Source organism: Streptomyces sp. NPDC056296 (genome assembly GCF_042268605.1).
Taxonomy (GTDB): domain Bacteria; phylum Actinomycetota; class Actinomycetes; order Streptomycetales; family Streptomycetaceae; genus Streptomyces.
On sequence record NZ_JBHJRX010000016.1, the window covers coordinates 94,630 to 152,233 of the forward strand.

The 57,604-nt window shown below is 69.6% G+C and carries 46 protein-coding genes, 1 pseudogene and 1 riboswitch; of the genes and pseudogenes, 18 read left to right on the forward strand and 29 right to left on the reverse strand.

From position 1 onward, the window contains the following. Positions 1-127: 127 nt before the first annotated feature. The gene (locus ACFCZF_RS14520; RefSeq protein WP_376671933.1) at positions 128-907 is read right to left on the reverse strand and encodes a class I SAM-dependent methyltransferase; all 780 of its coding nucleotides are present in this window, start codon (positions 905-907) and stop codon (positions 128-130) included. 99 nt (positions 908-1,006) lie between these two features. On the opposite strand from ACFCZF_RS14520, the gene ACFCZF_RS14525 reads away from it, so the two are divergent. Then, on the forward strand, positions 1,007-1,636 hold the full coding sequence (locus ACFCZF_RS14525; protein ID WP_376671934.1) for a CGNR zinc finger domain-containing protein: 630 nt from the start codon (positions 1,007-1,009) through the stop codon (positions 1,634-1,636). On the opposite strand, the gene sodX is transcribed toward ACFCZF_RS14525, so the two are convergent. Further along, positions 1,540-1,977: a nickel-type superoxide dismutase maturation protease gene (gene sodX, locus ACFCZF_RS14530; RefSeq protein ID WP_376671935.1), complete on the reverse strand. Its 438-nt coding sequence runs from the start codon at positions 1,975-1,977 to the stop codon at positions 1,540-1,542. The genes ACFCZF_RS14525 and sodX overlap by 97 nt on opposite strands. Before the next feature lie 145 nt (positions 1,978-2,122). Here sodX and sodN point away from each other — a divergent pair, with 145 nt between their 5' ends. Continuing rightward, positions 2,123-2,518 (forward strand): superoxide dismutase, Ni, encoded by a 396-nt coding sequence (gene sodN / locus ACFCZF_RS14535; RefSeq protein ID WP_055417908.1) that lies wholly within the window; start codon positions 2,123-2,125, stop codon positions 2,516-2,518. Between the two features lie 127 nt (positions 2,519-2,645). Here sodN and ACFCZF_RS14540 read toward each other — a convergent pair whose 3' ends face one another. The 4 genes from ACFCZF_RS14540 to ACFCZF_RS14555 form a co-directional block, all read right to left on the reverse strand. Next, positions 2,646-3,233 (reverse strand): dihydrofolate reductase family protein, encoded by a 588-nt coding sequence (locus ACFCZF_RS14540; protein WP_376671936.1) that lies wholly within the window; start codon positions 3,231-3,233, stop codon positions 2,646-2,648. A 138-nt stretch (positions 3,234-3,371) separates the two neighbouring features. Further along, on the reverse strand, positions 3,372-4,007 hold the full coding sequence (locus ACFCZF_RS14545) for a GNAT family N-acetyltransferase (protein WP_376671937.1): 636 nt from the start codon (positions 4,005-4,007) through the stop codon (positions 3,372-3,374). A gap of 268 nt (positions 4,008-4,275) precedes the next feature. Next, complete coding sequence (locus ACFCZF_RS14550) at positions 4,276-5,436, reverse strand: family 2 encapsulin nanocompartment cargo protein polyprenyl transferase (protein WP_376671938.1); 1,161 nt, start codon at positions 5,434-5,436, stop codon at positions 4,276-4,278. 87 nt (positions 5,437-5,523) lie between these two features. Continuing rightward, positions 5,524-6,930: a family 2B encapsulin nanocompartment shell protein gene (locus tag ACFCZF_RS14555; protein ID WP_375921663.1), complete on the reverse strand. Its 1,407-nt coding sequence runs from the start codon at positions 6,928-6,930 to the stop codon at positions 5,524-5,526. Between the two features lie 328 nt (positions 6,931-7,258). On the opposite strand from ACFCZF_RS14555, the gene ACFCZF_RS14560 reads away from it, so the two are divergent. Next, positions 7,259-7,837 carry an N-acetylmuramoyl-L-alanine amidase gene (locus ACFCZF_RS14560; RefSeq protein ID WP_376671964.1) on the forward strand — a complete coding sequence of 193 codons (579 nt, stop codon included), beginning with the start codon at positions 7,259-7,261 and terminating at the stop codon, positions 7,835-7,837. A gap of 36 nt (positions 7,838-7,873) precedes the next feature. Continuing rightward, complete coding sequence (locus ACFCZF_RS14565; RefSeq protein WP_376671939.1) at positions 7,874-8,782, forward strand: 1-aminocyclopropane-1-carboxylate deaminase/D-cysteine desulfhydrase; 909 nt, start codon at positions 7,874-7,876, stop codon at positions 8,780-8,782. A gap of 337 nt (positions 8,783-9,119) precedes the next feature. Here the strand turns inward: ACFCZF_RS14565 and ACFCZF_RS14570 are convergent. After that, positions 9,120-10,711: pseudogene (locus ACFCZF_RS14570) on the reverse strand (Na+/H+ antiporter). A gap of 61 nt (positions 10,712-10,772) precedes the next feature. Here ACFCZF_RS14570 and ACFCZF_RS14575 point away from each other — a divergent pair. From ACFCZF_RS14575 to ACFCZF_RS14585, 3 genes are all read left to right on the forward strand, one after another. Further along, positions 10,773-11,033: a UBP-type zinc finger domain-containing protein gene (locus ACFCZF_RS14575; protein ID WP_376671940.1), complete on the forward strand. Its 261-nt coding sequence runs from the start codon at positions 10,773-10,775 to the stop codon at positions 11,031-11,033. A gap of 250 nt (positions 11,034-11,283) precedes the next feature. Continuing rightward, positions 11,284-11,697, forward strand: a complete 414-nt coding sequence (locus ACFCZF_RS14580; RefSeq protein WP_004925829.1) for an anti-sigma regulatory factor — start codon at positions 11,284-11,286, stop codon at positions 11,695-11,697. A gap of 17 nt (positions 11,698-11,714) precedes the next feature. After that, the gene (locus ACFCZF_RS14585) at positions 11,715-12,770 is read left to right on the forward strand and encodes an RNA polymerase sigma factor SigF (RefSeq protein ID WP_376671941.1); all 1,056 of its coding nucleotides are present in this window, start codon (positions 11,715-11,717) and stop codon (positions 12,768-12,770) included. 98 nt (positions 12,771-12,868) lie between these two features. Here ACFCZF_RS14585 and ACFCZF_RS14590 read toward each other — a convergent pair whose 3' ends face one another. Next, complete coding sequence (locus ACFCZF_RS14590; protein ID WP_375921677.1) at positions 12,869-13,315, reverse strand: hypothetical protein; 447 nt, start codon at positions 13,313-13,315, stop codon at positions 12,869-12,871. 127 nt (positions 13,316-13,442) lie between these two features. Here ACFCZF_RS14590 and ACFCZF_RS14595 point away from each other — a divergent pair, with 127 nt between their 5' ends. Both ACFCZF_RS14595 and ACFCZF_RS14600 read left to right on the forward strand, forming a co-directional pair. Further along, complete coding sequence (locus ACFCZF_RS14595) at positions 13,443-14,411, forward strand: diacylglycerol/lipid kinase family protein (protein ID WP_376671942.1); 969 nt, start codon at positions 13,443-13,445, stop codon at positions 14,409-14,411. Between the two features lie 321 nt (positions 14,412-14,732). Further along, positions 14,733-14,990: a WhiB family transcriptional regulator gene (locus ACFCZF_RS14600; RefSeq protein WP_003973730.1), complete on the forward strand. Its 258-nt coding sequence runs from the start codon at positions 14,733-14,735 to the stop codon at positions 14,988-14,990. A 182-nt stretch (positions 14,991-15,172) separates the two neighbouring features. On the opposite strand, the gene ACFCZF_RS14605 is transcribed toward ACFCZF_RS14600, so the two are convergent. Continuing rightward, positions 15,173-16,648 (reverse strand): sensor histidine kinase, encoded by a 1,476-nt coding sequence (locus tag ACFCZF_RS14605; RefSeq protein WP_376671943.1) that lies wholly within the window; start codon positions 16,646-16,648, stop codon positions 15,173-15,175. A 429-nt stretch (positions 16,649-17,077) separates the two neighbouring features. After that, complete coding sequence (locus ACFCZF_RS14610) at positions 17,078-17,722, reverse strand: TetR/AcrR family transcriptional regulator (RefSeq protein ID WP_376671944.1); 645 nt, start codon at positions 17,720-17,722, stop codon at positions 17,078-17,080. A 97-nt stretch (positions 17,723-17,819) separates the two neighbouring features. Between ACFCZF_RS14610 and ACFCZF_RS14615 the strand changes: the two genes are divergently transcribed. Continuing rightward, positions 17,820-18,581: an SDR family oxidoreductase gene (locus ACFCZF_RS14615; protein ID WP_375921689.1), complete on the forward strand. Its 762-nt coding sequence runs from the start codon at positions 17,820-17,822 to the stop codon at positions 18,579-18,581. Between the two features lie 132 nt (positions 18,582-18,713). After that, entirely contained in the window at positions 18,714-19,499 is a 786-nt protein-coding gene (gene nagB, locus ACFCZF_RS14620; protein ID WP_376671945.1) for a glucosamine-6-phosphate deaminase, read from the forward strand. A gap of 303 nt (positions 19,500-19,802) precedes the next feature. Here the strand turns inward: nagB and ACFCZF_RS14625 are convergent, their stop codons facing one another. The 4 genes from ACFCZF_RS14625 to ACFCZF_RS14640 all read right to left on the reverse strand — a co-directional run bounded on the left by ACFCZF_RS14625 (position 19,803) and on the right by ACFCZF_RS14640 (position 24,502). Then, positions 19,803-21,293, reverse strand: a complete 1,491-nt coding sequence (locus tag ACFCZF_RS14625; protein ID WP_376671946.1) for a glycoside hydrolase family 3 protein — start codon at positions 21,291-21,293, stop codon at positions 19,803-19,805. Between the two features lie 8 nt (positions 21,294-21,301). After that, positions 21,302-22,132, reverse strand: a complete 831-nt coding sequence (locus tag ACFCZF_RS14630; protein ID WP_375921698.1) for a carbohydrate ABC transporter permease — start codon at positions 22,130-22,132, stop codon at positions 21,302-21,304. Then, positions 22,129-23,115 carry a carbohydrate ABC transporter permease gene (locus ACFCZF_RS14635; RefSeq protein ID WP_375921701.1) on the reverse strand — a complete coding sequence of 329 codons (987 nt, stop codon included), beginning with the start codon at positions 23,113-23,115 and terminating at the stop codon, positions 22,129-22,131. The genes ACFCZF_RS14630 and ACFCZF_RS14635 overlap by 4 nt, the downstream gene beginning before the upstream one ends. Before the next feature lie 109 nt (positions 23,116-23,224). Beyond that, positions 23,225-24,502, reverse strand: coding sequence for an extracellular solute-binding protein (locus tag ACFCZF_RS14640; protein ID WP_376671947.1), 1,278 nt, complete (start codon positions 24,500-24,502; stop codon positions 23,225-23,227). A gap of 458 nt (positions 24,503-24,960) precedes the next feature. Here ACFCZF_RS14640 and ACFCZF_RS14645 point away from each other — a divergent pair, with 458 nt between their 5' ends. The 7 genes from ACFCZF_RS14645 to ACFCZF_RS14675 all read left to right on the forward strand — a co-directional run bounded on the left by ACFCZF_RS14645 (position 24,961) and on the right by ACFCZF_RS14675 (position 33,329). Further along, positions 24,961-25,725 (forward strand): GntR family transcriptional regulator, encoded by a 765-nt coding sequence (locus ACFCZF_RS14645; RefSeq protein WP_053136900.1) that lies wholly within the window; start codon positions 24,961-24,963, stop codon positions 25,723-25,725. A gap of 158 nt (positions 25,726-25,883) precedes the next feature. Beyond that, positions 25,884-26,141, forward strand: coding sequence for a DUF3311 domain-containing protein (locus ACFCZF_RS14650; protein WP_310871293.1), 258 nt, complete (start codon positions 25,884-25,886; stop codon positions 26,139-26,141). Further along, positions 26,138-27,748 (forward strand): monocarboxylate uptake permease MctP, encoded by a 1,611-nt coding sequence (gene mctP / locus ACFCZF_RS14655; protein ID WP_376671948.1) that lies wholly within the window; start codon positions 26,138-26,140, stop codon positions 27,746-27,748. Before ACFCZF_RS14650 ends, mctP begins: the two co-directional genes overlap by 4 nt. Before the next feature lie 78 nt (positions 27,749-27,826). Further along, positions 27,827-28,333, forward strand: a complete 507-nt coding sequence (locus tag ACFCZF_RS14660) for a GNAT family N-acetyltransferase (protein ID WP_376671949.1) — start codon at positions 27,827-27,829, stop codon at positions 28,331-28,333. Between the two features lie 57 nt (positions 28,334-28,390). Then, positions 28,391-28,552: riboswitch (cobalamin riboswitch) on the forward strand. A gap of 123 nt (positions 28,553-28,675) precedes the next feature. Further along, positions 28,676-31,066, forward strand: coding sequence for a ribonucleoside-diphosphate reductase subunit alpha (locus ACFCZF_RS14665; RefSeq protein ID WP_376671950.1), 2,391 nt, complete (start codon positions 28,676-28,678; stop codon positions 31,064-31,066). Further along, a complete protein-coding gene (locus ACFCZF_RS14670) occupies positions 31,066-32,085 on the forward strand; it encodes a ribonucleotide-diphosphate reductase subunit beta (protein WP_376671951.1) in 1,020 nt (339 codons plus the stop codon). The genes ACFCZF_RS14665 and ACFCZF_RS14670 overlap by 1 nt, the downstream gene beginning before the upstream one ends. 269 nt (positions 32,086-32,354) lie before the next feature. Further along, positions 32,355-33,329, forward strand: a complete 975-nt coding sequence (locus ACFCZF_RS14675; protein ID WP_376671952.1) for a GlxA family transcriptional regulator — start codon at positions 32,355-32,357, stop codon at positions 33,327-33,329. A gap of 3 nt (positions 33,330-33,332) precedes the next feature. On the opposite strand, the gene ACFCZF_RS14680 is transcribed toward ACFCZF_RS14675, so the two are convergent. The 15 genes from ACFCZF_RS14680 to ACFCZF_RS14750 form a co-directional block, all read right to left on the reverse strand. Then, the gene (locus ACFCZF_RS14680) at positions 33,333-34,709 is read right to left on the reverse strand and encodes a cytochrome P450 (RefSeq protein WP_376671953.1); all 1,377 of its coding nucleotides are present in this window, start codon (positions 34,707-34,709) and stop codon (positions 33,333-33,335) included. Continuing rightward, positions 34,706-35,797, reverse strand: coding sequence for an epi-isozizaene synthase (cyc1, locus tag ACFCZF_RS14685; protein WP_376671954.1), 1,092 nt, complete (start codon positions 35,795-35,797; stop codon positions 34,706-34,708). The genes ACFCZF_RS14680 and cyc1 overlap by 4 nt, the downstream gene beginning before the upstream one ends. Positions 35,798-36,047: 250 nt before the next feature. Next, positions 36,048-36,698: a peptide deformylase gene (gene def / locus ACFCZF_RS14690; RefSeq protein WP_375922310.1), complete on the reverse strand. Its 651-nt coding sequence runs from the start codon at positions 36,696-36,698 to the stop codon at positions 36,048-36,050. Between the two features lie 87 nt (positions 36,699-36,785). Further along, entirely contained in the window at positions 36,786-37,766 is a 981-nt protein-coding gene (locus ACFCZF_RS14695; RefSeq protein WP_376671955.1) for a tetratricopeptide repeat protein, read from the reverse strand. A gap of 114 nt (positions 37,767-37,880) precedes the next feature. Then, positions 37,881-39,380 carry an HD-GYP domain-containing protein gene (locus ACFCZF_RS14700; protein ID WP_376671956.1) on the reverse strand — a complete coding sequence of 500 codons (1,500 nt, stop codon included), beginning with the start codon at positions 39,378-39,380 and terminating at the stop codon, positions 37,881-37,883. Beyond that, positions 39,377-39,565, reverse strand: coding sequence for a hypothetical protein (locus ACFCZF_RS14705; protein ID WP_376671957.1), 189 nt, complete (start codon positions 39,563-39,565; stop codon positions 39,377-39,379). Before ACFCZF_RS14705 ends, ACFCZF_RS14700 begins: the two co-directional genes overlap by 4 nt. 118 nt (positions 39,566-39,683) lie before the next feature. Further along, complete coding sequence (locus tag ACFCZF_RS14710; protein ID WP_376671958.1) at positions 39,684-41,012, reverse strand: HD-GYP domain-containing protein; 1,329 nt, start codon at positions 41,010-41,012, stop codon at positions 39,684-39,686. A gap of 152 nt (positions 41,013-41,164) precedes the next feature. Beyond that, a complete protein-coding gene (gene rsrA / locus ACFCZF_RS14715; protein WP_375922323.1) occupies positions 41,165-41,476 on the reverse strand; it encodes a mycothiol system anti-sigma-R factor in 312 nt (103 codons plus the stop codon). Next, a complete protein-coding gene (gene sigR, locus ACFCZF_RS14720) occupies positions 41,473-42,156 on the reverse strand; it encodes an RNA polymerase sigma factor SigR (protein WP_003973756.1) in 684 nt (227 codons plus the stop codon). The genes rsrA and sigR overlap by 4 nt, the downstream gene beginning before the upstream one ends. A 278-nt stretch (positions 42,157-42,434) precedes the next feature. Beyond that, positions 42,435-43,073 carry an alpha/beta family hydrolase gene (locus ACFCZF_RS14725; protein WP_376671959.1) on the reverse strand — a complete coding sequence of 213 codons (639 nt, stop codon included), beginning with the start codon at positions 43,071-43,073 and terminating at the stop codon, positions 42,435-42,437. Position 43,074: 1 nt separating this feature from the next. After that, positions 43,075-43,890 carry an SOS response-associated peptidase gene (locus ACFCZF_RS14730; RefSeq protein WP_376671960.1) on the reverse strand — a complete coding sequence of 272 codons (816 nt, stop codon included), beginning with the start codon at positions 43,888-43,890 and terminating at the stop codon, positions 43,075-43,077. A 410-nt stretch (positions 43,891-44,300) separates the two neighbouring features. Next, positions 44,301-44,678, reverse strand: coding sequence for a hypothetical protein (locus ACFCZF_RS14735; RefSeq protein WP_376671961.1), 378 nt, complete (start codon positions 44,676-44,678; stop codon positions 44,301-44,303). A gap of 8 nt (positions 44,679-44,686) precedes the next feature. Next, positions 44,687-51,577, reverse strand: coding sequence for a polymorphic toxin-type HINT domain-containing protein (locus ACFCZF_RS14740; RefSeq protein ID WP_376671962.1), 6,891 nt, complete (start codon positions 51,575-51,577; stop codon positions 44,687-44,689). Between the two features lie 97 nt (positions 51,578-51,674). Next, positions 51,675-55,328, reverse strand: coding sequence for a LamG-like jellyroll fold domain-containing protein (locus tag ACFCZF_RS14745; RefSeq protein WP_376671963.1), 3,654 nt, complete (start codon positions 55,326-55,328; stop codon positions 51,675-51,677). Between the two features lie 8 nt (positions 55,329-55,336). Beyond that, complete coding sequence (locus tag ACFCZF_RS14750) at positions 55,337-56,929, reverse strand: VCBS repeat-containing protein (protein WP_376671965.1); 1,593 nt, start codon at positions 56,927-56,929, stop codon at positions 55,337-55,339. Positions 56,930-57,604 lie beyond the last annotated feature (675 nt).

Genomic DNA, 57,604 nt, shown 5'->3' on the forward strand with positions numbered 1-57,604 from the left:
GGGGGGGGGGGTGGCTTCGGGTCGGGTGTTGCGGGACGAGGTCTTATAGAAAAGGGCCCCTGGGTGTGGTGGGGATGGGGGGGGAGTTTGTTTTTCCCCCCCCCCCCCCCCCTCCCCGCGTTCGCCGCTACTTCAGCGCCAGCAGCAAGGTGTCCGACGGCGAGCACCACACCGGCCGCACCTCGCCGAAGCCCTTCTCGCGCAGCACGCGCGCGTGCCACGCCGCCGAGGGCATGTCGCCGTCGGCGTGCTCGCCGTAGATCTCGAAGCGACGGGCCGTGGGCCCGGCGAGGACCGGGTCCTTGGCGGCGAGCTGCCACCATTCGGCCCAGTCGAGCGCACCGTCGCGCTTGGCCCCCTCCATCTGCGCGTGCCGCTGGGCGCGCTCGGCCGCGTTGATCCGGGGCGTCGTCTCGTCGATCATGTGGTCCGCGTTCAGGAAGACACCACCGTCGCGGACCAGCTCCGCGACCCGACCGTAGAGGGCCGCGAGGGGTTCGGCGTGGAACCAGTGCAGGGCCGTGGCGGTCAGGACGGCGTCGTAGGAGTCGTACGGCAGCTTCGCCGTCCAGTCGGGGTCCTTGAGGTTTGCGGTGACCAGGGAGACCCGTTCGTCGCCCGCGAAGGTGCCCTCGGCGATGGCGAGGAGCGCCGGGTCGAGGTCCACGCCGGTGCTGGTGGCCTCCGGGAACCGGGCCAGCAGCCGGGCCGTGATGGTCCCGGTGCCGCAGGCGAGGTCGAGCACCCGCGGTGCGGGGCCGACCAGGGCCTCGACCATGTCCAGCATGGTCCGGAAACGTTCCTCGCGGTCCGGCATGTACCACTCCTGCTGCCGGTCCCAGCTGGCCTGCCAGGCGTGCCAGTCGGCGGCGGGCGTGGTGGTAGTGGTGGTCTCCGCGTCCGTCATCGAGCCCCTCCGTCGCATGCGTACGTAATACCCTGGAACCACGATCAGCTGTTACCTGATCGCAGGCACGACCTTAGAGCCCCTTCGTAAGGACTACAAGTGGAACTGGCCTATTACTCGGATTACGCCGTACGTCTCGTCAACACCGAGGAACCGGTCCGGGGGCAGGACTCACTGACCTCGGTCGAGGCCGTTCGCGAGCTCTTCGGCGCCAACCAGTCGGCGGCCCGGCGCGCCACGGACTCGGACGTGACCCGGTTCCGCTCGGTCCGGGGGCGGCTGCGCGCGGTCTTCGAGGCGGCCGACGGCGGCGACGAGACCCTTGCCGTGGACCTCCTGAACTCGCTCCTGCTGGAGTTCCCGGTGAGCCCGCAGATCTCGGGTCACGACCACCGCGACGACGACGGCAGCCCGCTGTGGCACATGCACCTGGCGGACCACCCGTCCAACGCGACCGCCGGTTTCGCCGCCATCGCGGCGATGGGTCTGGCCTTCCACCTCACCGAGTACGGCGTGGACCGCCTGGGGCTGTGCGAGGCCGCCCCCTGCCGCAACGCCTACCTGGACACCTCCACCAACCGCTCCCGGCGCTACTGCTCGGACCGCTGCGCCACCCGCGCCAACGTGGCCGCCTACCGCGCCCGCAAGCGCCTGGAGGCGGACCGGTCGGTCAGCACCGGCCTGAGCGCCGACAGCACCCAGCGGACCACGGCGAAGGGCGAGCGCTGACCCGGCCGGAGCGGCCGGTACCGCAGCCGCGCCCTGCCGAGCACGAGCTCCTGGGGGACGGCCCCGTAGTCGGTGCTGTCCCCGCCGGCGAACGCGTTGTCCCCGAGCACCCACCAGCCGGCCCCGCGCCGCTCGACGGCCCGCTTGACCACGAGCAGGTCCTGTTGGAAGGGATGTCGCAGGACGACCACGTCACCGGGCCTGACCCTGGCCCCCCAGTGCACCAGGAGCACGTCCCCGTGGTGCAGCGTGGGCACCATGGACGGCCCGGTCACCTCGGCCGGCCCGAAGGGCAACGCCCCTCTCGCGCGTTCGGTCTCCTGCGACAGCTGCTCCGGCATGACCCGGCACCTCCCCGGTCTTTCCTCCACCAGTCTCAGTCTCACCCCGGACTTTTGTCCTAAGCCCACGGGGGCACTCGCGAAAACGCGCCTCCCAGGGAGTAATGTCCCCCCTGAGAAGACGATCACGAGGAAGGAACGCTTCATGCTTTCCCGCCTGTTTGCCCCCAAGGTCACGGTCAGCGCCCACTGCGACCTGCCCTGCGGCGTGTACGACCCGGCCCAGGCCCGCATCGAGGCGGAGTCGGTGAAGGCCGTCCAGGAAAAGATGGCCGGCAACGACGACCCGCACTTCCAGGCCCGCGCCACGGTCATCAAGGAGCAGCGAGCCGAGCTCGCGAAGCACCACGTCTCCGTGCTGTGGAGCGACTACTTCAAGCCCCCGCACTTCGAGAAGTACCCGGAGCTGCACCAGCTGGTCAACGACACCCTGAAGGCCCTGTCGGCCGCCAAGGGCTCGACCGACCCGGCGACCGGCCAGAAGGCCCTGGACTACATCGCCCAGGTCGACAAGATCTTCTGGGAGACCAAGAAGGCCTGACGTCCAGTCAGCACCCGGAAGCCGGCGATCGGTGCACCATCGCAGGCCGAAGGAACCGCCCGAAGGGGCCCGGCTGCAGTTCCGGCCGGGCCCCTTCGGTGTTCCCGCGGCCAGGGGTGGCGGCACCTCATCGGCGCTTCCTGGCGTACGTCCGCACCACGACGCCGTTGCCGAAGGTCCGCACCGTCTCCGGCACGAACTCGGAGACCTGGAAGCCGGAGCCGAACATGGGCATGCCCGTGCCCAGCACCACCGGGTAGGTCTTGATCACCAGTTCGTCGATCTCGTCGATCAGCTCGCCGGCCACGACCGAACCGCCGCACAGGTAGATGCCGAAGGCGCTGTCCTCCGCCTTCAGTTCGCGGACCCTGCCGACCAGGTCCGCCGGGATGATCTCGACGTTCGGGTCGGGCGACTCCGTGAGCGTGCGCGAGGCGACGTACTCACGCAGATGGGCGTACGGGCTGGTGACGCCCTCCTTCAGGGCCAGGTCGTAGCTGGCCCTGCCCTGGACGACGGTGTCGAACCGCTTGTTCGGCAGGTCGTCGATCCCGAGGTGCCGGCGGCCGTGGGTCGGCAGCGTCTCCGGATACTCCGACGTAAGGAACGCGAAAAACTCCTCGTCGACGAACGGGAACATGAAGGACGCGTCGCCGTCCGGGCCGCCGATGAAGCCGTCGATCGAACAGGCGATGAAGTACGTGAGCTTGCGCAAACTGGTCTCCTTCGTTTCAACCACTTCAGTTATAGTACTCCGTCCGTAGTGGTTCAAGCAGGTTTTCGGTTTTCGACTCTCAGGGCTCGATCTCGGAGCTCGGTCTCAGAGCTCGGTTCTCGGAGCAGCGCGCGGCGGTCAGGCGGTCGCCGGTGTCCGCGGCTCGCGCCACATCGGCCACATCCGCGGGCCGTCCGGCAGATCCAGGGCCCGGCCGGTGAACTCGAAGCCGAGGCGCCCGTACAGACCCCGGCCGCGGGCACTGCTCGCCTCGAGGTAGGCGGGCAGGCCCTCGCGGTCGCAGCGGTCGAGTACCGACTCGATGAGCGCGGTGCCCAGGCCCTCGCCCTGCCGTCCGGGGGCCACACCGATCATCCACAGGTACTCGTGGGCCCGGCCGTAGGGGTGGATGCCGTCCGTGAGCCGGGCTATCAGCTCGACGCGCTGGTTCTCCGGGTCGACGGCCTCGCGCACCTGGGCGGGGCCGTCGGCGGCCCCGTCGCGGGGATCACCGCCGGGCTCGTCGCCGGTGTGCCCGTCCGCCGGCACGGGCAACCACAGCGCGCAGGCCGCACCGTCCTCGGTGAGGTCGATACGACCGTCGGCGAGCACGGCGTCGGTGAAGGCGGCCATGAGCCGGTGGTGGGTCCGGCGGCGGTACTCCTCGCCGGGGAAGACCCAGCCGCTCACCGGATCGCCCTGGAAAGCCTCGTCCAGCAGCCGGACGACCAGCTCCCGGTCGCCCTCCCCCGCAGTCCGGATCACCACACCCATGTCCCGCCCATCCCTTCGACTCAACCTCGTTCATGTGTACGGCGGTTGAGCCTATCCGCCGGCTTCGGCGGGAGGTGGGCGGTGTTCCCGGCCGTACGCCGGAAGGGGGGCGGGCCCCGCACACCGTGGGGAAGTGCGGGGCCCGCCGGACCGGAGCCCTCGGCGGTGCGGCCGTACGTCGGTCAGGTCCGTACGGTCCTGCACGGGCTCCGGGGCCTTGCGCGGCCGGCCGGGCGCTCCGTGGTCGCCGGGCCGGCCAGGGTGACCGTCAGGTGCTGCGCCGGGTCACGAACTCGGCCAGCGCGAGGAGGCCGCCCGCCTCCTCCGGGTCGGGCACGGCTCGGGCCAGTTCCTGCATGGCCCTCGCCATCCGGTCGGCCGCCTGGGCCTGCGCCCAGTCCCGGCCGCCCGCCCGCTCCACGGCCAGTGCGGTGCGCTCCAGGTCCTCCTTGTCCTCCTCGTAGGGCGCCGCGTACAACTCGGCGAGCTCGGCGGCGGCCGGGGTGCCGGTGCTGAGGGCGGCGACCACGGGCAGCGATTTCTTACGGGCGGCCAGGTCCGCGCCGGCCGGCTTGCCGGTACGGCGCGGGTCACCCCATATGCCGATGACGTCGTCGATGAGCTGGAAGGCGAGGCCCGCCTCGCGGCCGAAGGCGTCCAGGGCCTCGACGTCCTCGGCGGCGGCTCCGGCGTACAGCGCCCCGAGGGCACAGGCGCACCCCAGCAGGGCGCCCGTCTTGGCCTCGGCCATGGCGAGCGTCTCGTCGAGGGTGACCTCGTCCGGGGCGCGCCGCTCCATGGCCGTGTCCGCGTGCTGCCCCTCGCACAGCTCGACGACGCAGTCGGCGAGTCGGGCCGCCGCCGCCGCGGACGCCGGGTGCGGGTCGGTGGCGAGCAGCCGCAGGGCGAGCGCCTGGAGGGCGTCCCCCGCGAGGATCGCGTCGGCGTCACCGAACACGGTCCACGCGGTCGGCCGGTGGCGCCGAGTGGTGTCCCGGTCCATCACGTCGTCGTGCAGCAACGTGAAGTTGTGGACCAGTTCCACCGCCGCCGCGGCCCGCGCCGCCGCCGTCCGGGCCCCGGGTCCGCCGAGGGCGGCGGCCGAGGTGAGGACGAGCGCGGGGCGGATCGCCTTGCCCGCGTTGCCTGCCGCGGGTGTGCCGTCCGCGTGCTGCCAGCCGAAGTGGTAGAGCGCGATCCGGCGCATCGAGGCGGGCAGTGACTCGATGGCGGACCGCAGTTCGGGGTCGACCGCCGCCCGCGACTCACGCAGGAGCGTCGCCGCCTCGTGTCCGTCGGCCCCTGCCGGTCCCTGCCCGTCGGGCGAAGGCCCCGGCTCCTTCCCCCGCTGCGTGCCGATGGGCCCGTGCCTTTCCAGCGTTCCGGTGGGGCGACGCGTCTCGGCGGCGCCGTGCGGAGCCTCTGTCATGGACTCACCTCCCCCATACGCCCGCCTCCGTACCCCCGGGGTGTACCCGCCCGGGAGGGCGGGAACACGGCGTTCGGGAGTCTGGCGTCACTGCCAGCGGCCGATCTCGACGTTCTCCAGGACGCCGAGCGCGTCCGGTACGAGGACGGCGGCCGAGTAGTAGGCCGTGACCAGGTACTTGATGATGGCCTGCTCGTTGATGCCCATGAAGCGCACCGACAGACTCGGCTCGATCTCGTCCGGGATGCCGGTGGCGCGCAGGCCGATGACGCCCTGGTCCTGCTCGCCGGTACGCATCGCGATGATCGAGGACGTACGGGCCTCGGTTACCGGGATCTTGTTGCACGGGTAGATCGGCACGCCGCGCCAGGTCGGGATGCGGTTGCCGGCGATGTCGATCGTCTCGGGAACGAGTCCGCGCTTGTTGAGCTCGCGTCCGATCGCGGCGATCGCACGCGGGTGGGCGAGGAGCAGCTTGGTGCCGCGCCGGCGGCTGAGCAGCTCGTCCAGGTCGTCCGGTCCGGGCACGCCGTCGTGCGGCTGGATCCGCTGGTCGTACTCGCAGTTGTGCAGCAGGCCGAACTCGCGGTTGTTGACGAGCTCGTGCTCCTGGCGCTCCTTCAGCGCCTCGACGGTCAGGCGGATCTGCTGCTCCGTCTGGTTCATCGGCTGGTTGTACAGGTCGGCCACGCGCGAGTGGATACGCAGCACGGTCTGGGCGACGCTCAGTTCGTACTCACGGGGCCGGGCCTCGTAGTCGACGAAGGTGTGCGGGATGTCCGGCTCGCCGCTGTGGCCGGCGGAGAGGTCGATCGCCTTCTCGCCGTGCCTGTTGGTGGGCTGGTCGGTGAGCGCGCGGCGCTCCTCGAGATGCGCGCTCAGGGTGTCCGAGCGCTCCGCGACCTGCTCCACCTCCTGGCGGGGCAGCACGAGCACCGTGCAGGCGGTGACCGTGCGGGCGGTGTACTCCCAGATGGCGTCCCCGTCCAGCAGCGCCTGGTCACCGAAGTAAGCGCCGTCGGCGAGGACACCGAGCACCGCGTCGTCGCCGTAGGGGCCGGTGCCGACCTTCTCCACCTTGCCGTGCGCCAGCAGGTAGACCTCGTCGGCCTGGCTGCCGAACGAGGCGATCACCTCACCGGGGCCGAACTCCCGCTGCTCACAGCGCTGCGCGAGCTCCGAGAGCACCTCCTCGTCCTCGTACGACCGCAGGGCCGGCAGCTCGCCCAGCTCAGCGGGGATGACCTCGACGCGGTCGCCGGTCTTCACGAACGTCACCCGGCCGTCGCCCACGGCGAAGGTCATGCGCCGGTTCACCCGGTACGTGCCGCCCTGAATGTCCACCCAGGGAAGCGTGCGCAGCAGCCAGCGGGAGCTGATCTCCTGCATCTGAGGAACGGACTTGGTCGTGGTGGCCAGGTTCCGCGCGGCCGCCGTACCGAGGCTCTGCTGCGGCCTGGTCTGCTCGGTGCGGACCTCTTCGCCTACCGACATAAGGAATTGCCCTCCCGGTCATGCCGGACGGCTACGCCCGGCATCGATGTGCGTGCACCAGCCTTCCTCACGGAGCGTGCCGGTGCTATTACCCGAAAGAGCGGGAATGGATCATCGGTTGCCGGGGCACAGGTGGGTGCTTCCTCAGCTTCTCGGCGTCTTGTCCCGCCCTGTTCAGCGCTGTTGGCCGGGACAGGATTGTCCGGATCGGATCGCACACGGACCGAACAAGTACTAGGGAGCGCTCCGTTTCGGTACAAGCACCGTACGAGGCGGTCGCGTCGGGCGGTCGTCGCGCAGCGTGAAGGAGCCGGCCGTGGCCTCACCCATGTCCGCGAGCAGTTTTCTCAAGGCACTGAAGGCGGAGGGCCTCAGCGTCGTCCAGGTCGGCGACTGGCGGGACCACAACCGCAACCACAAGGGTCCCTGGGGCCCCGTGCACGGCGTGATGATCCACCACACGGTCACCAAGGGCAGCGCGCGGACCGTGGAGATCTGCCGCAAGGGTTACGAAGGCCTGCCGGGACCACTGTGCCACGGGGTCATCACCAAGGACGGCAAGGTCCACCTGGTCGGGTACGGCCGGGCCAACCACGCCGGACTCGGCGACGACGACGTCCTGCGCGCGGTGATCGCGGAGAAGGGACTGCCTCGGGACAACGAGTCGAACACGGACGGCAACCGGCACTTCTACGGCTTCGAGTGCGAGAACCTGGGCGACGGCGACGACCCCTGGCCGGCGGCACAGCTGGAGGCGATCGAGCGGGCCGCCGCCGCGGTCTGCCGGCACCACGGGTGGAACGAACGATCCGTCATCGGCCACCTCGAATGGCAGCCGGGGAAGGTGGACCCGCGGGGGTTCACCATGACGTCGATGCGTGGGCGGATCCGGGACCGGCTGGAGTGACGTGTCCGCAGCGCGCGGCGGCGTGACAATGGCGGGGTGACCGGCACCGACACCCGCGACCTCGCCGCCCTGGGCCCCCGCCTGCCCTCTCCCCTGCAGGAGGTCGCCGACGAGCGGTTCGAGCGTCGTGGTGTCCGCCTGCTGCTGAAGCGGGACGATCTCATCCACCCCGAGCTGGTCGGCAACAAATGGCGCAAACTCGCGCCGAATCTCGCCACGGCGGACGGTCGTACCGTCGTCACGTTCGGCGGCGCCTACTCCAACCACCTGCGCGCCACGGCCGCCGCCGGCCGGCTGCTCAGTCTGTCCACGGTGGGCGTGGTGCGCGGTCAGGAACTGGCCGGCCGGCCGCTCAACCCTTCGCTGGCCCGGTGCGCGGCCGACGGCATGCGGCTGCACTTCGTCGACCGCTCGACGTACCGCCGCAAGACCGAGCCGGAGGCCCTGGCGGCCCTGCTGAGCGCGGTGGACGCCGAGGACGCGGTCGTCGTCCCCGAGGGCGGCAGCAACGCGGAGGCCGTGCGCGGCTGCCGGGCCCTCGGTGAGGAACTGGGCGAGCACACCGACGTGGTCGCGCTCGCCTGCGGCACCGGCGGCACGCTCGCCGGGCTGGCCGCCGGCCTCCCGCCGGGCCGCCGGTCGCTCGGGATACCCGTCCTCAAGGGCGGCTTCCTGGCCGACGACATACGGCGGCTCCAGATCCGTGCCTTCGGCGGGCCACGCGGCGCCTGGAGCCTCGACGACCGCTTCCACTGCGGCGGCTACGCCCGCACCACTCCCGAGCTCGACTCCTTCGCCGAGGACTTCGAACACCGCCACGGCCTCCCCGTGGAGCGCGTCTACGTCGCCAAGATGCTCCACGCCCTGCTCACCCTCGCCGAGGAGGGCGCCTTCCCGCGTGGCACGACCCTGACGGCGGTCATCACCGGCCGCCCCTTTCCCTGAACGGCCCCCGCCGGACGTCACGGGCGCCGGGCGCGCTCCGCCCCGGCGCCCATGTACGGCAACCGGTGAACGGGCCACCGCCGACGCCCGGCCGGGCCGCACGGCCCATGGCCGCGAGCACACGACGGGCACGACTGGCGGGTACGCCCGGCGGGCCCCGGCATCCTCGCGGACTCGGGCGCCCCGCCCGGTCCCCGCGACTCGGGCGCCCCGTCCCCGCCCCCCGGAGCACAGGGCCGCCCGGCGCGTTCGAGTGGGGCCGTACCGGCCTCCGGGCGGGCGCGGGGCCCTCGCGTCGTCTCCCGCGTCCGGCGTCGCACGCGCGCGCGTGGCGCCGTTACGCCGTCTCCCGGTAAGCCGCCGCCTCCTCCAGGTCCAGCCGGCGCAGCAGCGTCCGGAGCATCTCGTCGTCGATGTAGCGGCCGTCCCGGAGCCGGACGAAGACCTCGCGCTCCGCGCCGATCATCTCCCTGGACAGCCGCCGGTAGGTGTCGTCGACGGTCTCCCCGGTGACGGGGTTGACCTGTCCGAGCCGTTCCCAGACGGCGTTGCGGCGCCGCTCCAGGACCGTGCGGAGGCGGTCGGCGAGCGGGGCCGGCAGGGCGTTGCGCTCGTCGGCGAGGAGGTCGTCCAGGCGCTGCTCCGCGGCCCGGGATGCCTGGGCCTGGGCGTTGGCCTCCGCGAGCGTCTCGGCCTGCACGTCGTGTGCGGGGAACTTCAGCAGGCGGATCAGCGGCGGCAGGGTGACGCCCTGGACGACCAGCGTGCCGATGACCGTGGTGAAGGTGAGGAACAGGATGAGGTTGCGCTCGGGGAAGGGAGCGCCGCCGTGCACGGTGAGCGGGATGGAGAAGGCGATCGCGAGCGAGACCACACCCCGCATACCGGCCCAGCCGATCACGAACGGCCCCTTCCAGGAGAGGTCGCCCTCACGCGCGCGTACGCGTGCCGACAGCCGCGGCAGGAAGGTCGCCGGATACACCCACACGAACCTCGCCGCGGCGACCACCAGGAAGACGGCGACCGCGTACCAGGCGGCGTCGGCACCCTCGTACTCCCCGAGGCCCTTGAGGACGACGGGCAGCTGGAGGCCGATCAGGGCGAACACGGCCGACTCCAGGACGAAGGCGACCATCTTCCACACCGCCTCCTCCTGGAGACGGGTGGCGAAATCGACCTCCCACGCGCGGTGGCCGAGAAAGAGCGCGACGACCACCACCGCGAGCACCCCGGACGCGTGCACCTGCTCGGCGACGGCGTAGGCCACGAACGGGATCAGCAAGGAGAGCGTGTTCTGAAGGAGCGCCTCCTTCACGTGCGTGCGCAGCCAGTGCAGCGGCACCATCAGGACCAGCCCGACGCCGACGCCACCGATGGCCGCGATCAGGAACTCCGCGATCCCGCCGGCCCACGTGGCACCCTCGCCGACCGCCGCCGCGAGCGCCACCCTGAAGGCGGTGATCGCGGTGGCGTCGTTCACCAGGGACTCGCCCTGGAGGATCGTCGTGATCCGGGAGGGCAACCCCACGCGGCGCGCGACCGCCGTGGCGGCGACCGCGTCCGGCGGCGCCACCACCGCACCGAGCACCAGGGCCGCGGTCAGCGGCAGGCCGGGCACGATCAGGTACGCGGCGCAGCCGACGACGAAGGTGGCGAAGAGGACGTAGCCCACGGACAGCAGCGCCACGGGCCGCAGCTTGCCCGCAGGTCGAGGTAGGAGCTGTCGGTGGCCGCCGTGTGGAGCAGTGGGGGCAGCAGCAGGGGCAGGACGATGTGCGGGTCGAGGGTGTAGTCGGGCACTCCGGGGACGTAACTCACCGCCAGTCCCACCGCGACCAGCAGCAGCGGTGCCGGCACCGGCACGCGCCGTCCCGCGGCGGCGATCGCGGCGCTGCCCGCCACCAGCACAAGCAGCGGCATCACGTCCATCGTCCTCGCCCGCCCTCTTTTTCCGCGCGGTCATCCGCACACCCGTCGTAACCTGGCAATCATGAAACAGTGCACGCACGCCGACGCGCTGCCGCACCCGGAACCGAAGCCGCGCGGCGAGACCTGCCCGGAGTGTCTGGCCGAGGGCACGGACCCGGTGCAGCTGAGGCTGTGCCTCGTCTGCGGTCACGTCGGCTGCTGCGACTCCTCGCCGCGGCGGCACGCGACGGCCCATCACGAGGCGACCGGCCACCCGGTGATGCGGACCTTCGAGCCGGGTGAGAGCTGGCGCTGGTGCTTCGTCGATCACGTACTCGTGTGACCTGTCCCAGGGACGGTTCGACCGTCTGACGCCTGGGTACGTCAACCCGGCGCGCGCTCTTCCGATTTGGGCCCGCCGAACCCCTAGCCACTGTGCGTGTTCATGTGTTTACTATGAGTGACAGCAAGGGGTTGGGGTCTCGGGGACAGGAAACTCTGGAGCGCGATAACGTCACCGCTGAACCACGTAGCGCGTTACCCCGAGGGGCGGCCCTCGACCCTGTAACGCTTGTACCACCTTGGAGGTGAGGGTGTCCCAGATCGCAGGCGAGCCCGCGACCCAGGACTTCGTCGAAGTCCGGCTGCCGGCCGCGGGTGCCTACCTGTCGGTGCTGCGTACGGCGACGGCCGGCCTCGCAGCCCGTTTGGACTTCACCCTCGACGAGATCGAGGACCTGCGCATCGCAGTCGACGAGGCCTGCGCGATCCTGCTTCAGCAGGCCGTGCCCGGCTCGGTGCTCAGTTGTGTCTTCCGCCTCGTCGACGACTCGCTCGAGGTCACCGTCTCGGCGCCGACCACGGACGGCCACGCCCCCTCGCGGGACACCTTCGCCTGGACCGTGCTGTCCGCCCTCGCGGGCAAGGTCTCCTCCGCCGTGGACGAGGACAAAACCGTTTCGATCAGCCTCTACAAACAGCGCGGCGCGGGACCCGGGCCGGCGTGAGGGACGGGGACGGGCCGGTGCGGGACGAAGAGCGCGGCACACGGGAGCTGCCGGCCGAGGGCGCACGTTCTGAGAACGAGGCCCGGCGCGCGGCGGACGGCATCGACGGCATCCCCGAGCAGGCCCGGCCGCATCCGGAGGACGAGGCCTCCCCCGAGGTGGTCGTCCCGGACGACGGACAGCGGACCGGGGACACCCCCGTCCGGCCCGTCCGAGTGGAGGCGAAGGCTCGGGAAAGGGCAACGGGCGGGACGATGAGCGAGCACGAGCGACACTCCGAGGACGGCGCGCCGGGTGCACGGGGCACGCGGCACGACCCGCAGGACCGCAGCGGCGCGCGTCTCCTGTTCGCCGAGCTGCGCACGCTGGAGAAGGACAGCCCGGCGTACGCGGAACTGCGCAACCGGCTGGTCCGCATGCACCTGCCACTCGTCGAGCACCTCGCGCGCCGCTTCCGCAACCGCGGCGAGCCCCTGGACGACCTCACCCAGGTCGCCACCATCGGTCTGATCAAGTCGGTCGACCGCTTCGACCCGGACCGCGGGGTGGAGTTCTCCACGTACGCGACCCCGACGGTCGTCGGCGAGATCAAGCGGCACTTCCGGGACAAGGGCTGGGCGGTGCGCGTCCCGCGGCGTCTGCAGGAGCTCCGGCTGGCCCTGACGACGGCCACGGCGGAACTCTCGCAGCTGCACGGGCGCTCCCCCACGGTCCACGAGCTCGCCGAGAAGCTGGCGATCTCGGAGGAGGAGGTCCTGGAGGGTCTGGAATCGGCCAACGCGTACTCCACGCTGTCCCTGGACGTCCCGGACACCGACGACGAGTCCCCCGCGGTCGCGGACACGCTGGGCGCCGAGGACGAGGCCCTGGAGGGCGTCGAGTACCGGGAGTCGCTCAAGCCGCTGCTGGAGGACCTGCCGCCGCGGGAGAAACGGATCCTGCTGCTGCGCTTCTTCGGCAACATGACCCAGTCGCAGATCGCGCAGGAGGTCGGGATCTCGCAGATGCACGTGTCGCGGCTGCTGGCCCGCACACTGGCGCAGTTGCGGGAGAAGCTGCTGGTCGAGGAGTAGCGGGAGAAGCTGCTGGTCGAGGAGCAACGGCAGGAGTAGCGGCCGGGCACCGGCCGGTGCCCGGCATCCCAGACCTCCGGGCGGCGGCTACTTCTCGGCTACTTCTCGGCGCTGCCGGGTCCCCGGATGCCGAGGGCCTGGGTGGTCGTGGGGTTCACGAGCAGCACCAGTGCCGTGACGGCCACGACGCCGAGCACGATGCCCGCCGGGATGGCCACACTGTCGGCCTGCAGCAGGTTGTAGGCCACCGGCAGCGCCATGATCTGCGTGATGACGGCGGGCCCCCGGCTCCAGCCTCGCCGGCCGATCAGCCCGCGGGCGGCGAGGAGCGGCAGCAGGGCGAGGACGATCAGGGTGACGCCGCCGGTGATGGCCGAGGTCCGGTCGTCGGGGTGGCCGGTGAGACCTCCCACGAGCATCCAGGCACCGCCGACGACAAGCGCCAGCCCCTCCAGAGCGGCCAGCGCCGCCGCGGCGGTCAGCCGGCCGGGACGGGGGCCCGCCTCTTCGGCGGCTTCGGGGCTGGGGGTCTGCTCACTGCTCACCCCTGAAGGGTAGCCCTCGGCTCACCGCACCCCGTGGGGGCGTCCGGCGGACCGTGTGCGCCGTGTGCCCTCGGCGATCTCCACCTCGGTCTGGGCCGGGTACCACTCAGTAGGTACCCTGCAAACCATGCGTGCACTTCTCGTGGTCAATCCGGCGGCAACCACCACAAGTGCGCGCACGCGCGACGTGCTGATCCACGCGCTCGCGAGCGAGATGAAGCTGGAGGCGGTCACCACCGAGTACCGCGGCCACGCGCGCGACCTCGGCCGGCAGGCGGCACAGAGCGACGACATCGACCTGGTCGTGGCCCTCGGCGGCGACGGCACGGTCAACGAGGTCGTCAACGGTCTGCTGCACGACGGCCCCTGCCCCGAGAAGCTGCCCCGTCTCGCGGTGGTCCCGGGCGGTTCCACCAACGTCTTCGCCCGCGCCCTCGGCCTGCCCAACCACGCGGTGGAGGCCACCGGCGCCCTGCTGGACGCACTGCGCGAGGGCAGCGAGCGGACCGTGGGACTGGGCCTGGCCTCGGGCACGCCGGGCACGGAGGACGAGGCGGTCCCGGCCCGCTGGTTCACCTTCAATGCCGGGCTCGGTTTCGACGCCGGCGTGGTCGGCCGGGTCGAGCAGCACCGTGAGCGCGGCAAGAAGTCGACGCACGCCCTCTACGTCCGCCAGGTGATGCGCGCGCTCATCGGCGAGCCGCACCGCCGCAACGGGACGATCACTCTGGAGCGGGCAGGCGAGGACCCGGTCACCGATCTGGTGCTGTCCATAGTCTCGAACACGTGCCCCTGGACGTTTCTCGGCAATCGCCCGATCTACGCGTCGCCTAAGGCCTCGTTCGATACCGGGCTCGACGTCTTCGGCCTCAGCCGCCTGTCGACGGCCGCCGTTGCCCGGTATGGCACCCAGTTGCTCACTTCGTCCCCCGAGCGCGGCCCCCGGGGCCGGCATGCCGTCTCCCTGCACGATATGACCGAGTTCACCTTGCATTCGAAGGTGCCGCTCCCCCTTCAGATGGACGGTGACCACCTGGGGCTGCGGACCAGCGTGACGTTCACAGGCGTTCGCCGTGCACTGCGTGTGATTGTGTGAGCAGAAGGGGCGAAAGTCCTTTCACTCGAACGTTTAGACCAGGGTCCACCCCATGGAAGTACGGCTGTGACCTAGTCGACACCGAAGAATCAAAAAAAACTTTCCGGAAGGGGTTGTATCCGCCGCCGAGGTTTGCGAGTCTCTTCTTGGCGATCGGAAGGGCCCGCAACACCGGCCTTCACAGATCACCAGAACCCCTCTTCAAACCACAGGACCACGCCAGGGCAACCTGACGGTAGGCCCTTCCCTTGTTGAGGGATTCGTGAAAGCGTTCACATTCACAAGCATCCCAGCATGTAATACCAAGGAGAGGTAGCAGCCATGGACTGGCGTCACCGCGCCGTTTGCCGCGAGGAAGACCCCGAGCTCTTCTTCCCCATCGGCAACACCGGTCCCGCGCTGCTGCAGATCGAGGAAGCCAAGGCCGTCTGCCGTCGCTGCCCTGTCATGGAGCAGTGCCTGCAGTGGGCGCTCGAGTCCGGCCAGGACTCCGGCGTCTGGGGTGGTCTCAGCGAGGACGAGCGCCGCGCAATGAAGCGCCGTGCCGCCCGCAACCGGGCTCGTCAGGCCTCCGCCTGACCATCCACCCCTGCTGACAGCCTGAGCTTGGCGGCGCGTACAGCGAGTACGCAACCCCCGCTCCCGAGCCGCAGCGCGCAGTACCCCCGATGCGCATCGGACGATGGATCGCACGAGCACTGGCCTCGGACCCTCACCGGTCCGGGGCTTTTTGCTGTCCGGACCCGCCCGCCGCCGCGCTTCTACTTGTCCGTGGGCACTGGGATGTCCAGGATCACCCGGGTGCCCCGATCCGGGGCCGGCACCATGTCGAAGGCCCCGCCCAACTCGCCCTCCACCAGGGTGCGGACGATCTGCAGGCCGAGGTTGCCGGAGCGGTGCGGGTCGAAGTCCTCGGGCAGACCGACGCCGTCGTCCTGGACGGTGACCAGGAGCCGGGCCTCCTTCGTCGTACCGCCGCGGACCGCGGAGACCTCGACCGTGCCGGTGTCGCCGTCACGGAAACCGTGCTCCAGGGCGTTCTGCAGCACCTCGGTCAGCACCATCGACAAGGGCGTTGCGACCTCGGCGTCCAGAATGCCGAAGCGACCGGTGCGCCGGCCGGTGACCTTGCCCGGCGAGATCTCCGCCACCATCGCCAGCACGCGGTCGGCGATCTCGTCGAACTCCACGCGCTCGTCCAGGTTCTGGGAGAGCGTCTCGTGCACGATCGCGATCGAGCCGACCCGGCGCACGGCCTCCTCCAGTGCCTCGCGCCCCCGGTCGGACTCGATGCGCCGGGCTTGGAGGCGCAGCAGGGCCGCCACCGTCTGAAGGTTGTTCTTCACCCGGTGGTGGATCTCCCGGATGGTGGCGTCCTTGGTGATCAACTCGCGCTCACGACGGCGCAGTTCCGTGACATCACGCAGAAGCACCAGCGAACCGACGCGCGTGCCCTTCGGCTTGAGCGGGATGGCGCGGAACTGGATCACCCCGTCGTGCGCCTCGATCTCGAACTCGCGCGGCGCCCAGCCGCTGGCCACCTTGGCGAGCGCCTCGTCGACCGGGCCGCGGGACGGGGCGAGTTCGGCGGTGGTCCGCCCGAGGTGATGGCCGACCAGGTCGGCGGCGAGGCCCATGCGGTGGTAGGCCGACAGCGCGTTCGGGGAGGCGTACTGCACGATGCCGTCCGCGTCGAGCCGGATCAGGCCGTCGCCGACGCGGGGCGAGGCGTCCATGTCGACCTGCTGGTTCTCGAACGGGAAGGCGCCGGCCGCGATCATCTGCGCGAGGTCCGAGGCGCTCTGCAGATACGTGAGTTCCAGGCGGCTCGGGGTGCGCACGGTGAGCAGGTTGGTGTTGCGGGCGATGACGCCCAGGACGCGCCCCTGACGTCGTACGGGGATGGACTCGACGCGGACCGGGACCTCCTCGCGCCACTCCGGGTCGCCCTCGCGCACGATCCGGCCCTCGTCCAGGGCGGCGTCCAGCATGGGGCGCCGGCCGCGCGGGACCAGGTGGCCGACCATGTCGTCCTGGTACGAGGTCGGTCCGGTGTTGGGCCGCATCTGGGCGACGGAGACATAGCGGGTGCCGTCGCGGGTGGGGACCCACAGGACCAGGTCGGCGAAGGAGAGGTCGGAGAGGAGCTGCCACTCCGAGACCAGCAGGTGGAGCCACTCGAGGTCGGAGTCGTCGAGCGCTGTGTGCTGGCGTACGAGTTCGTTCATGGAGGGCACGTGGCTGAGCGTACCCGGCGGTTCGGACAGCGATCGAAACCAGCCGGATTCCACCGTCCCCGCTCCCGGATCCACTCCTGGAGGAGTCCCCGGAAACACCCGCGGGCCGCGGCGCCTGAGAGGGACCCTCAACCCTCCCGGCACCGCAGCCCGGAGCAACAACGGCCGTGGGGTGTGCGGTCCCGGTCGGCCGAAGGATGAGGACCCGGGGCAGTCAGGGCAGAGAGCACCGGTTCCTCGGTCCGCCCTCCTGTGCGGGGAAGGCGGAAGCCTGACGATCACCTTGCGTGAGTGTCACGGCAAGGGTCTCAGTGGCCATTGTGGACTAGACCACTCGTCGTGTCCATGCGATGGACGGTGTTTGCGGTTGTCGCGTTCCGTCGACTACTCGGACATCCGAGCGTCCGGCCAAAGCCTAACCCTGTTGGCTCACACACGGGGCCAGACGGCCAGGGCAATTTCCGCGAGTGCCTCCAGCTCCGCCCGGCTCGCGCCGTCGCGCGCCTGCTGCGACATGCCCTGGATCATGGCTCCGGTGTGCCGGGCGAGGGTGGCCACATCGGTGTCCGGCGGCAGCACGCCCGCGGCCACGTCGGCCCCGATCCGGTCCTCGATGGCCGCGATGTTGCCGTTGCGCCGCTCCCGCAGGGACTCCTCGACCTCGGCGGTCGAGCAGTTGGCGGCGGCGTGGATGACGAGGCAGCCGTGCGGCCGGCCGGGAAAGGTGTACTCGACGGCGGCCTCGCGCAGCATCCGCTCCACCCCGGCGCGGGCGGTCGGCTCCTCGGCGAGGGCGCGGCCGCCGAACGAGCCGTACCGCACGCCGTACTCCTGGACGACCTCCTCGAAGAGCGAGCGCTTGTCGCCGAAGGCGGCATACAGGCTCGGGGCGCCGATCTCCATGACCCGCGTGAGGTCGGAGACCGACGTGGCCTCGTAACCGTGCTCCCAGAAGGCCATCAGCGCCTTCTCCAGGGCCGTCGCCCGGTCGAAGGAGCGGGGGCGGCCCCGCCCCTTGGCCGTGGTTTCCCGAGTCTGCGCCCCAGCCTGTCCGCTCTTCTCGTTGCTCACCATGGAGTGGATTTTATAGCGGGCACTAGAGAAATGTCGCCGGGCTGTTGTACGGTCTTTTCTGTATCGACCGATAGAGAAATGCGAAGGGGGCGCCGACATGGGCGTGCAGGGCGTGCTTGCGGGCAGGACGGCTCTCGTCACGGGGGCGAGCAGGGGCATCGGGCGAGGAATCGCGGAGCGGCTGGGCCACGACGGCGCACGGGTAGCGGTGCACTACGGCAGGAACGAGGCGGCGGCGAAGGAGACGGTCGCCGCGATCGAGTCGGCCGGCGGCTCGGCGTTCGCGATCAGGGCCGACCTGAGCGTCGCCGGAGCCGCCGAGGCCTTGTGGGAGGAGTTCGACCGGCACGCCGACGGCGTGGACGTCCTGGTGAACAACGCCGGGATCGGCAACACGCGACCCATCGGGGAGATAGGGGAGGAGGAGTACGACGCGGTCTTCACCGTCAACGTCAAGGCACCGTTCTTCATCCTCAAGCACGGCATGGGCCGGCTGCGCGACGGCGGCCGGGTCATCAACATCTCGTCGGGGCTGTCCCGCACCGCGGTGATGCCGGACAACATGGCCTACTCGATGACGAAGGGCGCGCTGGACGTGTTCTCGCGTGACCTCTCCAAGGTGCTGGGCACCCGCGGCATCACGGTGAACTCGGTGGCACCCGGCATCATCGACACCGACAACACGACCGAGTTGCTGCGTGGGAGCCCGGACGGCTGGGACCGGGCGGCGGCGCTCTCCGCACTGGGCGGGGTGGGTGCACCGGCCGAGGTGGCCGACGTGGTCGCGTTCCTCGCCTCGCACGGGGGCCGATGGGTCACGGGAAGCTGGGTGGACGCGACGGGAGGTTCGCTGACCTGACACCGCCACCCACCTGACCGTTTCGACGCGCCCGCCGGGTCCAGCTCTGTTAGATTGGTCTAAACCACATAGGGCCCCACACAGCCAGTCCCGGACCCCGGGTGAGTCCTCTCTTCGAAACGGCAGGCAAGCGTGGAAGTTGTCATCGTTCCGGACGCCAAGGCAGGCGGCGAGCTGATAGCCGAAGCCATGGCACAGCTGCTCCGGCGCAAGCCCGACGCCCTGCTCGGGGTGGCCACTGGGTCGACGCCGTTGCCCGTGTACGAGGCGCTGGCGTCCAAGGTGCGCTCGGGTGCCGTGGACACCGCGCGGGCGCGGATCGCCCAGCTCGACGAGTATGTGGGACTCCCCGCCGAGCATCCGGAGTCGTACCGCTCGGTGCTGCGGCGCGAGGTGCTCGAACCGCTGGGGATCGGCATGGACGCGTTCATGGGCCCCGACGGCACGGCCGCGGACGTGCAGGGGGCGTGCGAGGCGTACGACAAGGCGCTGGGCGGCACCGGCGGGGTCGACCTCCAGCTGCTGGGGATCGGCACCGACGGGCACATCGGTTTCAACGAGCCGTGCTCCTCGCTCGCCTCGCGGACCCGGATCAAGACGCTCACCGAGCAGACCCGCGTCGACAACGCGCGCTTCTTCGACGGTGACATCGAGCAGGTGCCGCACCACGTGATCACGCAGGGAATCGGCACCATCCTGGAGGCCCGGCACGTGGTGCTGCTCGCCACCGGCGAGGGCAAGGCGGACGCGGTCGCCGCGAGCGTCGAGGGCCCGGTCGCGGCTGTGTGCCCGGCCTCCGCGCTCCAACTGCACCCGCACGCCACGGTGGTCGTCGACGAGGCCGCCGCCGCCAAGCTGAAGCTCGCCGACTACTTCCGGCACACGTACGCCCACAAGCCCGACTGGCAGGGGATCTGAGCCCGAATCTGAGCCCGCCACGGCCCTGACCGGCCGGACACGGACACGGACGCGGACGCGGACAGCCGCCGCAGGCGAAGGGCGCCGATCCCCCTCCACGGGGTTCGGCGCCTTCTCCGTACCGGCGAGCGGAGCACTGTCCTCACGGCGCCACGCACATCGCCGGAGGGACCCGCCCGGCGTATCCGTCGCGTCACGTGCGCCACCGCGAAGCAGAGGCGCCGGCCCCCATCAGGAGGACCGGCGCCTTCGTCGTACCGTCTGGAGCCCGGCCGTCCGGACCCCGGCGAAGCGGTGCATCCGCTACACGCCCGCGATCGCCTCCGCCGCCGCCCTGCCGCAGACCCGGGCCGCGCCGTGGGTGGCCAGGTGGAGGGCGCCCCGGGGCTCGGCGCGGGGGACGCCCATCTCGACCACGATCGTGTCGGGACGAGCCGCCAGCAGGGTGTCCAGGGCCGCCGCCATCCAGGGGTGGCGGTGCTCGTCGCGGACGACGGCCACGACGCGGCGCGATCCGGCCGCGGCCAGCACCTCGTGCCCGGCGTCGGGTCCGGTGAAGCTGCCGGTCTCCGTGCCGGGAAGCAGGCGGAAGAGCTCGGCGGCGATGCCCCAGGGGGTCTCGTCGCCGACCGCGATGTTCGCGACGGGGGTGAGGGCAGCGACGTACGGCGGTTCGGTGAGGGGGGTGAAGTCCTCGGCCGTGGTGACGCGCAGGGCCCGGCGGGCCGCGCGCAGGCCCACGTCGCCGTCCACGGCCCCTCCCGCCCCGGCGTCGGCCCGATGCGAGGCGGTCCAGCGGGCCAGGGCGCGGACGCGTTCCGCCGCGTCGGCCAGGCGGTCCTCGGGCAGCTCGCCCGAGCGGACCGCCTCGACCAGGGCGTCGCACAGCCGCCGCACGGTGCCCTCGTCGGACAGCCCACCGCCCACGCAGATCGCGTCGGCGCCGGCCGCGATGGCCAGGACGCTGCCGCGTTCGATGCCGTACGTGCCCGCGATGGCCCGCATCTCCATACCGTCGGTGACGATCAGGCCGTCGTAGCCCAGTTCGCCGCGGAGCAGGTCGGTCAGGATGCGGCGGGACAACGTTGCCGGGTACTCCCGGTCCAGGGCCGGGACCAGGATGTGGGCGCTCATCACCGCGCGGCTGCCGGCGGCGATGGCCGCGCGGAACGGGACCAGGTCACGCTCGGCCAGCACGTCGGCGTCCACGTCGATGCGCGGCATGGCGTGGTGGGAGTCGACGCCGGTGTCCCCGTGCCCCGGGAAGTGCTTGGTACAGGCGGCCACGCCCGCCGACTGCATGCCGGTGACGTAGGCGGCGGTGTGCCGGGCGACCAGGTCGGTACCGGCGCCGAAGGAGCGCACGCCGATGACCGGGTTGTCGGGGTTGGAGTTGACGTCGGCGGACGGCGCCCAGTTGAGGTTGACGCCGCAGGCGGCGAGCCGGCGGCCCAGTTCGGCGGCCACCTCCCGGGTGAGCCCGACGTCGTCCACCGCCCCGAGGGCGAGGTTGCCGGGGAAGGAGGAACCGGTGCGCACCTCCAGCCGGGTGACGTCGCCGCTCTCCTCGTCTATCGCGACCAGCACGTCCTCGCGCTCGGCGCGCAGCTGTGCGGTCAGCGCGGCCACCTGCTCGGCCGAGGCGATGTTGCGCCCGAACAGGCCGACGGAGGCCAGGCCCTCGCCGAGGCGGCGCAGCAGCCAGTCGGGGGCGGTGGTGCCGGTGAACCCGGGCTGGAGGACGGTGAGCGCGTCGCGCGTGAGGGTGTCGGTGGCCCTGGCGATGGTTGTCATCGGTCGCGTTATCCCTTCACGGCGCCGGCGGTCAGGCCACTGACGGCCTTGCGCTGGAGGTAGACGAAGAGGATCAGGATCGGGACGGCGAAGAGGGAGGAGGCGGCCATGGTCGCACCCCAGTCGTCGCCGAAGACGGTCTGGAAACTGGTCAGCCACACCGGCAGCGTCTGGGCCTCGGCGTCCTTGTTCAGGACCAGGACCAGGGCGAACTCGTTCCAGGCGGTGATGAAGCCGAACAGCGAGGTCGACATCAGACCCGGCGCGAGCAGCGGCAGGATGACCCGGCGGAACGCCTGGGCGCGGGTGCAGCCGTCGACCATCGCCGACTCCTCCAGCTCCTTCGGCACGGCGGCGACGAAGCCGCGCAGCGTCAGGATGGTGAAGGGCAGGATCATCATCATGTAGAAGAGCGTGAGCGGCACCAGGCTGTTCAGCATCGACGCGTCGCGCACGATCATGTACATCGCGATGATCATGACTTCCCAGGGCGCCATCTGGGCGAGCATGAAGCCGATGACGAAGCCGCGCCGCCCCTTGAACCGCATCCGCGCCAGGGCGAAGGAACCGGCCAGCGCGATGATCAGTGAGAAGACGACGGCGAGGACGGTGACGGTCAGCGAGTTGGTGACGAACGACCAGAAGTGGTCGGCTTCGGTCGCCGTCTTGAAGTGTTCGAAGGTGAAGTCGGTCGGGAACCAGACCGGGTCCTCCGTGATGATGTCACCGGTCGGCTTGAAGGCCGTGGAGAACATCCAGTACACGGGGAAGACGAAGCCGATGAACAGGACGACGGCCGTGGCGTTGGGCCACAGGCGGCCGAAGAGCGAGCGCTTCACAGCTCGTCCTCCCCTTGCTTGAGCACGATCCTGAGGTAGTAGGCGGTCAGACCGAGCATGATCAGGATGGTCAGTACCGCGATCGCCGCGCCCATGCCGTAGTGCTGGTTGCCGACACCCTCGACGTAGGCGTAGACGGGCAGGATCTCGGTGAGCCGGTCGGGTCCGCCCTGGTTGTAGACATAGACCTGGACGAACGCCTTGAAGACCCAGATGATCTCCAGGAAGGTCGTCGCGTAGAGGAACGGCCGCAGGAACGGCATGGTGACCGCGGTGAAGCTCCGCCAGGCGCCGGCGCCGTCGAGGGAGGCGGCCTCGTAGAGCTCCTTCGGAATGGTGGTGCTCGCCGCGTAGAGGTTGATCGCGACGAACGGGATGGACATCCAGACGATCAGCAGGGTGACGACGAAGAAGGTCGACATCTGGCTGCTGGTCCAGCTGTAGTCGGCCATGGAGTGCCAGCCGAGCTTGTCCAGGACCCAGTTGACGACGCCGAAGCGCTGGGCGAACAGCCACTTGTAGACGGTGGTGGCGGCCACGATCGGCATGGCCCAGGTCAGCACCAGACCGAGCAGCAGGGTGAACCTCATCCGCTTGCCGAGGCGCGCGAGCAGCAGGCCGATCAGGGTGCCCAGGACCATGATCAGGGCGACGTTGACCGCCGCGAACACGATCGAGCGGAGCGTGACCCGCCAGAAGTGCTCGCTGGTGAGGGTCTCCTTGTAGTTGTCGACGCCGTTCCACTCGGTGACGTGCTGGATCAGCTGCGTCATGTTGAGGTTCTGGAAGGACAGCAGGAGGTCCTTCAGCAGCGGCCAGCCGAGCAGCAGCACGGTGGCCGCGCAGGCGGGCAGCAGCAACAGGTACGGGACGAGGGCGCCGGCACGCGACGCGGCTCTCTGCTTCGGCCCGCCGCTGCCCTCGTCGTCCGCCTTGCGGACGTCCGCCGGGCCGGAGGGCGGCCGTTCGGTCTGCACGGTCATGCTCGCGATCTCTCTTCTCGGCCTACGAGAGGGCCTGCGTACGTCGACTCGCGTACGGTCGCCGGGGCGGGAGCCGTCGTCCGGCCACCCCGCCCCGGCTCACCCGGTGCTACTGCTGCTGCGACAGGCGCTTGTTGAACTCTTCCTCGACCTGCTTGGCCGCATCGGCCGGGGACTTCCCCTTCAGCACGGCGGTCATGTAGGTCTTGATCGGGTTGGGCGCGTTCTCGACCGCGGCCCACTCCGGGATCAGCGGCGTGGTACCACCGGAGGAGACGGCCGGCGCGCCGGCTTCGGCGGCGGGGATGCCCTCCAGGTTGCCCAGCAGCGACTCCTTGTTCGGAGTGACGCCGTTGGCCTTGGCCAGCTGGCCCTCGAACTTGTCGGACAGCGCGATCTTCAGGAACTCCTTGGCGAGCTCCTGCTTCTTGCTGCCCGCGGCGACGGCGAGGTTGGAGCCGCCGAGGAAGACGCCCTCGGGCTTGGCGGCGGTCTCACCCGGGATGGTGAAGTAGCCGATGTCCTTCTCGATCTTCGGGTTCGCCTTGATCGCGGTGGCGGCCTCCCAGCCCATGCCGATGAAGGAGCCGACGTTGCCCTTGGCGAAGACCTCACCCTGCTGCGGGGTGGCCTCGTCCTTGTCCTTGGGCGCCTTGGAGAGGGACTGGAACTTCTTGTAGGTCTCCATCGCGGCGGCGATCTTCGGGTCGTCCAGGTTGGAGACGTACTTGTCGCCGTCCTTCTTGACCAGTTCGGCGCCCTCGCCGATCGCCAGACCGACGAAGTGGTACCAGTTCTGGCCCGGCAGGTAGATCGGCTCGGCGTCGGTCTTCTCACCGATCGTCTTGAGGGCGCTGTAGAACTCGTCGCGGGTCTTGGGCGTCTCCTTGATGCCCGCGTCCGCCCAGACCTTCTTGTTGTAGACGACCACGCGGTTGACCACGAACCACGGTGCCGCGTACTGCTTGCCCTCGAAGACGGAGGACTCGTTGATGGACTCGGTCCAGTCCTTGCCGATCTCGGCCTTGAGGTCGGTGAGGTCCGCGAGACCACCGGTCTTGGCGTACGCCGGGGTCTGGGTGTTGCCGACCTCGAAGACGTCCGGGGGGTTCTCCTCGGAGAGCGCGGTGGTCAGCTTCTGCTGAATACCGTTCCACGTCTGGATCTCGAACTTGACCTTGGCCTTGGTCTTCGCCTCGAACTCCTTGGCGAGGTCCGCCTGCCAGTCGTCGGGCGAGGATCCGTCCATCACCCACACGGTGAGCGTCTCGCCGGCGTAACCGTCCGCCCCGGCCTTCTTGCCGTCGTCGCCGCTGTCGCCCCCGCATGCCGCGATCGAGACCATCATGCCCGCGATACCGATCGCGGTTATCAGCTTGCGCTTCACGCCAACCCTCCTCAGGGATGCCACACAACCCCCCTGCCTCCCCGCGGTTGCTCGTCGACGCGGACCGCCCATGGGGCCGGGACCTGGACCAATGGTGTAGACCAGTACGGGGAGCTTGGCCCAGACCAATAGGGCTGTCAAGGGTGTTCAACCGGGCTCCTCGCGTCCGTGATGCGACCGAGATATGCAGGGACCTTTCATTGCGCAAGCGGCAGATCGGGCGGACCCGGACCGGATGTACCACCACCCACCGAATGACGTGCCGGTACGGTTCCGAACGCGCGTACCAGCGACGCCGGTCGGCGCTGTGGACTAGACCAACGAGGGTCCCGGAGGTATACAGAAGGGATCACGGAGCGTGCGGGGCCAACCAACCCGGCACGGAGCCGTGCCACGATGTGAGCCGTGGCCGACAGGGATAGCGGTCGCTTCGGCACCCGGAGCCGGGAAGGCAGAGCATGAGCACCGACGTCAGCAGTGCGGAGAACGAGGGTGGGGCGACCGTCCGTACCGCGCGCGTGCCCAAGTACTACCGTCTGAAGAAGCATCTGCTCGACATGACCCGGACGCAGGCGCCGGGTACGCCGGTCCCGCCGGAGCGCACGCTGGCCGCGGAGTTCGACACCTCGCGCACGACCGTGCGCCAGGCCCTTCAGGAACTGGTCGTCGAGGGCCGCCTGGAGCGCATCCAGGGCAAGGGCACCTTCGTCGCCAAGCCCAAGGTGTCGCAGGCCCTGCAACTCACCTCGTACACCGAGGACATGCGGGCGCAGGGACTCGAACCCACCTCGCAGCTGCTGGACATCGGCTACATCACCGCCGACGACCGGCTCGCCGGACTGCTGGACATCACGGCCGGCGGGCGGGTGCTGCGTATCGAGCGGCTGCGCATGGCCAACGGGGAGCCGATGGCCATCGAGACCACCCACCTCAGCGCCAAGCGCTTCCCGGCGCTGCGCCGCTCCCTGGTGAAGTACACGTCCCTCTACACCGCGCTCGCCGAGGTGTACGACGTCCATCTCGCCGAGGCCGAGGAGACCATCGAGACCTCCCTGGCCACCCCGCGCGAGGCCGGCCTGCTCGGCACCGACGTCGGCCTGCCCATGCTGATGCTCTCCCGGCACTCGCAGGACCGGACGGGCCAGCCGGTGGAATGGGTGCGCTCGGTGTACCGGGGCGACCGCTACAAGTTCGTGGCCCGACTGAAGCGGCCCCAGGACTGACGTCGGCCGCGGGGCGTTTCAGGCAAATCCCCGCACGTGTGACCGCGAAGTTGCAGTTCAGGACCGATATACGGACGAGGTCTTCCGCTGTATCGACACCGTCACCTACATTTCGTGCGCACTGCACGAGGTGATCAGCGAGGGGACGGAGCCACCGCATGTCACAAGCCCCAGAAGTGAGCAGAGGGCCGACGGTGACGCCGGTGCGCGTCGTCATCGGCCTCTGCCTTGTCGCACCGTTCGTCGCCATGCTGTGGGTCGGCTCGTACGCGAAGACGGACCCGGCCTTCATAGGCATCCCGTTCTTCTACTGGTACCAGATGGCGTGGGTGATCGTCTCCACCGTGCTCACGGTGATCGCGTACAAGCTGTGGCAGCGTGACCAGCGCGCCCGCCGGGAAGGCGGGGCCAAGTGAACGACGGCGTGAACGGCGTCGCACTCGCCGTCTTCATCTTCTTCTTCGTCCTCGTCACCGCCATGGGCTTCCTGGCCGCCCGCTGGCGCCGGGCCGCGAACGAGCAGAGCCTCGACGAGTGGGGCCTCGGCGGCCGCTCGTTCGGCACCTGGGTCACCTGGTTCCTGCTGGGCGGCGACCTGTACACCGCGTACACCTTCGTGGCCGTACCGGCGGCGATCTACGCGGCGGGCGCGGCCGGCTTCTTCGCGGTGCCGTACACGATCCTGGTCTACCCGCTGATCTTCACCTTCCTGCCGCGGCTGTGGTCGGTCTCCCACAAGCACGGGTACGTGACGACCTCGGACTTCGTACGCGGCCGGTTCGGCTCGAAGGGGCTGTCCCTCGCGGTCGCCGTCACCGGCATCCTCGCCACGATGCCGTACATCGCGCTCCAGCTGGTCGGCATCCAGGCCGTCCTTGACGTGATGGGCGTCGGCGGCGGGAAGGACACCAACTGGTTCATCAAGGACCTGCCGCTGCTGATCGCCTTCGGTGTGCTGGCGGCGTACACCTACTCGTCGGGACTGCGCGCGCCCGCGCTGATCGCGTTCGTGAAGGACACGCTGATCTACATCGTGATCGCGGTGGCGATCATCTACATCCCGATCAAGCTCGGCGGGTTCGACGACATCTTCGCCGCGGCGAACGACAAGTTCAGCGAGTCGGGCAAGGGCGGACTGGTGCCGGACCACGGCGGCCAGTGGACATACGCCACCCTGGCGCTCGGCTCGGCGCTCGCGCTCTTCATGTACCCGCACTCGATCACCGCGACGCTGTCCTCGCGCAGCCGTGAGGTGATCCGCCGCAACACCACGATCCTGCCGCTGTACTCGCTGATGCTGGGCCTGCTCGCGCTGCTGGGCTTCATGGCGATCGCGGCCGGGGTCAAGGTGGAGAACGGGCAGCTGGCGATCCCGCAGCTGTTCGAGAACATGTTCCCGGACTGGTTCGCCGGCGTGGCCTTCGCGGCGATCGGCATCGGCGCCCTGGTCCCGGCGGCGATCATGTCGATCGCGGCCGCGAACCTCTTCACCCGCAACATCTACAAGGACTTCATCAAGCCGGACGCCACCCCGGCCCAGGAGACGAAGGTCTCCAAGCTGACGTCCCTGCTGGTGAAGGTGGGCGCGCTGGTCTTCGTCCTCGGCATGGACAAGACGGTCGCGATCAACTTCCAGCTGCTCGGCGGCATCTGGATCCTGCAGACCTTCCCGGCGCTGGTCGGCGGCCTGTTCACCCGCTGGTTCCACCGCTGGGCGCTGCTCGGCGGCTGGGCGGTCGGCATGATCTACGGCACGGCCGCCGCCTACGGTGTCGCCTCGCCGACGCAGAAGCACTTCGGCGGCTCCTCCGAGGAGATCCCGGGCATCGGCGAGATCGGCTACATCGGCCTCACCGCCTTCGTGCTGAACGTCGTGGTCACCGTGGTCCTGACCTTCGTCATGCGGGCTCTCAAGGCGCCCGACGGCGTCGACGAGACCAAGCCGAGCGACTACACGGCGGACGCGGGCGACCCCGGCGTCGAGGTGGAGCTGCCGCCGGCCACGGCGGGCACCTCGCACTGATCGCCGTCCCTGCTACGCGGCGGGCCGTCGGAGAAATCCGGCGGCCCGTTGTCGTACCCGTCGGGCACACTCGTCGTCATGGACTTCGTGATCCGGCAGGCGGCGGCGGACGAGTACGGCACCGTCGGTGAGATCACCGCGCAGGCCTATCTACAAGACGGCCTCCTGGACTTCGGGGAGAGCGACGCGTACCTCGGCGAACTGAGGAACGTGGCCAAGCGGGCGGCGGCCGCCGAGGTGCTGGTCGCCGCGGCGGACGGCCGGGTGCTCGGCGGCGTGACCTTCGTGCCGTCCGGCGGCCCCATGGCCGACATCGCCCGGCCCGGCGAGGCCGAGATACGGATGCTCGCCGTCGCCCGCGAGGCACGCGGACGCGGGGTGGGCGAGGCCCTCGTACGGACCTGCGTCGACCGGTCCCGGGCCGTCGAGGGCTGCGCGCGCGTCGTGCTGTCCACCCAGCGCACCATGCGCAGCGCCCACCGCCTCTACGAACGGATGGGCTTCGCCCGCACACCCGACCGCGACTGGAACCCGCTGCCGGAGCTCGACGACATCACGCTCCTCACCTATGAACTGACGCTCTGACACCAGCGCCACCCCTCAACGGCCCCTCCGCGACACAACATCTGGGGGTGCTCGCCGAACCCGGCACAAGATGTATGCTCGTGCTCGCTGTCGCCGCAGGGGAATCCGGTGCGAATCCGGAACTGTCCCGCAACGGTGTACTTGTGTGTATCCGCGCGTCTCCGCACGTGTGCACACGCATGTCCAGTCCGAGGACCTGCCGACAGTGCGCCCGTACCGTCCCGGTCCGGGTGCCTGACGTCCGGGCCTCGTGGAGTGGGCCGGTGGACGCGACGCCGCGTGCGCTCGTGAGCTGCCCCTGCCCTCCCCCAGGCCCCGTGCCGAGCGAGGGAGTGCCCCCACGTGACCATCGCGCCAGCCGACCCGGTTTCAGCGACCCCGGCGACGACTTCAGCGGCCCCGGTGACCGAGCGGCCCGACGGGCCCGGTGCCGCGTTGCTGCGGAACCTGACCGAGCTGACCGCCGACCTCCCGGGCGCCGACCCGGGCCGGGTCGCCGCCGCCGCACTGCGCGGCCGGTCCGCCCGTGCGGACGAGTCCGAGCTGCGGGAGCTCGCCACGGAGGCGGCGGCCGGGCTCATCTCGGAGGACCCGGTCTACTCCAGGCTGGCCGCCCGGCTGCTGACCATCGGCATCCGCGCCGAGGCCGCCTCGCAGGGCGTCACCTCGTTCACCGGGTCGGTCGCCACCGGTCACCGCGAGGGCCTGATCGCCGACCGCACCGCCGAGTTCGTACGGCTGCACGCGGACCGCCTGGACGCGCTGATCGACCCGGCCGCCGACGACCGCTTCGGCTACTTCGGCCTGCGCACCGTGTACAGCCGCTACCTGCTCCGGCACCCGATCACCCGCGAGGTCGTCGAGACGCCCCAGCACTTCATGCTGCGGGTGGCCGCCGGACTCGCCGAGGACGACAGCACGCGTTCGGCCGACGAGGTGGCCGCGCTGTACGGGCTGATGAGCAGCCTCGACTACCTGCCCTCCTCCCCCACCCTGTTCAACTCCGGTACCCGGCACGCCCAGATGTCGTCCTGCTACCTCCTGGACTCCCCCAAGGACGAGCTGGACTCCATCTACGACCGCTATCACCAGGTCGCCAACCTCTCCAAGCACGCCGGCGGCATCGGCATCGCCTACTCCCGTGTCCGCGCCCGGGGTTCGCTGATCCGCGGCACCAACGGTCACTCCAACGGCATCGTCCCGTTCCTGAAGACGCTGGACGCCTCGGTCGCCGCCGTGAACCAGGGCGGCCGGCGCAAGGGCGCGGCGGCGGTCTACCTGGAGACCTGGCACGCCGACATCGAGGAGTTCCTGGAGCTGCGGGACAACACCGGTGAGGACGCCCGCCGCACGCACAACCTGAACCTCGCGCACTGGGTGCCGGACGAGTTCATGCGCCGGGTGGACGCCGACGGACCGTGGTCGCTGTTCTCGCCCGCCGACGTGCCCGAGCTGGTCGACCTGTGGGGCGCGGAGTTCGACGCCGCGTACCGCGAGGCCGAGGCCGCGGGGCTGGCCCGCAAGACCCTCCCCGCCCGTGAGCTGTACGGCCGCATGATGCGCACCCTCGCGCAGACCGGCAACGGCTGGATGACCTTCAAGGACACCGCCAACCGCACCGCCAACCAGACCGCGGAGCCCGGTCACGTCGTCCACTCCTCCAACCTCTGCACGGAGATCCTGGAGGTCACGGACGACGGGGAGACGGCGGTCTGCAACCTGGGCTCGGTGAACCTGGGCGCCTTCGTGGACCCGGCTTCCCGGGACATCGACTGGGAGCGCCTGGACGCCACCGTCCGCACCGCCGTCACCTTCCTCGACCGGGTCGTCGACATCAACTTCTACCCGACCGAGCAGGCGGGCCGCTCCAACGCCCGCTGGCGTCCGGTGGGCCTCGGCGCGATGGGCCTCCAGGACGTCTTCTTCCAGCTGGGCCTGCCCTTCGACTCGCCCGAGGCGAAGGCCCTCTCCACCCGCATCGCCGAGCGCATCATGCTCGCCGCGTACGAGACCTCCGCCGACCTCGCCGAGCGCAACGGCCCGCTGCCGGCCTGGGAGAAGACCCGTACCGCCCGGGGGGTGCTGCACCCCGACCACTACGGCGTCGAGCAGGCCTGGCCGGAGCGCTGGGCGGCCCTGCGCGAGCGCATCGCCGCGACCGGCCTGCGCAACTCCCTGCTCCTCGCGATCGCCCCGACGGCGACCATCGCCTCCATCGCGGGCGTCTACGAGTGCATCGAGCCGCAGGTGTCCAACCTGTTCAAGCGCGAGACGCTGTCGGGCGAATTCCTCCAGGTCAACTCCTACCTGGTGGACGACCTCAAGCGACTCGGCGTGTGGGACGCCCGCACCCGCGAGGCGCTGCGCGAGGCGGGCGGCTCGGTGCAGGACTTCACCTGGATCCCCGAGGACGTCCGCGCGCTGTACCGCACCGCCTGGGAGATCCCGCAGCGCGGCCTGATCGACATGGCCGCCGCCCGCACCCCGTACCTCGACCAGGCCCAGTCGCTGAACCTGTTCCTGGAGACGCCGACCATCGGGAAGCTCTCCTCGATGTACGCGTACGCCTGGAAGCAGGGCCTGAAGACCACGTACTACCTGCGCTCCCGCCCGGCGACCCGCATCGCCCGCGCCGCCGCCCGAGCCACCACCGTCCCCGTGCAGGCCGGCCCGGACCCCGAAGCGGTCGCCTGCTCCCTGGAAAACCCCGAGTCCTGCGAGGCCTGCCAGTAATGACCACCGAGACCACCACCAAGAACCTGCTCGACCCGGGCTTCGAGCTGACGCTGCGCCCCATGCGCTACCCGGACTTCTACGAGCGCTACCGGGACGCCATCAAGAACACCTGGCACGTCGAGGAGGTCGACCTCCACTCGGACGTCGCCGACCTCGCGAAGCTCAGCCCCATGGAGCAGCACCTGATCGGCCGGCTGGTGGCCTTCTTCGCCACCGGCGACTCGATCGTCGCGAACAACCTGGTGCTCACCCTCTACAAGCACATCAACTCCCCCGAGGCGCGGCTCTACCTGTCCCGCCAGCTCTTCGAGGAGGCCGTCCACGTCCAGTTCTATCTGACGCTCCTTGACACCTACCTGCCCGACCCGGAGGACCGCGCCGCCGCCTTCGCGGCCGTGGAGAACATCCCCTCCATCCGCGAGAAGGCCGGGTTCTGCTTCAAGTGGATGGACTCGGTCGAGTCGATCGACCGCCTGGAGACCAAGGCCGACCGCCGCCGTTTCCTGCTCAACCTCATCTGCTTCGCCGCGTGCATCGAGGGCCTGTTCTTCTACGGCGCCTTCGCCTACGTCTACTGGTTCCGCAGCCGGGGCCTGCTGCACGGCCTGGCCACCGGCACCAACTGGGTGTTCCGGGACGAGACGATGCACATGTCCTTCGCCTTCGACGTCGTCGACACCGTGCGCAAGGAGGAGCCGGAGCTGTTCGACGACGCGCTGCAGCAGGAGGTCACCGACATGCTGAGGGAGGCCGTCGAGGCCGAGCTGCAGTTCGCGCGCGACCTGTGCGGTGACGGCCTCCCGGGCATGAACACCGACTCGATGCGGCAGTACCTGGAGTGCGTGGCCGATCAGCGTCTGACGCGTCTCGGCTTCGCCCCGGTGTACGGCTCCGAGAACCCCTTCTCCTTCATGGAGCTGCAGGGCGTTCAGGAGCTGACCAACTTCTTCGAGCGGCGTCCCTCGGCGTACCAGGTGGCGGTGGAGGGCACCGTCGACCTGTCCGAGGACTTCTAGAGTCTCCTTCCCCGCTCCCTCGTCCTTCCGGGCCTCCCTGGTCTGCGTGGCCTCCCTGAGCTGGCGGTCGATGCGCTTGTCGCGCACGATGCCGATCACCGAGGGGAGGACCATGAGGACCAGGAGTCCGAAGGTCACGAGCATTCCGATCAGGGCTTCTGTCTGGTTTCCGGTCATGACACCACTGTCGCGCCGGATACTCCTTACCGGGAGTGGCAGGACTGCCGTAGGGCCTCGATTTCCTGCCACTTCCGAGGCACACTGGCGGCATGCTGCAGAACGTGGCCGCCGTCCTGATGGACGGCGCGCATCCCTTCGAACTCGGTGTGGTCTGCGAGGTCTTCGGCATCGACCGGAGCGACGAGGGCCTGCCGGGGTACGACTTCGCCGTGGTCTCCGCGGAGGGCCCGGAGCTGAGCACCCATGTCGGCGGGCTCTCCGTCTCCACGCCGTACGGGCTGGACCGGCTGGAGGAGGCCGACCTGATCGCCGTGCCGGCGGGGAACGACTACGCCCGCCGGGAGTATCCGCCCGAGCTGCTGGACGCCCTGCGGCGGGCGGTGGACCGGGGCGCGCGGGTGCTGAGCGTGTGCTCCGGGGTGTTCGTGCTGGGCGCCGCAGGGCTGCTGGACGGGCGGCGGTGCGCGGTGCACTGGCACCACGCGGCCGAGCTCGCCCGGCAGTACCCGCGGGTCGCCGTCGCGCCCGACGTGCTCTACGTGGACGAGGACCCGGTGATCACCAGCGCCGGCACCGCCGCCGGCATCGACGCCTGTCTGCACATCGTCCGCAAGGAACAGGGACCGGAGGTCGCCAACCGGATCGCCCGGCGCATGGTCGTACCGCCGCACCGGGACGGCGGTCAGGCGCAGTACATCGAACGGCCGCTGCCGCGCTCCTCCTGCGACACCGTCGGCGAGGTGCTGGCCTGGATGGAACAGCACCTCGACGAGGAGGTCACCGTCGAGCAGCTCGCGGCCCGGGCGCACATGTCCCCGCGCACCTTCGCCCGCCGCTTCCAGCAGGAGACGGGTACTACTCCCTACCGCTGGATCCTGCGCCAGCGTGTGCTGCTGGCCCAGCGGCTGCTGGAGGCGACGGACGAGACGATGGACGCGATCGCGTGGCGCACCGGCTTCGGTACGGCGGCGGCGCTGAGGCACCAGTTCGTCAGGGCCCTGGGCACCACCCCGCACGCCTACCGGCGCACCTTCCGGGGCCCGGAGGCGGTCACGGTCGCCTGAGCCTCACCGTGCCACGGGCCTGACCAGCAGGTCGTGGGGACGAAGCGTGATGCCCACGCGGACCGCGTCGTTCGAGCCCGCCACCTGCTCGAAGCGGTACTTCGTGGCGAGCGCGGCCGTGATCAGCGTCAGCTGCGCCATGGAGAAGTGGTCGCTGGGGCACTTGCGCTTGCCCGCGCTGAACGGCTTCATGGCGTATTTCGGCACATCCCCCGCACGGTCCGGAATCCACCGGTCCGGGTCGAACTCCAGGTTGTCCGCGTACGACTTCGCATCGCGTTGGATTGCGTACGGACTGTAGATGATGTCCGCCCCGGCCGGAATGCGATAGCCACCGAGTTCGGTCTCGACCACCGCGCGCCGCGTCAAAACCCACACGGCAGGACGCAAACGCATGGCCTCCACGATGACATTGCCGGTGTGCGAGAGCTTACGGACGTCCTCGAATGCCACGGGGCGTCCGCCGGTGACCGCTTCGACTTCGTCGCGTATGCGGTCGGCATGTTCCGGGTGTTCGGCAAGTGCCTGCAGCAACCACATGATCGTGGAGGCGATGGTTTCACTGCCCGGGGTGAGTATCGCGACGACCTGGTCGTGGATCTCCTGTTCCCCGATGGGGTCGCCATTGTCGTCCTTCGCCTCCAGCAATGCCGTCAGCAAATCGTCCGGCTTTTGACCGGATGCGCGGCGCTCGGCGATGATCTCGTCGACCAGGAGGTGCAGATCGGCCAGCGCGTTGTTGAATTCGCGGTTGGCCGGGAGCGGCAGCCGGTAGAGCGGTCCGAGCGGGACCACCATGCGCCGGTACATGCCCCGGAAGACGGTGGCGAGCGCGACGCACAGCCGCTCGGCCCGCTCGTCCATGTACTGGCCGCGCAGCAGGCAGCGGGCGGCGACCCGCACGGCGACGCGGAAGGACTCGGAGGTGGCGTCGACGGTCCGCCCAGGCTGCCAGCGCTCGGTGAGCGCGTGCGCCTCCTCCTCCATGATCGGCCCGTAGGCGGGGATCGCGTCGAGCTTGAACGCCGGCTGGATGGTGCGCCGCTGACGGCGGTGGAGCGGGCCGTTGGCGGTCGCCACGCCCTCCTTGCCGAGCAGGCCCTCCAGTGACTCCCACAGCGGGCCGGCTATGTGGTAGTCGGGGCTCAGGGCCAGCGCACCGGTGAGCTCCGGGGTGGTGACCGCGTAGACGGTCTTCGGGCCGAGCTTGATGCGAACGATGTCACCGTGGTCGCGCAGCTGGGACATGAAGGCCAGCGGGTCGCGGGCCAGCCTCCAGCCATGGCCGAGGAGCGGGACACCGCCACCCGCGACGGGCGGTTCGCGCAGCTCCGGTGTGGCTTCGGTCCGGGTTTCGGGGTTGACGGACTCGACGGTCATTTCTCACCTGCCGCTTCGTTGTTGACGTACGGGGGCGTGGACCGGTCGTCCCAGCTGTCGACCATGTACCGGCCGGACTCGTGGTGGAACCAGTAGACGGAACTGAACCAGTTCCGCATATTGCCGACGTTGGCCCGTACGGCGCCGCTCAGTTCCTTTCCGCGTACGGTGCCGTTGTCGAGTTCGTCGGCGAACCGTAACGCGTCCTGTTCTACGGCGAGGAATTCGGTAATGCATTCCTCGACGCGTCGCCGGACTTCCGCGATGGATTCTTCCAGGGTCAGTCCGTGATGCGTGATGAGACTGATTCCGAGATTGTGGACCTCGTCGCCCGCTATTTCCTTGGGCAGTGAGCAGAGGTCGTTGTACCAGGCGGCGAATTCCTGACTGAGCAGTGCCGCCCGGCGATATGCCGGGTGTTTCCGAACGGCGTCCGGCAGTTCGCACCCCGCGCTCGGCTCCAGCAGGTCGGTCCAGATCCAGTGCGCGAAGGTGAGCCGGCGCAGTTCGAGGTACTCCTCGACGCCGGGCACGATGCCATGGGTGCGGTTGTGGAATTCCCGGTCGTACGCCTCGATCACCGCGTGGAAGTGCCGGGCGAACCGGGTGTTCCACGTCGCCGGCGGCGGCAGGAAGGCGTACAGCCGCCGCACACTGTCGGCGAACCCGGCGACCAGCGTGTCCTCGTGGTGCAGATGGTCCCCGGGTGAGTCGAGTGCCGTGTGCAGCTGGTCCCGCAGTCGCCGCCACGCGGCGGGGCGGCCGTGGACGATGTCCCGGTCGTGCCGGTCGTCCCAGACGAAGAACCACGCGCTGTAGTCCGCTATCGCCTGCATGACCTCGTCGGGGGCGCCCAGGTAGTAGCCCGCCATGAGGTCCGTGTAGCACAGGCCGTCGGCATATTCCTCGACCTTGTCCGCCGGCATGAGCCGTTTTTCGAGCAGCCAGGTACGGGTCTTCTCCTGGAGCTTCGGCCAATACGCGTGCAGTTGCCGGGGAAATGCCGCCTCGATCACCGGAAGGCGCAGCGATGGCGGTACCGCGATCGCGGTCGGTGTCGCTGTGGTGCCACGTGAGAAAGCATGCACGAACAAACCCCTCTCAGCCGCCGGTGGCGCACCCCTCTCGCTGAGCGAGGCGTGCGCCGTTGCGTATCCCCGCGCTTCCCATTCAGCACTACAACTGACCGTTCTGGGAACGGATTTGCTCCATTCACTACCCCACGGTGCCGGAATTCTCCTGGTGTGTGGCAGGTTCCGGCAGACGAACGGCGCCCGCTCGGGGTGAGACCCGAACGGGCGCCGTGCGCACGGAGGACGCGTGAGAGGTGACGTGGTGTCAGTCGTTCGCGACCACGGGGTAGCGCGGCTCGTTCTCGGCCATCTGCCGCAGCGCGTCCTTGCGTTCACGCTTGGAGAGCCGGTCGATGTAGAGGTACCCGTACAGGTGGTCCGTCTCGTGCTGCAAACACCGTGCGAAGTACCCGGTGCCGCGCAGCTTGACCGGGTTGCCCTTCTCGTCCTGCCCGGTCACCTCGGCGTAGTCGGGGCGGGCGAGCGCCGCGTACGCGGTCGGCACGGACAGGCAGCCCTCGTTGCTGTCGTCCAGGCTGCGCCGGTCGGCGGGCAGCTCGACGAGGACCGGGTTGCAGACCACGCCGACGTGGCGGACGCCCTCGTCGTCGGGGCAGTCGTAGACGAAGACCTTCTTGCCGACGCCGATCTGGTTGGCGGCCAGGCCCACACCCTCGGCGGTGCGCTGGCTGGCGAACATGTCCGCGACCAGCTGCTGGAACTCCTCGCCGAAGTCGGTGACGTCCGCGCACTCCTTGTGCAGCACCGGGTTGCCGACCACCGTGATCGGACGCGAGGTGCCGCGCTCACGCCAGGCAGCCTCGCGCTCCTCGCAGTCCTCGGTGTCGACGACGAACCCCTCGTCGTCCACGGGGAGCACGCCCGCGTGCTGCTGATCGGTGTCCTGCTGGGCCATGACCGACGTATGCCTTCCTCGAACAACAAAGGGTGATGCTGAATGGCGACTGCTCCTGCGGAGCCCAGGTAAAGACTACGGGGCCGCTCAGCAGACCTCTTCCAGGTCCCGCCAGTCCCGGGAGTCGGGACTGTCGGCGACCCACCCGTCCAGCAACCCCTTCACCAGCGCAGCCGGCGCAGCCACCCCGCACTCCCGCTCCGGCACCCACAGCTGCCCGTCGGTGCGGTGGCCGAGCGGCCCCGGGTGTCCGGGTTCGCTGTGGTCGTGCGGGTCGAGGTGCTCGCCCTCGCCCTCGTCGGACGGCATCCGTGACTCCGAACACATCCGGCACAGCAGCCGGACCGACGACGACCAGTCCTCGGCGGCGAAACCGGCGTCCGCGGCGAGCTGCTCCAAGGCGTCCCGGTCGGACTCGGTGGCGGCCTCCAGGAGGACCACCCAGGTCGGCACGGGCGACGGCGCCCACAGCTCGATCTCGTCGAAGACCGGGTAGGCGTGCCCGGCGGTGGTGGTCCGTTCGCCGTGCGGCACCCCGTCGTGCAGGACGACCTCGCCCCAGCGGCGGCCGGAGGACGGCAGCGGGATGGACAGCACCTCGATGCGGGCGGGGTCCAGCCGCCGCCCCCACACGACCTCGGCCTCCCCCTCCGGGGACAGCCGTACGGCCGCGCTGCCGAGCTCCATGCCGAGCGGCTCACCGGCGTCCGTCGCGTCCCCGGGGGTGCGCAGCCCGTAGGCCTGCCAGGCCCGGCGGGCCAGCGGCCAGTCCTGGAGGGCGGTCGCGGCGATGCCGACGTTCCACCAGTCGGGTGCGCCGATGTCCCGGTCGAGCAGCGCCACCGCCCTGAGGCCCGCCGCTCTGGCCTGCTCCCAGTCGTGCCGGAACTTGTGCAGCAGGGCGAGGTTGAACCAGGACTCCGACAGCCAGGGTTCCAGGTCCGCGGCGCGCGTCAGCAGTGCACCCGCGTCCTCGTAGCGACCGTCGCCGATCAGCGTGAACGCGCGGTCGGTGGCCTGCCGCCAGGAGGCGGAGGGCCGGTGCCGTCCCTTGCCGAAGATCCTCACGATTCCCGCCTGCCAGTTCCGTTCTGTGGGCTGGCTGTGCCTTCCCGCGCCCCCGGACACCTTCTCCTTCGCATCCAACCACGTACGGCTGGAAGGGCGCTCATTACCCATGGGTTACCCAGCCGCGGGCGAGGTAAGACTGCCGCGTGAAAGCACCCGGGCCAGTGCTTCCACGACGTCGGGAGCGTAGTCGCCCGCGGTGGCCAGGCGCAGCTCCTCCAGTGCCGTGAGGCCGCCGCCGGGCCCGGCGTCCCTCGCCTTCTCCTCGTAGGCGTTCACGGCCCGTACGATCCGTGCGGCGACCGGCTGCTCCCGGCAGGGGTCGGCCTGCCGCTCCACCACCACCGCGACGGCCGCGTCGACCCCGGTCTGGCGGACGACGGCCCCGCCGAGCAGGGCGATCCGCCGTTGCTCGGCGACGGGCAGACCGGCGGTGGCCCCGGCCGGGACCGGGTCGACCAGGCTCAGCTGGCCGATGTCGTGCATGAGGGCCGCGTACTCCAGCACGGTCAGCTCGGCCCCGGACAGCCCCAGGTCCCGCCCGACGGCGCCACTGAGTTCGGCGACGCGGCGGGCGTGCCCGGCCGGGGTGTACCCCGCGATCTCGGTGGCCCGGGCCAGGGAGGCGATGGTCTGCCGGTAGGTGGCCCGGACGGCCGCGTACCGCCGGTAGGACAGCTGGGTGAGCAGCAGCGGCACGCAGAGGACGGGGAGCGCCCACAGTCCCGCGACGGCCACCGCGAGCGCCATCACCGCCCCGGTCGCGCACACCGCGGACGTGATCCCGACCATGCCGCGCAGTTCCTCGCGCAGCAGCGGGCCGAAGGGCCACCCGGTGCGGGCGCGCGCGGGCGCGGCGGCGAGCACGGCGTCGCACAGCGCGGTCAGGGCGAGCAGCGCGATCAGCAGCAGCGCGTAGGCGGGGCCGCCCCAGTCGCGGAAGGCGCCCTGGTTGAACGGCAACTGGAAGCACACGGCGGCGAAGGCGACGGTGAGCACGCGCCGCGCCAGGTGGTCCAGCACGGGCCCGCCGCCGCGCGCGATGTACGGCACGCTGCCGAGCAGCGAGGCGGCGAGCACGACGGTGACGGTCTGGGCGACGCCGTGGTGCGTGGGCTGCCCGGCGACGTCCCCGAGCAGCGCGTACGCCAGCGCCCCGGCGGCCCCGAGCGGCGCGGACTCCCGGGCCTCGGTCCCGGCCCGCCGGGTGACCTCACCGAGGGCGACGAGGACGCCGAAGGCGAGCGCGACGGGCCGCTCGGCCAACCCCGACCACAGCACGGAGGCGAGACAGAGGAGCACGAGGAGCCCCGCGCCGCCGGGGATCAGGAGAAGGGCCACCGGGGACCGGGAGACGGACCGCGGCCCGGCCTGGAGCGGGGACCAGGGCTGGGACGGGTACTGAAGCCGAGGCGGGGACGGGTACTGAAGCTGGGACTGGGACTGGGACTGGGACTGGGACTGGGACTGCGGCTGGGGCTGGGACTGCGGCTGGGACTGCGGCTGGGGCTGGGACTGCGGCTGGGACTGCGGCTGGGGCTGGGACTGCGGCTGGGACTCGGGCCGGGGCTGGGACTGGGGCCGGGGCCGGGGCCGGGGCTGGTACGAGGTCATGGTGCTCCCCCGCCGACGTGGTCACGCGGTACCTCGCCGCGGCCGGCCGTCGGCGCCGGCCTCCGCCGGTCGTGGCCGTTGCCCGTGGCCACGCACGGGGCCGCGCCCATGCCCGCGCCCATGCCCATGCCCGCGCCCGCGCCCGCGCCCGCGCCCGCAGGAACGACGGCGCCCGGCCCGGTCACGGTCGGCATTCCGTCGGCCGCCGCCCCCGGCCGCCGACGGCGCTCAGAGCGCAAGCGCCGCCCCGAACGCAAGCGGCGCCCCGAGCGCAAGCGCCGTCCCCCGAGTACACCCACCCCGTCATGACGCCCCCCTTCCCACGCTGTCCCACGCGCCCTCGCCCCGGCCGCCCGGGAGCACGCCGGCGGGAACGACCGGTGTGCCGTCCGCCGTCACCGCCGGTCGCCAGCCGTGGCGTACCAGGGACCGGACCAGCGCCCGGACCATCCGTGGGTCGAACTGCGCCCCGGCGCACCGCTGGAGCTCCTCCACCGCCGCCGCCACGGGACGGGCCCTGCTGTAGGACCGCGTGGACGTCATCGCGTCGAAGGCGTCGGCGACGGCCACCACCCGGGCCGACTCCGGGATCCGGTCGCCGACCAGCCCGTAGGGGTAGCCGCTGCCGTCCAGCCGTTCGTGGTGGTGGAGGACGGCGGCCCGGGCCTCGCCCAGGAAGCGGATGCCGCGCACCATCTCGTGCCCGTACTCGGGATGCAGTTCGATCACCCGACGCTCCTCGGGCGTCAGCGGCCCGTCCTTGCGCAGCAGCCGGGTGGGCACCCCGAGCTTGCCCACGTCGTGCAGGATCCCGGCGAACCGGAGGGTCTCGACGCGCTCGTCGTCCATGCCGAGCTCGCGGGCGATCATCATCGAGGCCTGGCCGACCCGCTCGCTGTGCCCGCGCGTGTAGCCGTCCTTGATGTCGACGGCCTGCACCAGCGCGCGGATGGTCGCCTGGTGCGCGGCCCGCTCCCGGTGGTACTGCGCGAACGCCCACCACGCCACACACATCGGCAGCAGCACGAGCAGCGCGGCGACGGGCCCGTACGGGCTGCGCCACAGGACGGCCATCATCAGCCCGGCGAGCCCGTGCACGGCGATCGGCGCGAGCGACCCGGAGAACAGCCCCCGCCACGCCCGCCCGGCCGGCACGCGGTCGGCGAGCGCCAGGATGCCGCCGTCGAGCAGGGTCAGTACCAGGCAGAACGCCAGTACCGCGGCCCCGGCCGGCACGAGCGCGTACGGGAAGTCGGGGGCGACCACCGCGTCCCGTCCGCCGCACGCCCAGTGGACCCGCGCGGCGGCCCACACGGCGAGCGTCAGCTGCGCGGCCCGCCAGACGCGCCGCAGGGCGAAGGGCCGCTGCGCCACCGGGGACAGCAGGGCCCCGGGCAGCGCCACGAGCGCGGCGGCGGGCGGCGGCAGCAGGAAGGCCCCGGCGAGCAGTACGGGATAGCAGGTCCCGACGAAACGGGAGCGGGCGACCAGTTCGGAGCCCGCGTACAACCCGGCGAGCAGCAGCACCGCCCACCAGGGCGTACGCACCTGAGGCAGCGGGCGCAGGCAGACCAGGGCGGCGAGGACCACACCGGCGACGTACGCGTGTGCCCGCGCCGGTACCGCGTCCATGTGCCCCTCCCCCGGCCATGCCTGTCAGGCTCCGGAGCCTAGGACGGCGGCAGGGGAACGCGGGCAGATAACCCGCGGATTAGCACGTACGGGTGACGTGACGGGTGACGTGAGGCGTCACGGGTCGCCCGGTCGGGACCGGCTCGGGAGGCTTAGGACTCCTGCGGAGTCGGCGGCGCGGCCGTGACGTCGTGCTCGGGCACGGACTGCCCGGTGCGGATCAGGTCGATCCGGCCCATGACCTTGGAACGCAGGTCACCCGGCACGTCGTCCTGTCCGCAGCACCGCTTGACCAGCTTCTTCACGGCCTGCTCCAGCCCGTACTTCTCCAGGCAGGGCGAGCACTCCTCGAAGTGGTGCTCGAACTTCACGCAGTCCGAGTCCGGCATCTCTTTGTCGAGGAACTCGTAGAGATGATCGAGGATTTCGCTGCAATCCGTCTCGTGCGGCTCTCCGCAGCTCATGACCCCGAGCCTTTCGCTTCGTTCGACTCTCCGGCGCCGGCCGGGACCAGGCCGCGGTCGCGGGCGTAGTCCTCCAGCATGCCGCGCAGCTGACGGCGTCCACGGTGCAGCCGGGACATCACCGTACCGATGGGTGTCCCCATGATGTCGGCGATCTCCTTGTAGGCAAAGCCCTCTACATCCGCCAGATACACGGCGATGCGGAACTCCTCGGGGATCGCCTGGAGCGCCTGCTTCACATCCGAGTCGGGCAGGTGGTCGAGCGCCTGCGACTCCGCGGAGCGCAGACCCGTCGACATGTGCGACTCGGCGCGCGCCAACTGCCAGTCCTCGATCTCCTCGGCCGCGCTGCGCTGGGGTTCGCGCTGCTTCTTGCGGTACGAGTTGATGAAGGTGTTGGTGAGGATGCGGTACAGCCACGCCTTGAGGTTGGTGCCCTCGCGGAACTGGTGGAAGGACGCGTACGCCTTGGCGTAGGTCTCCTGCACCAGGTCCTCGGCATCGGCCGGATTACGCGTCATGCGCAGCGCGGCCGAGTACATCTGGTCGAGGAACTCGAGCGCGTCCCGCTCGAAGCGCGCGCTGCGCTCCGCGGTCGACTCCGCGCCCGTGCCCCGGCCCTCGGGCTGCTCCGCCTGGCCGTGTTCGGTCCCTGCGTCGGTCCCAGTGACCGGACCCACCTCCTCCAGTGTTGTCGTGAAACCGAGACCGGTCTCACTCGAATCGGAGGATAGACGACCTGCGGTCGGGGATGCTTGCCGATCCGGTCCGCCCGCCGCCCGAATAGGGGCGGTCTTCGCCGCGTGCAGCACCGTCCAGTCCAGGTCGGCGCGGCTGCTGCGACTCGGGCAGAAGGCTGAACCCATGCGGCGGACTTCCTCTCCAACGGCGTCGGTGCTGATTCTCAGCAACGTATGTCCGCCACAACAGTGGCCGCCCGCCGGTCATTCCCGGGCCTTCACCCGAGTGAGCCGACCCACTTCGCGACCCCCTCGGTGATCAGTTCCAGGGCCTGTTCCTGCGTGGTCTCCGCCCGCTTGGGCACGGCGAAGCCGTGGTCGCCGTGCGGAACCTCGATCAGGTCGTACGTCCCTTCGGGGAACTCCCGGGGCCTGCCGAACGGGTCGTTGCCGCCCTGTACGACGAGGGTCTGCACGCCGGCCCCGAGCAGCTCGTCGGCGCGGGACTTCTCGGGCTTGCCGGGTGGGTGCAGCGGGAAGCTGAGCGCGAGGACGGCGTGGGCGCCCAGTTCGGCGGCGGTTCGGCAGGCGACCCGGGCACCGGCGCTCCGGCCGCCGGAGATCACCGGCAGCCCCGGCGCGGCGAGCGCGGGCCAGATGCCCCGCCAGCCAACGTCCAGCGTCTTCGGCGCGGGCGCCAGCTTCTTGCCGGCCACCCGCCACGGCTGCTCGACGAGGGCGACGCTCACACCGTGCGCGGGCAGTGCGGCCGCCAGCGCCCGCAGGTCGCGCGCCTCGATGCCGCCGCCGGCACCGTGGCTGACGGCGAGGACGAGGCGGGGCTTCTTCGCCGGGTGCCAGGTGATGCGGGCGGGGCCGGCTTCGGTGTCGATGCTCTCGGTGGTGTCGCTGGTCACATCAGAAGAGTGTGCCCTCTTCCGGAGCCTCAAGCTCCTTCAGCAGCTCCGGTCCGTTGTTGCGGACGCTGCTCACGGCCGTGGAGACGGGGAACGCCCGCATCAGTCCGGCGGGCGGCGCCGCCAGCAGCGAGGTCAGCTCGTCGGGGTCGGTACGCGCCGGGTCGAGCCAGTCGTCCCAGCGGTCCGGTGTCAGCATCAGCGGCATCCGCGGGTGGATGTCGGCCAGGGCGTGCGGACCGTCGGCCGGGGCGACTGCGAGCGGTGAGGTCTCCGCTTCCGTGGTGATGACCGAGCACGTCACCCACCAGGACCGCGGGTGGTCGTCCGGCAGCGTCTTGTCCCGCCAGAACTCGTACAGCCCCGCCATGGCGAACACGGACCCGTCGGCGGGCGTCACGAAGTACGGCTGCTTGCGGGGCCGCTTCTTGCGCCCCTCGACCTCCAGGCCGCGTTCCTGCTTGCCGGTGACCCACTCGTAGTAGCCGTCGGCGGGCAGGATGCAGCGCCGGGTGGCGAAGGCGCGACGGAAGGACGGCTTCTCGTGGACGGTCTCCGCGCGCGCGTTGATCATCCGGGCGCCGCCCTCGGGCGTCTTGGACCAGGAGGGGACGAGCCCCCACTTGAGCTTGCGCAGCTGGCGAACCGGCTTCGGGTCCTCGACGTCTTTCAGGGGACGGTCCAGGACGGCGTAGACCTCCTTCGTGGGAGCCACGTTGTAGTCGGGCTCCAGAGTCTCCTCCGGCTCCCACTTCTCGATCTCGAAGATTCCCGAGAGATCCTCGGGTCGACGACTCGCCGCATACCGTCCGCACATATGGACACCCCATCTGACCTGCGAAAACGTGCTTCAGTCAGCACCAAGTCAGCACGGTGCTGGTGAGCGCCATATCCATCGCCTTGTCTCGTTCGGGTGGTCGCCGCGCACCTCGGCGACCATGCGCACCCCACGACGGCGGAGCTCAAGCGGGTAACGGGAAGGTCGTGCCATGACTCGATCCTTTCATGAAATCGAGTCTCCATTCGAGCCGGGGCGGTTCATTGCATGACTTGCGAAACGTTAACTACCCGGCCTCGGGTCAAGGCCCCCTCGGAGTAGTCTCCGCGGCCGGGCAGGACGGTCCGGTCCGGCAGATGTCGCTTCTCTGACCTCAGGCGCCACTCCACCCGCTACAGGTCGTCCAGGACGACCTCGGGACCGGCGACGCCGAAACACCTCTGCAAATCTCACTGCTGCGCCACATCGACATCAGACGGATTTTGCAAGGGAACTATCAAGCCGATGCATGCGACCACCCGCGAAAGATCAGCATCAAGGAACACTATAAAGCGATACCCGCCCCTCTTTCGGTCGTCGATAAACCCGACAATAAGTTCCTGATCACCGGTTCTCGCAAGGTTATCCACCGCCTCCTCGAAACCCAACGAGGGCCGCTCAAGTTTCTGCAATCTCCGCAATCGCTGGGCGTAGGTGTGATGCAGTCTCGCGGCAGCCATCCTGCCCGGCCAAATTTCGAATGGCGCCCCAGCGGCAAGGGCACTTTCGGCCTGCGAATGGACAGTGGATTGGACAGTGAATGCTCGTCTCAGATCATCTCGCTCCACGTGCACTCCTATCGTGATCGCGGATTGAACCACAGCCCGTTCCCTATCCTGATCTCGTCTGCTTCAATCACCCCTTCGAGTAGATGCTCCTCCTCAAAGAACCCGGAGTCGAGCTCCGTATCGTGGATTTTAATATTTTTACTCGGATCCACGCCGGAGCGACGAACCCGCATCACCACTGAACCCGCCCCCCACTCGTCAACCTCTTCCTGGGCTCTCTCCTCGCTGTGACTCCAGGAAGTGTACGGGCTGTCCGTATTGTTACCGCCTACATGACTCGCCGGAGTGGACGGACCGCCGAACGGAACAGCTCGACCTTCAAGTGCATCGGAATGCTTCCGATGCCCATCACCGACCCCTCGATAATAATAGTCGCCTCCACTACCACAGTTGTGGACCAAGACCGGAGCTGTACCCGCGAGCACGTAGTACGTGTGGGTGTCGCTGACGGTCAGGTTGTGTACGATTTCTGACTCTGCTGTCCAGCGTTTGAGGGTGGTGACCTTGACGTAGGTGCCAGCGCTGGTCTTCAGCCACTGGCCCGGTTGCAGGTCTGTAGCAACGATCCACTTGCCGAGTGCCTCGACCCAGAAGGGGTGGCCGTCGGTCGCGGTGACCGATGCGGTCTTGGTGCCCTCGTCTCCGTCGATGTCGATGGTGACGCGGACCAGGTTCTTGGCGCCCTTGCCCTTGATCTCGGCGGTAACTGTCTGGACTGTGGTCTTGCCGGTTTCCGGGTCGGTGGCGAGGACCTTGTCCCCGATCTCGACGTCCTTGATGGCCTTGATTGTTCCGTCGGCCATCATGACGCGGGTGTTGGGCGTGAAGCTGTTGGCGACGTCGCATGACTTCGCCAGTTTCCGGGCCGTGCGGCTGGTGTCCCACCATTCACCGATGGCGTCGATGAGTTTTCCGCCCAGCGCCCACAGCTTCTTCCCCAGTGCTGTGGCCTTGCCCCATTTCCACGGCAGTCCGTATTTGATTGCCAGCTTTCCTACGACGCCACCCACGAGGCTGGTGACGACGTTGAAGGCGGTCGCGGCGCATGCCCCGAGGGAGCCGGTGGTGAAGCAGTCGAGTGCGTCGGTGATGCCGAGTTCGTCGGCGATGATTTTCGCTATTTCCTTGGCGACGCCTACTGCTCGGCGTTTGGCCGCGTCCGCGTGTGCCTGCGCTGCCTGCTGCTGCCGCTTCTTGACTGCGGGTGCGGAGTCGTAACCGAGGGCTTGGCTGAGTGTCCAGCCGGCAGCGGCCGCGTTCTGCGACAGCTTCGGCGGGCCCATCTCTTGCCCAGGGGGCGTGTTCTCGCACTGTGGGCACGGCCGTGTGTTGCAGTCGATGAAGGGGCACAGGCCCGAGGGGTCAGCGTGCGTGGCCGGGTTGTTGTTGCCGTAGGTGTAGCCGTTGATCTGCTGAGGGTTGGCGAGGTTCATCACCGGGTCGAGGGAGATGAACCGTCCGCTTGCCGCGTCGTACTCCCGTGCGCCTAGGTGGACGAGCCCGGTGGTTGCGTCGTTGGTGCCGCCGACGAAGCCCTTGTCGTTTACCCAGGAGGAGGGGTTTGCCGCGGTCTGGTCCCGGGCAACGCCGAACGAATCCATGCGTCGACGTTGGGTGGTGCCGTCGGTGGAGGTGATGGCGAGCTGCGCTGTTCCCTGGTGGTCTCCGGCGAGGTAGGTGACACCGTCGGTGGTGCGCTGGGCGATCGTCTGCCCGCCGAAGGAGTAGTAGCGCGTGGCCTCGACCGTCTTGCTGGTCTTGTCCAGGCGGAGTTCCATGCCCGGCAGGTAGAGGGTCTTGTCCTTCGCGGTGTCGCGGAGGAGACGTGCACCGCCCGCGTCGTAGGCGTACTTGGTGTGGGTGCCGTCAGCTTCTTCGACCTGTGTGAGGTCGTTTTGCTTGTCCCAGGTGAGGGTCTGTGTGTCGCCGCCGATGACGCGGCTGGTGGTGTTGCCGGTCTTGTCGTAGGTGTAGGTGTCCTGTGAGGTGACGGCGGGGGTGGTGCTGGTGGCTGCGGTCTGGGTGACCGTCTTGGTGAGCTGGTGGGGGCCCGCGTCGCCTTCGCCGTAGGTGTAGGCGGCGGTGGAGGTGGGGTTGCCGGCGGTGCCGTGCCGGGTGATGCCGATGCGGTTGCCCGTGACGTCGTAGGTGTAGGTGTTCCAGTACGGGGAGACGCCGCCAGCGTTGGAGGCGGTGGGTGCCGCGGTGCAGGCGGCGTCCCGGGTGCCGGTGCCCGACGCTCCGTTCGGGGTGCTGGCGGAAGTCCATGCCTCTGTCATGCGTCCGAGCGCGTCGTAGGTGAGGCACTGGGCGTCGTTGGGCCCGCCGGCCGGTCGGTCGACGATCGAGCGGACGTTGCCGACATCGTCGTATCCGTAGGTGGCGTCCAGGGCGGGCGAGGCAGCGTTCTCCACGCGCACGCTCTGGCGGACGAGGCGCTCGGTGCCCCTTTCGTAGCGGAAGTCGAGCCACGTCTTCCTGTCGGCGGAGCGTCCGCTCCACAGTTCGAGGCCCTCCAGCTGGCTGGTCGGCGAGTACACCGCGTCCGTGACGTAGTCCGACGAACCGTTCAGTGAGGTGCCCATGCCCACGAGTCGCTGCAGGTCGTCGTACTGGAACGACACACTTTCGCCGGGCAGTCCGCCGACGGCCGGGTAGCTCTGGGCGAGGACGGTGCCGTCGAGGTTGTATCCGGTGTTGAACTCGTAGGTGCCACCGAGTTCGGGTTCGGCAGTCTTCGATACCGTGTACCTGGCCACTTCCGGCTGGTACATCGGGTCGAGCGACGGGTACAGCACCGAGCTGTAGACCGAGCCGTTGCGGTAGGTGTACTGACCGTACAGCTCGCCCTTGGCGACGGTGTCGTACTTGGTCAGGGAAAGCCGGGTGCCGGTGTCCGCGGGCCCCTGCCAGGTACCGGTCGGGCGGCCGATGGCGTCATATGTGGTGGTCGTCGTGTTGCCACGCGAGTCGGTGACGGTGGTCCGGCGGTCGAGGTCGTCGTAGGCGTATGTGGATCGGCCGGCGTCTGGGTCGGTGCCGCTGATCTGGCGGCCGCGCTGGTCGTAGTCGTAGCTCCAGCTGTTGCCCGCCTGGTCGGTGACCTTCTTCATCTGGCCCGACGGCGTGTACGTGTACTTGGTGGAGACGTAGTCCTCCGCGGTGCCCGTGGGCCGCGGAGCGTCACTCTTGTACTGGCGCAGTTCCACCATGCGGTCGCGGACGTCCGTGATGGTGGTGGTCGGTGTCTGCCCGGTCGGGGGGTCGACGTGAACGCGGTCGCCGCCGTAGGTGTAGGTGGTGCGGTTCTCCTCGACGTTGCCGACCTTGAAGATGGTGGCAGTGGTGCGGCCGGCTCCGTCGTACTCGCTCACCGTCTGCGCGTCGATGTCGGAGTTGTCAGGCTGGAACAGGGTTGCAGCCGGGGCGCCATTCGTGTAATAGGTGTCGTTAGTCTTCACCACGCGGCTAGAGCCGTCGTAGTAGGTGTCGGCGATGAGCCGTCCGCCGTCGGGGCCTTCGGTCTGGAGCTGCCGGGGTCGCAGGAGCCCGTCGTAGAGCTGGTACTCGCTGCCGTAGCTCGTTCCGCTCTTCTCGATCTTTTCTGTGCGAACGTAGGACGGCCCGTCCTTGCGTACGGCGTACGTGTACTTGATCGACGGGCTGAAGTCGGCGGCTTTGGGACGGTCGGGCATCCAGACGGAGGTAAGGCGGCCCAGTGCGTCGTAGGCGAGGTCGCTGCGCTTGCCGTTCATGTCGGTCTGCGTGACCGGCTGTCCCCATTGGGGCGCGTACTCGGTGGTGGCCGTCCAGCCGAGCGGGTTCGTGTCCTCCTTTTTCGTCGCCAGTCCGTAGGTGTCGGTGTACTTGCTGGTCGTCGTCTTGCCGGCGGCGTCCGTCACGGTGAGCGGGCGGCCGTATGCGTCGTAGGTGGTCCGGCTGATGGTCTGGTAGGTGGCGGTGCTTCCGTCGTGGGAGGCCAGGCGCTTGACGGTGGTCGGGTCGCCCTTGGTCGGGGCGGCGCCCACGGTGGTCGTGCCGTCGTAGAGGGTGATGTCGTCCGAGACGACGTCCTTGGACCGGTCGGGGGTGGCGGGGCAGTCGACGGCGAGCGTCTCGACTCTGGCAACGAGACTGTAGATGTGCCGGCTTGGGTTGTCCGCGTACTGGGTGGTGGTGCACTGGTTGTCGGCGACGCCGGTCTCGCCGTAGTCGGCGGTCTTCACCAGGCGGCCGCTGACGGGGTCGTAGGAGTTCGTGGAGGCGGACTGCCGCCAGCCGCCGGAGGCCAGTGCTTCGTAGGAGTCGGTGCGCAGACTGCGGACGTATCGCGCGGTCCGGGTGCCCCAGTCTTCGGTGCGGGTGGCGGTCACCTTGTTCCACACCGTGCTGATGGACTTGTCGACGACCGTGTCACCGTTGTAGGTGAGCGTCTCCAGCTCGGAGCCGGACTTCCAGTCGTCGTCGCTGTGTGACTTGCCCTGGGAGTCGGTGACGGTGGAGTCCCGGGTTCCGCCGCTGGCGGTGGCGTCACCGTCCAGACCCTGGAAGTAGACGTGTTCGGTGCGGGTGTTCGACGCACTGTTGGTGCCGTCGGACGTCTGGACGCGGACGCGCTGGTAGCCGCGCCAGTCACTCCAGGTCAGGTCGTCGGGGTCGCCCAGACCGTCTGGCTTGACTTTGCGCCAGCCCGCGTCGCCCAGGTAGGTGTACGAGGTGATCTGGTCGGGGCTGTTCCCGATGAGGTCCTGTTCGGTCACGGACGAGACGACGTACTTGTGGAACCAGTCCGTGATCGGGTCCTCTTCACCCGGGGGGCTCCACTTGACCGGATAGCAGCGCACCTTCGATGAGCCGGGTGTCGGCAGGTTCGTCGCGCTGCACTGAGGGCCTGCGTAGTCGACCGACAGGACGCCGCCGGACTCACTCTCCACGGCCGTGAGGCGGAACCGGACGAAGGGCTGGATGTTGTCATCCGCCTTGTCGACCCGGTTGGCGAGTTGCAGGCCGTGCAACTTCACAGACGGCACGGCCACGTCTGTGCCGGTCAGCCCTTTGTGGTCGATCTGACTGAGCCACAGGGACTTGGAGCCATCACCGTTGTCGGTGAAGAGGTGGCCCAGGCTCCAGGAGTCGACGTCCTGATAGGTGGTGTCACCCGTCCGGATCTGAGTGGTGATCTTGTCGAGCTGCTTGCGGGTCCAGAACGTCGGAGAGTTCTGCCCGGGGCACTTGCTGTTCGCCTTGCAGTTGCGGTCCCAGGGCACGTCCGGCCAGTCCGCGGCGGTGGCGTCGGTCAGGTCGCCGGCCTCGCAGTCGGTCAGGTCGCCGATGCACCGCTCGGAGGTCGTGAAGTTGATCCGGGCAGCGGGCTTGGTGTCGTAGACGGTGCCGGCGCGCTGGCCGTAGTCGATGCGCTTGAGGTAACCGCCGCGGATGTACGGTTTGCCGTTCTCCGTGGTCTTGAGACCCTGCGTGTAGTAGTTGGTCTCAGTGCCGTAGAAGTACGAGACCGCGTTGCCGTGCCGGTCGACGACGGCGTCCAGGTTCCAGCGCCACGCCTGGTTGCAGTAGGCGTTGGCGAGGGTGGCCTTGTAGCAGGGCTCACCGGAGTCGTCACCGTAGACCGGAACGGTCCAGGCCGAGTTGGTCGATTCGTCACCGCTGGCCCACCCCGAGAGGTGGTTGAGGCCGAAGAAGAACTGGGTGCCGTCGGTGTCGGTGAGCTTCCAGTATTCGCCGTCGGCGTCACCGTTGCTCGCTCCGGTGAGCTTCTCTATCTTCGAGAAGTCGTCGGAGCTGATGCGCCACTCGCCGGTTTTGTCGTCCTTGATCAGTTCGCCGGACGCGCCGCCGGCGATCGAGATGGTGGCGTTGTCGGTGCCCCAGCACTGGTCGCCGTTGGTGTCGTCGTGGCCGTCGTCGGCACACGCTTTGTAGCGGCGCTCGATGAAGCCGGGCTCGTACGAGAAACCCTGCCCGATCCAGGACCCCTGGTTGTTCGTCGCCGATGTCTGGCCGTCGACCGTCTGCGAGTTGTAGTTCAGCCCCACCTCAGGGGCCAGACCTCCCGGTACGGGGGGCTTGGTGATCGGGTAGGACCAGTTGAAGGCACCCGAAGCGTTGGACACGCTCCACTTCGAGGACGGGGCCAGTGAGGTCGCGGCGTAGCTGCCCTGCGCGCCGGAGTCGCCGGCGGTCGCCGCGAAAACCGTAAGCGGCGCAGTGCCGCCGGCGCCTGCCGCGTTCGCCTTGACCTCGGTGGTGGCGGTAAGGGTGTGGTCGTCGGTGTCATTGGCCGAATGCAGCGGGACGGGCTCGGTGCATTCGGTCTTTTCCGGGGTGGTCAGTACGCACGCCGGGTACTGCACCAGGCGCAGCCGGGATGCGTAGTCTCCGCCGTAGGCGGCAGCGAACGGCGCGTAGTCCACGGACACCTTCACTGTGCCCGTTCCACGCCGTCCGTCCGCGCGGGCCACGGTCATCAGTGTTCCGTCGACCCCGGCCTTCGCGGCCTTCTTCCGGTCCGCGACGGCCACTTCGACCGTCGCCGGGCTCGACTGACCTGCCTTCGCGACGCGGACCGGGAGTTTTCCGGCCTGCACTGCCTTGGCGCCCACTGCGACCTTCGCACGGCCTGCGTCCGGCCACGCGTGCTTGTCGGCCTCGGTGACCGCGGATTTGCGGGCCGGGTCCGCCTTCTTGTACCGGTCGGGTTTGAGTTTCTTCCCGTCCACTGGGCGGTCGAGGTCCGTCTGAGTGGGCAGCCGGTCGAGTCCTGCGGCCTGCGCGTTCGCCGGGAGCGGGCTGATCTGTGGCAGCAGCGAGACGGCGAGGGCCAGGCCCAGGGTGGTGGCGACACGTCTCGCCGCGCTGGTTCTCCAGGATGTTGGGCGCATGACAGCTCCAGGTGAGCGGGGGCGCGGGCGTGCCGCGGACGTCAGGGGGCCGGCCAAGTGGGGCGCCCGGCGGGTGGCCGGGCGCCCTCCAGGTGGGTCAGGTCGCCACGTCCGGCTCCCCGATGCTTGATCCGGCGGGCAGGCGGCTCACCTGTGCGACGACGCTGGTGTCCAGGTCGCCGGCGAAGACGCGCAGCTCGTCGAGGGCGCCGGCGAAGTACGCGCCTGCCGTTGTCCCGTCCAGGGAGCGCCCGGCCTGCAGGGACGTGGTGGTGAAGTCCCAGGTGTTGTCCCAGGCCGTCGTGGCGGCGAGGGTGCCGTTGACGTAGAGCCGGGCATCTCCGAACACTGCCGAGTAGACCAGGGCCAGGTGGTCGCCCTTGCCTTCGCTGCTGGGCAGGGCGCCGGTGGCGATGGTCGTTGTGGACTTGGCGGATGTTCCCGTCCCGTCCGTGGTGACCATGGCCCAGCGCTGTGCCGACGCCAGGTACTTGACGGTGATGGCGCTGTTGCCGGTGCCAGCCAAGGAGAGCACCGTCTGGTCCCGGGTCGGTAGGGCGGCGGCGAGCCTCGCCCTGCCCGTGAGCGTGAATCCGTCCTGTTCTGCCAGCAGGCCGGCGCTGCGTGTCGCATAGGCGCTTGTGCCGTTGAGCTGGAGGTGTCCGTCGCCCCACAGGGGCTCGGCCGGGAGTGTGCATTCCGGATCCAGTGCGGGATCGCAGGAATCGTCAGGGAGGTAGATCGCGGCGCTGCCGCCCAGCGTCAGACCTGTGCCGCCCTGTGCGTCCGGCGAGACGCCGGCCGTGGCGTTGTCGACCTGCCAGTAGGCCAGCTGGCGGACGGGTATCCCGCCGAGACCGTGTCCTTCCGCCTTTGTGACCACGCGGTCGTGGAGTTTCACGTCCGCGATGCTGCCCTGTAGGTGATTGGTGTAGCCGTCCAGCGCGATCTTCCGACCGATCTGCAGGGCTCCGTCCGCGTTCCAGACGGTGTGTCTGGCCGTGACGGCCTTCTCGATCAGGTCTCCGTTGACGAACAGACTCATCTTGCCCGTGGCGTCGTTGTAGACGCCGATCAGGTGCGTCCAGCTACCGGGCACGGCCGTGGCGCCGGATACCTTCCAGGTGCCCATGGTCTGCATGTCGGAGTAGGGGATGGAGAAGCTCCACGACTCGGTGTCCGCGTCGTATCCGAGGGCGAAGCCCGGCTGGGCGACGCCGTCCTGGCTGACGACCGTGACGTCGCGTTCCGGCTGCTCGGCCAGGTGGACCCAGGCGCTCACCGAGAAGGTCGAGCCGGTGTCCACGGCCGGCGCTCCGGCATCCAGATAGGCGTCTGCCGAGCCGTCGAGGGCCACTGCGGTGTCCGCACCGCCCAGCGGTCCGGGCCGTCCGAAGGTCACGCCGGAACCGGCAGCCGCGGCCGGAGAGCCGCTCGTGCCGACCGCCTCGGATGCGCCGGCGGCGTCACCGAGGCTCCATCCCGCTGTGGGCGCCCGCCCGTCCCCTACGTTGAACGAGTAGGACGTCGGCGTCTTCTGCACGTTGCCCGCGTCGTCCACCGCGAGGACGTCCACGAACATCGGTCCCTCGTCCGGTGGCATCCAGGACGTGCTCGCCGGGCCGCCGAGCGTGGCGGCGTTTATGTACTTCCAGCTCTCGCCCTTGAACCGGTACCGGTAGGAGGCCACGTCCGCCGAGGACGAGTCGAAGGTGAAGGTGCCGTAGTCTCCGACGCCGGCGTGCCACTGTTCGTCATCGGGGTAGCGGTCGGAGGTGACGACCGGCGCCTTGGGAACGGTCGCGTCGTAGATGAACTCGCAGCGGGTGGCGTCACCGTCCAGGCTCCAGGACCCGTATGAGGTGCCGTCGTGACCGCGTACTGTCCAGCCGATCACCGTGTTCTGCGGGATGGTGAACCCGGCCTGACCGTCACCGGACAAGTCCGATCCCACGGTGTAAGTGAAGGTCGCCACGCCCGTCTGGTCGCTCCATGAGCTGTCCACCGTGCTCTTCGCCGCGGTGGTCGCGTAGTGGTTGTACGTCTTGCCACCGGCGGTCCACCACACTCGGAACTGAGCCTTCAGCCTTTCCGAGTTGCCGCCCGTGTCTCCGTGGTCGTAGTCCCTGATCACGGCCGTGAGCCTTGGCGCACTGGAAACGTAGTGCTCCCTGGCGCGCCCGTACTCGCAGTTTCCGCCCGGCGCCATCCTCAGATCGCCCATGGGGGACTGCGCCGGCGGGCGGTTATAGGTGACCGACAGGTGAGCGTTGCCGCAGAAGCGCTTCCAGTACGCGTAGTCGCTCTCGCTGCCAGCGGCCAATCGGAACGTCGTGGTGTCCCAGCCGTAGTTCGCGGCCTTCTGCACCGTGCTCTTGACGTTGAATCGCACGTTTTGGTTCGTGCTCGTGCACGAACCAGCTGGATTGGTCGGCGACTGCGAAGCGAGAGACTCCTTCAGGGAAGGCTGATTGCCCCAGTTTGTAGCGGAGTTGATGGCGCTCGCTCCACCGGAATTGACCCGCCCCAGCTGTACCGAACGGGCACTGCTGCTGTACGTGTGCACCATCGTCACGGCGAACTCCGCCGAAAGGATGTCCTTGTCCTCGAAGGCGCCCGTCGGGATGGCGAAGAACTGCCGCTTGACGTCGCTGCTCGAGGAGCACCGGTATGACACGTTTGCGGGGCAGCGACCCACGCCCTCGTCGTCGCCGAACTTCCAGAACTCTGCGGAAGAATGATAGGACGACACCATCGTCCAGGCGGAACGATTCGCCGTCTTCACGACCGGGTCGATGTACACCGGGTAGGTCGTCTCGCTGCTGGTCAGCAGGTCGGTGTCTGGTTCCAGGGCCAGGACGCCGCCGGACAGGTCCACTGCGACGTCGGCCACCTGCGCGCCGTCCGGCGGAGTGGATCCCGGGCCGCTGGAGGAGTCGTCGGCTGTCAGGCTCTGTGTCCGGGCTCCGCCCGTGTCGGTCTCGTCCGCAGGCTGGCTCGAGTCCCACATCTGCGGCTTCGGGGCCTCGAAGACCACGCCGGAGCCGGAGGCGTCACGTGCTTCGACCGCTCCGGACTGCGTCTCTGTCAGGTCCAGGTGAGCGGTGCGTACCGGCAGTTCGAGGCGTGTCAGGTCGGGGTTGGCTGCTGCCTTGGCGTCCTTGACCACCAGGATGTGCGAGAAGCCTTCGGCGTCCGCGTGCAGGCGCAGGTCCACGCCAGGCATTACGTTCGCGTAGGTGGCGGTCGATCCCTCGACCTGGGGTTCGGGCAGGTCGCCGGGCCAGGACAGGGCCAGTTCCCGGCCGTCCTTCTCGATCCGCGCGAACGTCTGGTCCTCGCCTCCGGAGAACGCCATGGTGCTTACGGCGGCCTTGGGCGCCCAGCTCCCGTCGGGGCGGCGCTCCAGTGTGGTGTCGATCGCCTGCCAGGCGCCGTCCTTGTGGGTGCGCACCGGCTGGACGGATTCCGTCTGGGTGAACGTGCCGTCGGGGTTGGCCACCGTCGTGCTGCGCTCGGAGCGCAGGTCGAGCACTTCGACGCTCTCGCCCGTGGACGCAGCCTTGCGCTGAGCCGTCTGCGTGTCGGGCACGGCTGCCGGGTTCTTCTGATCGGCGGCTTGGGCGGGGGCCGGTTGTGCGGAACCGATCGGCACCACACCGAGCCCCGTGGCCAGGACCGCGGAGATCACCGCCGTGGTCAGGGCTCGGCGGGAGCGGCTGCGTGCGCCTGGTCTTGGTATCGACGTCATGGTCCCGTTCACCCGACTATGCCGAAGGACGTGCCGGCGTCGGGGATGCCGCCCGCGCCCGGCCGGTACAGGGTCGCCGTACCTGTACCGGTGTCTACCGCGGCCCAGGTGAGGGAATAGAGGGCACCCTTGCTGGTCGCCGGTTCCTTGCTGTAGGGCACCCCCACGTACAGTGCGTTGGGACCGGAGCGCAGGCTGGTGCCCAGGTAGTCCCGTGCCGTCGCGACTCCGGGCAGCAGGCTCCCTGAAGCCGCGCGGGAAAGGACCTTGTCCGATGAGCCGAGGGAGGCGTCCAGCGGCTTGAAGACCTGCACGACGCCGGCGTCCTTGACGGCCCCGACGTCCCGGCCGGGGATACCGACGGCCAGACGCGCCGTCGCGGCCCCGGTCACCACCGAGGCGTCCGTGTTCGCGAGCGTCACTCGCTGGCCGAAGAAGTCACCGGAGGCCGGATCCCCCTCGACATCCGCCACCGTGGCATCGATGGTCGCCACCGTGGTGGCGGCGCCCGTCGATTGGACGCGCACCACGGACACCATGCCCGCGCTGGGGATCTCCCCGATGGACTCCCCCGGGATGCCGATCGCCAGCATCGCGTCGGAGTTGTAGCTCTGGTCCGCAGGACGGTAGTTGTCCATGCTCACCGACGTGCCGAACTGGTCGCCAGCCTCCGCCGTACCGGGCATTCCGTCGCTCGCCCCCGCCTGGTCCAGTCCGGCCAGCGGCTTCGGGCAGCCGCTCTCCAGCGTATGGCTGAACACCGTCACCATGCCGGCGAACTCCTGGGTCCCGATTGCCTCACCAGGACTGCCCACGGCGAAGTAGCGGTGCGTCCCGGTCAGCGACGTACCCATCCGGTCATACGCCTCGACGGCGCCAGGCACGCTGGGGGCGTCCTGAGTGATGCCGCACACGGTCGAACCCTGCAGATACTCGACCGCGCCTGCCTCGAGCCGCAGGACGTTGTCCGACGTCAGGTCCTCACCGGGCACGCCGATGGCGAGCCACGGCTGGCCGGATGCAGCTGTCCCGGACGCCAGCGCGTAGCCGAACAGGTCGTTGGCTTCTGTCAGCGCTCCCGCATTGATCACGTTTTGTGTCCAGTTACCGATGCGCGCGCCTTCGGTGCCGAGTCCGGCCGCGGAGCCGTGGTAGACGTACACGGCGCCGGCGTCGAGCTGGTTTATACCGTCGACGGCCACGTCCTCGTACGGCACGCCCACGACAAGGTCCGCGCAGGCGTCCCCGTCAGCGTCATGCACCGCCCACGAGAACCCGAACTGGTCTCCGCGCTCCGGGGCAGCTGCGTCGTTGGGGAGTGCTTGCGATATCTCCGCAGTCCCCTTGCCTCCGCCGTAGATCACGCGGACCAGTCCTGCCTGGGGTACTCCATCGACCGTCGCCTGCGGGTCCGCAACGACCAGGTCGAACAGACCGTCGCCATTGAAGTCCTGCCCGGCTCCGGCACACGCCGCTGCCGCCGCCGGCGCGGAAACCGGCTGGGCGTGAGCACCACCAGGCACAGCGACCGCGATCACCGCCATCCCAACCAAGGCGCCGAAAGCCCTGCCGTTTATGCGCACACCCCACCCCGAGATCATCAGGTTCACCGAAAATTCGCACTCGTCACGCCATGCGCACGAGACACAACTGACCGGGGCGTAATGATCATGTACGCGGCACACAAGATCGATTCAAGCCATCAACGTCACTTTTCAGCCATCGGCATATACGTGATCTGGCAGATTCCGCCTCAGGGAGCCGAATACGCCACTGCGTGGCCGACATGGCGCCTGCAGCATCAGGAAACGGCAGCGCGCCCCTCATCAACCGTGCACTCGCAGCCGAAACGCTCTCCGCCTGACGAGCCTGCAGCGTCACGCGGCCAGTACACGGGGGGCGGCAGATGCGGGGCGTTGGCGCCCGGACGGCGCGCGGTTCTCTTCGGGCGCTCACGACGGGTTCTGCAACGCCGTTCCTCCCGGCTGTGGACGGCGCTCTGCGGGATTCCGGTCGAAGGCCGGGCTGGCGGCTCGGCGCAGTCCGGGCGAGCTTCGCCGAATGGCTGTATCGCTACTTCGTCGGAAAGGACACACGTGACAACCGCTGGTTCGGCGCGGTCCTCCCCCAGAGAGAAAGCCGGGGGCCGGAGGACGCAGCCGGCGGCCGTGCGGGTGAGGGCTGTGAACGATCACGTAATTCCCCGGGCCCGGCGTCACGTAATTCCCCAGGTCCTGACCTCGTCCATGTCTACTTGATCGAGGGCTTGCCTGTCT

Bases quoted from the DNA above. Each gene is read 5' to 3' on its own strand.
- ACFCZF_RS14635 (WP_375921701.1), bottom strand. From the start codon at position 23,115: ATGACCGTGCAGACCGAACGGCCGCCCTCCGGCCCGGCGGACGTCCGC.
- ACFCZF_RS14650 (WP_310871293.1), top strand. From the start codon at position 25,884: ATGTCACAAGCCCCAGAAGTGAGCAGAGGGCCGACGGTGACGCCGGTG.
- ACFCZF_RS14615 (WP_375921689.1), top strand. From the start codon at position 17,820: ATGGGCGTGCAGGGCGTGCTTGCGGGCAGGACGGCTCTCGTCACGGGG.
- ACFCZF_RS14645 (WP_053136900.1), top strand. From the start codon at position 24,961: ATGAGCACCGACGTCAGCAGTGCGGAGAACGAGGGTGGGGCGACCGTC.
- ACFCZF_RS14520 (WP_376671933.1), bottom strand. From the start codon at position 907: ATGACGGACGCGGAGACCACCACTACCACCACGCCCGCCGCCGACTGG.
- ACFCZF_RS14670 (WP_376671951.1), top strand. From the start codon at position 31,066: ATGACCACCGAGACCACCACCAAGAACCTGCTCGACCCGGGCTTCGAG.
- ACFCZF_RS14600 (WP_003973730.1), top strand. From the start codon at position 14,733: ATGGACTGGCGTCACCGCGCCGTTTGCCGCGAGGAAGACCCCGAGCTC.
- ACFCZF_RS14555 (WP_375921663.1), bottom strand. From the start codon at position 6,930: ATGTCGGTAGGCGAAGAGGTCCGCACCGAGCAGACCAGGCCGCAGCAG.
- sodX (WP_376671935.1), bottom strand. From the start codon at position 1,977: ATGCCGGAGCAGCTGTCGCAGGAGACCGAACGCGCGAGAGGGGCGTTG.
- ACFCZF_RS14545 (WP_376671937.1), bottom strand. From the start codon at position 4,007: ATGGGTGTGGTGATCCGGACTGCGGGGGAGGGCGACCGGGAGCTGGTC.
- ACFCZF_RS14575 (WP_376671940.1), top strand. From the start codon at position 10,773: ATGAAACAGTGCACGCACGCCGACGCGCTGCCGCACCCGGAACCGAAG.
- ACFCZF_RS14730 (WP_376671960.1), bottom strand. From the start codon at position 43,890: ATGTGCGGACGGTATGCGGCGAGTCGTCGACCCGAGGATCTCTCGGGA.
- ACFCZF_RS14675 (WP_376671952.1), top strand. From the start codon at position 32,355: ATGCTGCAGAACGTGGCCGCCGTCCTGATGGACGGCGCGCATCCCTTC.
- rsrA (WP_375922323.1), bottom strand. From the start codon at position 41,476: ATGAGCTGCGGAGAGCCGCACGAGACGGATTGCAGCGAAATCCTCGAT.
- ACFCZF_RS14700 (WP_376671956.1), bottom strand. From the start codon at position 39,380: ATGACCTCGTACCAGCCCCGGCCCCGGCCCCGGCCCCAGTCCCAGCCC.
- ACFCZF_RS14595 (WP_376671942.1), top strand. From the start codon at position 13,443: ATGCGTGCACTTCTCGTGGTCAATCCGGCGGCAACCACCACAAGTGCG.
- ACFCZF_RS14560 (WP_376671964.1), top strand. From the start codon at position 7,259: ATGTCCGCGAGCAGTTTTCTCAAGGCACTGAAGGCGGAGGGCCTCAGC.
- ACFCZF_RS14610 (WP_376671944.1), bottom strand. From the start codon at position 17,722: ATGGTGAGCAACGAGAAGAGCGGACAGGCTGGGGCGCAGACTCGGGAA.
- ACFCZF_RS14625 (WP_376671946.1), bottom strand. From the start codon at position 21,293: ATGACAACCATCGCCAGGGCCACCGACACCCTCACGCGCGACGCGCTC.
- ACFCZF_RS14680 (WP_376671953.1), bottom strand. From the start codon at position 34,709: ATGACCGTCGAGTCCGTCAACCCCGAAACCCGGACCGAAGCCACACCG.
- def (WP_375922310.1), bottom strand. From the start codon at position 36,698: ATGGCCCAGCAGGACACCGATCAGCAGCACGCGGGCGTGCTCCCCGTG.
- ACFCZF_RS14745 (WP_376671963.1), bottom strand. From the start codon at position 55,328: ATGACGTCGATACCAAGACCAGGCGCACGCAGCCGCTCCCGCCGAGCC.
- ACFCZF_RS14710 (WP_376671958.1), bottom strand. From the start codon at position 41,012: ATGGACGCGGTACCGGCGCGGGCACACGCGTACGTCGCCGGTGTGGTC.
- sodN (WP_055417908.1), top strand. From the start codon at position 2,123: ATGCTTTCCCGCCTGTTTGCCCCCAAGGTCACGGTCAGCGCCCACTGC.
- ACFCZF_RS14740 (WP_376671962.1), bottom strand. From the start codon at position 51,577: ATGCGCCCAACATCCTGGAGAACCAGCGCGGCGAGACGTGTCGCCACC.
- ACFCZF_RS14750 (WP_376671965.1), bottom strand. From the start codon at position 56,929: ATGATCTCGGGGTGGGGTGTGCGCATAAACGGCAGGGCTTTCGGCGCC.
- ACFCZF_RS14550 (WP_376671938.1), bottom strand. From the start codon at position 5,436: ATGACAGAGGCTCCGCACGGCGCCGCCGAGACGCGTCGCCCCACCGGA.
- ACFCZF_RS14660 (WP_376671949.1), top strand. From the start codon at position 27,827: ATGGACTTCGTGATCCGGCAGGCGGCGGCGGACGAGTACGGCACCGTC.